General features: G+C 67.2%; 41 protein-coding genes. 11 read left to right on the top strand and 30 right to left on the bottom strand.

Going from position 1 to position 48,555, the window contains the following annotated elements:
- Positions 1–157: 157 nt before the first annotated feature.
- The 5 genes from PSEWESI4_RS14890 to PSEWESI4_RS14870 all read right to left on the bottom strand — a co-directional run bounded on the left by PSEWESI4_RS14890 (position 158) and on the right by PSEWESI4_RS14870 (position 4,261).
- Positions 158–1,264: an NADH:flavin oxidoreductase gene (locus PSEWESI4_RS14890; protein WP_187671996.1), complete on the bottom strand. Its 1,107-nt coding sequence runs from the start codon at positions 1,262–1,264 to the stop codon at positions 158–160.
- 51 nt (positions 1,265–1,315) lie between these two features.
- Complete coding sequence (locus tag PSEWESI4_RS14885; protein ID WP_187671995.1) at positions 1,316–1,906, bottom strand: TetR/AcrR family transcriptional regulator; 591 nt, start codon at positions 1,904–1,906, stop codon at positions 1,316–1,318.
- A gap of 313 nt (positions 1,907–2,219) precedes the next feature.
- Positions 2,220–2,957, bottom strand: a complete 738-nt coding sequence (locus PSEWESI4_RS14880; protein WP_187671994.1) for a nitroreductase family protein — start codon at positions 2,955–2,957, stop codon at positions 2,220–2,222.
- Positions 2,958–3,088: 131 nt separating this feature from the next.
- Positions 3,089–3,571, bottom strand: coding sequence for a glutathione peroxidase (locus PSEWESI4_RS14875; RefSeq protein WP_187671993.1), 483 nt, complete (start codon positions 3,569–3,571; stop codon positions 3,089–3,091).
- A gap of 204 nt (positions 3,572–3,775) precedes the next feature.
- The gene (locus PSEWESI4_RS14870; protein WP_187671992.1) at positions 3,776–4,261 is read right to left on the bottom strand and encodes an FKBP-type peptidyl-prolyl cis-trans isomerase; all 486 of its coding nucleotides are present in this window, start codon (positions 4,259–4,261) and stop codon (positions 3,776–3,778) included.
- Between the two features lie 12 nt (positions 4,262–4,273).
- On the opposite strand from PSEWESI4_RS14870, the gene PSEWESI4_RS25330 reads away from it, so the two are divergent.
- The 4 genes from PSEWESI4_RS25330 to PSEWESI4_RS14850 all read left to right on the top strand — a co-directional run bounded on the left by PSEWESI4_RS25330 (position 4,274) and on the right by PSEWESI4_RS14850 (position 9,173).
- Complete coding sequence (locus PSEWESI4_RS25330) at positions 4,274–4,549, top strand: DUF3565 domain-containing protein (protein ID WP_187671991.1); 276 nt, start codon at positions 4,274–4,276, stop codon at positions 4,547–4,549.
- Between the two features lie 2 nt (positions 4,550–4,551).
- Positions 4,552–5,739: an acetate kinase gene (locus PSEWESI4_RS14860; protein WP_187671990.1), complete on the top strand. Its 1,188-nt coding sequence runs from the start codon at positions 4,552–4,554 to the stop codon at positions 5,737–5,739.
- 153 nt (positions 5,740–5,892) lie between these two features.
- Complete coding sequence (gene pta, locus PSEWESI4_RS14855) at positions 5,893–7,983, top strand: phosphate acetyltransferase (protein WP_187671989.1); 2,091 nt, start codon at positions 5,893–5,895, stop codon at positions 7,981–7,983.
- A gap of 278 nt (positions 7,984–8,261) precedes the next feature.
- Complete coding sequence (locus PSEWESI4_RS14850) at positions 8,262–9,173, top strand: acyltransferase (protein ID WP_187671988.1); 912 nt, start codon at positions 8,262–8,264, stop codon at positions 9,171–9,173.
- 560 nt (positions 9,174–9,733) lie between these two features.
- Here PSEWESI4_RS14850 and PSEWESI4_RS14845 read toward each other — a convergent pair.
- The 5 genes from PSEWESI4_RS14845 to PSEWESI4_RS14825 form a co-directional block, all read right to left on the bottom strand.
- The gene (locus PSEWESI4_RS14845; protein ID WP_187671987.1) at positions 9,734–10,393 is read right to left on the bottom strand and encodes an OmpA family protein; all 660 of its coding nucleotides are present in this window, start codon (positions 10,391–10,393) and stop codon (positions 9,734–9,736) included.
- Between the two features lie 198 nt (positions 10,394–10,591).
- The gene (locus tag PSEWESI4_RS14840; RefSeq protein ID WP_187671986.1) at positions 10,592–11,260 is read right to left on the bottom strand and encodes an OmpA family protein; all 669 of its coding nucleotides are present in this window, start codon (positions 11,258–11,260) and stop codon (positions 10,592–10,594) included.
- Positions 11,261–11,316: 56 nt separating this feature from the next.
- On the bottom strand, positions 11,317–11,961 hold the full coding sequence (locus tag PSEWESI4_RS14835; protein WP_187671985.1) for an MBL fold metallo-hydrolase: 645 nt from the start codon (positions 11,959–11,961) through the stop codon (positions 11,317–11,319).
- 94 nt (positions 11,962–12,055) lie between these two features.
- Complete coding sequence (locus PSEWESI4_RS14830) at positions 12,056–12,835, bottom strand: avidin/streptavidin family protein (RefSeq protein ID WP_187671984.1); 780 nt, start codon at positions 12,833–12,835, stop codon at positions 12,056–12,058.
- A gap of 142 nt (positions 12,836–12,977) precedes the next feature.
- Positions 12,978–14,018, bottom strand: a complete 1,041-nt coding sequence (locus tag PSEWESI4_RS14825) for an AraC family transcriptional regulator (protein WP_187671983.1) — start codon at positions 14,016–14,018, stop codon at positions 12,978–12,980.
- Between the two features lie 135 nt (positions 14,019–14,153).
- Between PSEWESI4_RS14825 and PSEWESI4_RS14820 the strand changes: the two genes are divergently transcribed.
- Both PSEWESI4_RS14820 and PSEWESI4_RS14815 read left to right on the top strand, forming a co-directional pair.
- The gene (locus PSEWESI4_RS14820) at positions 14,154–14,987 is read left to right on the top strand and encodes a metal-dependent hydrolase (RefSeq protein WP_187671982.1); all 834 of its coding nucleotides are present in this window, start codon (positions 14,154–14,156) and stop codon (positions 14,985–14,987) included.
- Positions 14,988–15,165: 178 nt separating this feature from the next.
- Positions 15,166–16,005 (top strand): metal-dependent hydrolase, encoded by an 840-nt coding sequence (locus PSEWESI4_RS14815; RefSeq protein WP_187671981.1) that lies wholly within the window; start codon positions 15,166–15,168, stop codon positions 16,003–16,005.
- A gap of 303 nt (positions 16,006–16,308) precedes the next feature.
- On the opposite strand, the gene PSEWESI4_RS14810 is transcribed toward PSEWESI4_RS14815, so the two are convergent.
- Together PSEWESI4_RS14810 and PSEWESI4_RS14805 are read right to left on the bottom strand one after the other, a co-directional pair.
- Positions 16,309–17,250 (bottom strand): alpha/beta fold hydrolase, encoded by a 942-nt coding sequence (locus PSEWESI4_RS14810; protein WP_187671980.1) that lies wholly within the window; start codon positions 17,248–17,250, stop codon positions 16,309–16,311.
- A 74-nt stretch (positions 17,251–17,324) separates the two neighbouring features.
- Positions 17,325–17,993: a TetR/AcrR family transcriptional regulator gene (locus tag PSEWESI4_RS14805; protein ID WP_187671979.1), complete on the bottom strand. Its 669-nt coding sequence runs from the start codon at positions 17,991–17,993 to the stop codon at positions 17,325–17,327.
- A 91-nt stretch (positions 17,994–18,084) separates the two neighbouring features.
- On the opposite strand from PSEWESI4_RS14805, the gene PSEWESI4_RS14800 reads away from it, so the two are divergent.
- A complete protein-coding gene (locus tag PSEWESI4_RS14800; protein WP_187671978.1) occupies positions 18,085–18,936 on the top strand; it encodes a hypothetical protein in 852 nt (283 codons plus the stop codon).
- A gap of 382 nt (positions 18,937–19,318) precedes the next feature.
- On the opposite strand, the gene PSEWESI4_RS14795 is transcribed toward PSEWESI4_RS14800, so the two are convergent.
- The 4 genes from PSEWESI4_RS14795 to PSEWESI4_RS14780 form a co-directional block, all read right to left on the bottom strand.
- Positions 19,319–22,051, bottom strand: coding sequence for a LuxR C-terminal-related transcriptional regulator (locus PSEWESI4_RS14795; RefSeq protein ID WP_187671977.1), 2,733 nt, complete (start codon positions 22,049–22,051; stop codon positions 19,319–19,321).
- A 177-nt stretch (positions 22,052–22,228) separates the two neighbouring features.
- Positions 22,229–23,596: a DUF1329 domain-containing protein gene (locus tag PSEWESI4_RS14790; RefSeq protein WP_187671997.1), complete on the bottom strand. Its 1,368-nt coding sequence runs from the start codon at positions 23,594–23,596 to the stop codon at positions 22,229–22,231.
- A 28-nt stretch (positions 23,597–23,624) separates the two neighbouring features.
- A complete protein-coding gene (locus tag PSEWESI4_RS14785; protein ID WP_187671976.1) occupies positions 23,625–25,487 on the bottom strand; it encodes a DUF1302 domain-containing protein in 1,863 nt (620 codons plus the stop codon).
- Between the two features lie 230 nt (positions 25,488–25,717).
- On the bottom strand, positions 25,718–27,400 hold the full coding sequence (locus PSEWESI4_RS14780) for a fatty acid--CoA ligase (RefSeq protein WP_187671975.1): 1,683 nt from the start codon (positions 27,398–27,400) through the stop codon (positions 25,718–25,720).
- A gap of 176 nt (positions 27,401–27,576) precedes the next feature.
- On the opposite strand from PSEWESI4_RS14780, the gene PSEWESI4_RS14775 reads away from it, so the two are divergent.
- On the top strand, positions 27,577–28,752 hold the full coding sequence (locus PSEWESI4_RS14775) for a thiolase family protein (RefSeq protein WP_187671974.1): 1,176 nt from the start codon (positions 27,577–27,579) through the stop codon (positions 28,750–28,752).
- Between the two features lie 184 nt (positions 28,753–28,936).
- Here the strand turns inward: PSEWESI4_RS14775 and ispA are convergent, their stop codons facing one another.
- From ispA to PSEWESI4_RS14740, 7 genes are all read right to left on the bottom strand, one after another.
- Complete coding sequence (gene ispA, locus PSEWESI4_RS14770) at positions 28,937–29,824, bottom strand: (2E,6E)-farnesyl diphosphate synthase (RefSeq protein ID WP_187671973.1); 888 nt, start codon at positions 29,822–29,824, stop codon at positions 28,937–28,939.
- Positions 29,821–30,063, bottom strand: a complete 243-nt coding sequence (locus PSEWESI4_RS14765) for an exodeoxyribonuclease VII small subunit (protein ID WP_187671972.1) — start codon at positions 30,061–30,063, stop codon at positions 29,821–29,823. Before PSEWESI4_RS14765 ends, ispA begins: the two co-directional genes overlap by 4 nt.
- 121 nt (positions 30,064–30,184) lie before the next feature.
- Positions 30,185–31,336, bottom strand: a complete 1,152-nt coding sequence (locus PSEWESI4_RS14760) for an acyl-CoA dehydrogenase family protein (protein WP_187671971.1) — start codon at positions 31,334–31,336, stop codon at positions 30,185–30,187.
- Between the two features lie 28 nt (positions 31,337–31,364).
- Complete coding sequence (locus PSEWESI4_RS14755; RefSeq protein WP_187671970.1) at positions 31,365–32,453, bottom strand: enoyl-CoA hydratase/isomerase family protein; 1,089 nt, start codon at positions 32,451–32,453, stop codon at positions 31,365–31,367.
- A gap of 2 nt (positions 32,454–32,455) precedes the next feature.
- Positions 32,456–33,349 carry a 3-hydroxyisobutyrate dehydrogenase gene (gene mmsB / locus PSEWESI4_RS14750; RefSeq protein WP_187671969.1) on the bottom strand — a complete coding sequence of 298 codons (894 nt, stop codon included), beginning with the start codon at positions 33,347–33,349 and terminating at the stop codon, positions 32,456–32,458.
- Positions 33,350–33,543: 194 nt separating this feature from the next.
- The gene (locus PSEWESI4_RS14745) at positions 33,544–34,317 is read right to left on the bottom strand and encodes an enoyl-CoA hydratase (protein WP_187671968.1); all 774 of its coding nucleotides are present in this window, start codon (positions 34,315–34,317) and stop codon (positions 33,544–33,546) included.
- Between the two features lie 52 nt (positions 34,318–34,369).
- Positions 34,370–35,893, bottom strand: coding sequence for a CoA-acylating methylmalonate-semialdehyde dehydrogenase (locus PSEWESI4_RS14740; protein WP_187671967.1), 1,524 nt, complete (start codon positions 35,891–35,893; stop codon positions 34,370–34,372).
- A 149-nt stretch (positions 35,894–36,042) separates the two neighbouring features.
- On the opposite strand from PSEWESI4_RS14740, the gene PSEWESI4_RS14735 reads away from it, so the two are divergent.
- Entirely contained in the window at positions 36,043–36,942 is a 900-nt protein-coding gene (locus PSEWESI4_RS14735; RefSeq protein WP_187671966.1) for a LysR family transcriptional regulator, read from the top strand.
- Between the two features lie 27 nt (positions 36,943–36,969).
- On the opposite strand, the gene phaC is transcribed toward PSEWESI4_RS14735, so the two are convergent.
- The 3 genes from phaC to phbB all read right to left on the bottom strand — a co-directional run bounded on the left by phaC (position 36,970) and on the right by phbB (position 40,723).
- Positions 36,970–38,670 (bottom strand): class I poly(R)-hydroxyalkanoic acid synthase, encoded by a 1,701-nt coding sequence (phaC, locus tag PSEWESI4_RS14730; protein ID WP_187671965.1) that lies wholly within the window; start codon positions 38,668–38,670, stop codon positions 36,970–36,972.
- A gap of 98 nt (positions 38,671–38,768) precedes the next feature.
- A complete protein-coding gene (locus tag PSEWESI4_RS14725) occupies positions 38,769–39,947 on the bottom strand; it encodes an acetyl-CoA C-acetyltransferase (RefSeq protein ID WP_187671964.1) in 1,179 nt (392 codons plus the stop codon).
- Between the two features lie 29 nt (positions 39,948–39,976).
- Positions 39,977–40,723 carry an acetoacetyl-CoA reductase gene (gene phbB / locus PSEWESI4_RS14720; protein WP_187671963.1) on the bottom strand — a complete coding sequence of 249 codons (747 nt, stop codon included), beginning with the start codon at positions 40,721–40,723 and terminating at the stop codon, positions 39,977–39,979.
- A 232-nt stretch (positions 40,724–40,955) separates the two neighbouring features.
- On the opposite strand from phbB, the gene PSEWESI4_RS14715 reads away from it, so the two are divergent.
- Complete coding sequence (locus tag PSEWESI4_RS14715) at positions 40,956–41,984, top strand: AraC family transcriptional regulator (RefSeq protein WP_187671962.1); 1,029 nt, start codon at positions 40,956–40,958, stop codon at positions 41,982–41,984.
- A 223-nt stretch (positions 41,985–42,207) separates the two neighbouring features.
- Here the strand turns inward: PSEWESI4_RS14715 and PSEWESI4_RS14710 are convergent, their stop codons facing one another.
- From PSEWESI4_RS14710 to PSEWESI4_RS14700, 3 genes are read right to left on the bottom strand one after another with little or no spacing between them, the layout of a single operon-like run.
- Positions 42,208–43,422 (bottom strand): acetate/propionate family kinase, encoded by a 1,215-nt coding sequence (locus PSEWESI4_RS14710; RefSeq protein ID WP_187671961.1) that lies wholly within the window; start codon positions 43,420–43,422, stop codon positions 42,208–42,210.
- Entirely contained in the window at positions 43,419–44,357 is a 939-nt protein-coding gene (locus PSEWESI4_RS14705) for a bifunctional enoyl-CoA hydratase/phosphate acetyltransferase (RefSeq protein ID WP_187671960.1), read from the bottom strand. Before PSEWESI4_RS14705 ends, PSEWESI4_RS14710 begins: the two co-directional genes overlap by 4 nt.
- The gene (locus PSEWESI4_RS14700; RefSeq protein WP_187671959.1) at positions 44,354–46,816 is read right to left on the bottom strand and encodes a DUF3141 domain-containing protein; all 2,463 of its coding nucleotides are present in this window, start codon (positions 46,814–46,816) and stop codon (positions 44,354–44,356) included. The genes PSEWESI4_RS14705 and PSEWESI4_RS14700 overlap by 4 nt, the downstream gene beginning before the upstream one ends.
- Before the next feature lie 318 nt (positions 46,817–47,134).
- On the opposite strand from PSEWESI4_RS14700, the gene phaP reads away from it, so the two are divergent.
- A complete protein-coding gene (gene phaP, locus PSEWESI4_RS14695) occupies positions 47,135–47,710 on the top strand; it encodes a TIGR01841 family phasin (protein WP_187671958.1) in 576 nt (191 codons plus the stop codon).
- Between the two features lie 34 nt (positions 47,711–47,744).
- Here phaP and phaR read toward each other — a convergent pair whose 3' ends face one another.
- Positions 47,745–48,266, bottom strand: a complete 522-nt coding sequence (gene phaR, locus PSEWESI4_RS14690; RefSeq protein WP_187671957.1) for a polyhydroxyalkanoate synthesis repressor PhaR — start codon at positions 48,264–48,266, stop codon at positions 47,745–47,747.
- Positions 48,267–48,555 lie beyond the last annotated feature (289 nt).

Here is a 48,555-nt window from a genome sequence, read left to right as displayed (position 1 = left end):
CCCCTCACCCCAGCCCTCTCCCGGAGGGAGAGGGAGCCTGTCCGAGCGTTGGATCAAGCACGTGCTCAACCGCAACTCCGAACGAGTCCCCTCTCCCCCTGGGAGAGGGCTGGGGTGAGGGGCGGAGTCAATTCAAACCACCCACCTCCCCACACCCTCAAACCAGACTGGTCAACGCCTCACGACTGAACGGCAGGATGTCCCCCTGACGCCCCTCGCGCACCTTCTGCGCCCAGTCCGGATCGACCAGCAGCGCGCGACCGACCGCCACTAGGTCGAACTCCTGGCGATTCAGGCGCTCCAGCAGACCGTCGATGCCGGCCGGCTGCGCCACTTCCTCGGTGTTGGTGAAGAACTGCATGAACTCGCTGCCGGACAGGCCGACGCTGCCGACGGTGATGGTCGGCTTGCCGGTCAGCTTGCGGGTCCAGCCGGCCAGGTTGAGATCGGAACCTTCGAACTCCGGCTCCCAGAAGCGGCGGGTCGAGCAGTGGAAGATATCCACGCCGGCCTCGACCAGCGGCGCCAGGAATTCGCCCAGCTCCTCCGGGGTCTGCACCAGGCGGGCGGTGTAGTCCTGCTGCTTCCACTGCGAGAAACGGAAGATGATCGGGTAGTCGGGGCCGACCGCGGCGCGCACCGCGCGGATCAGTTCGATGGCGAAGCGCGAGCGGTTGGCCAGGCTGCCGCCATAGCCATCGGTACGCTTGTTGCTGCCTTCCCAGAAGAACTGGTCGATCAGGTAGCCGTGGGCGCCGTGGATCTCGACGCCGTCCATGCCGATGGCCTTGGCGTCGCGGGCGGCCTGGGCGAAGGCGGCGATCGTTTCGTCGATGTCCTGCTGGGTCATCTCGTGGACCAGCTCGACGCCGTCCTTGACCTTGCCGGTCGGGCCGTAGCCGGGAACGCTGGCGTCCGGCTCGACACCCAGGCGACGCACCGCGCCGACGTGCCAGAGTTGCGGGACGATCTTGCCGCCTTCGGCATGCACCGCGTCGACCACCTGTTTCCAGCCGGCCAGGGCGTCGTCGCCGTAGAAGCGCGGCACGTGCGGGTAGCCGTTGGAAGCCTTGTGGCCAACCGTGGTGCCTTCGGTGACGATCAGGCCGACACCGGCGGCGGCGCGGCGACGGTAGTACTCGACCACCTTGGCGTTGGGCACGCCGCCCGGCGAGAAGCTGCGGGTCATCGGCGCCATCACCACGCGGGTCGGCAGCTCCAGGTCGCCGAGGCGGAAGGGCTCGAACAGGGCTTGTACGGTCATGCGGGTCTCCTGAATGCCGGCCGGACGACGACCGGTCGGGGTTTCGAATAATCAGGCCTGCAGCAGGCGCTCCAGGCGTTCCACGAAGTCGTGCATGGGCGCGGTGCTGCCGACCTTGAGACGGGTCAGCACACCCTGCCAGGCGTTGGCGATGAAGCTGGCGAGGTTGGCGCAGTCTTCCCCGGCGGGCAGCTCCCCAGCGGCCTGGGCTTCTTCCAGGCAACGCTGGAGGATGTTCACCGAGCTCTGCAGGACCTCCTCCACCCGTTCGCCGATGGCCGGCAGCAGCTCGGCCATCTCGAAGCTCAGGCTGCCGATGAAGCAGTGGTACTCGAGCTTCTCCTGGCTCTCGAAATGCGCCAGCAGCTCGCGGTAGTAACCGAGGATGCGCGCCCGCGGGCTCAGCCGCGTATCGCCCAGGGCCTGCGCATAACGCGCCAGGCGCGGCGTGTAGACGTGTTCCAGGGCCTGCAGGGCGAAGTCCTCCTTGCTGGCGAAGTAGTGATAGAAGGAGCCCTTGGGAATGCCGGCGGCCTGGACGATCTCCTGAACGCCGGTACCGTGATAACCACGACGGGTCATCACCTCGGCGCCCTTGGCGAGGATCAGGTCACGCTTGTCGAGTCGAGTGCTGGTGTTCATGCCGGGCAGGATATGACCGGTCGTCTCGTCCTGGACAGCATCATTGATCTTGGTGATTGGGGGATATCGGGAGCAGGGTAGCCCGGATGTAATCCGGGGACGGGGTGGTGGCTTGGACGGTTGACGTCTATGGACAGTCCGCCCCTCACCCTAACCCTCTCCCAGGGGGAGAGGGGACTTGCTAGGTGTTGCCGGTTTGGCACGTGCTCAACCTGAAGCACGGACAGGCTCCCTCTCCCTCCCGGAGAGGGCTGGGGTGAGGGGCGGAGCTCAACCATTCCTCAAACCTGTCACACCCACACAATCCCCCCCCTCACAACCAACTCACATGCCGCTCCAGCGGAAACCGCAGCCTCGGGTTGTAAACGCCCCGCTCCCCCTGCCGCCCGACAGCGAGAATCATGACCGGAATAGCGCGACGCGGAATGTCCAGCACCTTGCGCAGGCGCACTTCGTCGAAGCCCTCCATCGGGCAGGTGGCGTAGCCGTGGCTCTGGAACGCCAGCATCAGGTTCCCCGCCGCCAGCGCGGTGGATTTCACCGCCCAGATGCGCATCTCGGCCAGGCTGTTGGGTCGGCGCATCAGCGCCTTGCGCAGGCCGACCACCCGCACCAGCAGGCGCTTGAACAGCCCGAGCAGGCCCAGCGGCCCCTGGTTGTACTGGAACTGCGCCGTGCCGGAGTAGAAGGCGCGTACCGGTGCCGGCACCTGCTCTTCCGGCCAGTATTCGAGGATGTTGTCGCAGGCTTCGCGCCAGGTATCCGGGCGCGCCAGCACGGCGATCAGCAGTGGCACCCTGGCGGCGTTCTGGCCCAGGCATACCGGGTGCAGGCGTGCGAGCAGCGCCGGGTCGCGGATCACCTGGAAGCTCCACGGCTGCAGGTTGCAGGAACTGGGCGCGAGCACGGCCATTTCCAGGCAATCGCGGATCACCGCGTCGGGCACCGGCTCGGCGGTGAAGCGGCGCACCGCGCGGCGGCTTTCGATCAGCGCGCGCAGGGCCGTGGGCGATGCCTGGGCGACGGGCTCGTCGGTGGGGAAGCTGGTCATCGGCGGACTCCTCGGGCAAGGCATCCATATAAGCCGACGAGAGGAACAGCCAACAAGCGAAGGGAAGGAAAGGCGGGACAGATTGGCGCAAATGGCCTGCTCCCGACCGCTGCCGGCCGGGAGCACGCGATTCAGGCCAGGGCTTTCTCGATCGCCTGGATCAGCGCCGCATCGTCCGGCGCGGTGCGTGGCGAGAAGCGCGCCAGCACGCGGCCGTCCTTGCCGACCAGGAATTTCTCGAAGTTCCAGGTGATGTCGCCGGGAAACTCCGCGCCCTCGCCGGCCAGCAGGCGATACAACGGATGGCGGCCCGGCCCGTTGACCTCCAGCTTGCTGGAGAGCGGGAAGGTAACTCCGTAGTTGAGGCTGCAGAACTCGCGGATTTCCTCTTCCGTGCCCGGCTCCTGGCCGGCGAACTGGTTGCACGGCAGCCCGAGCACGCTGAAACCACGGTCACGGTACTGCTGGTAGAGGTTTTCCAGGCCGGCGTACTGTGGCGTCAAACCACATTTCGACGCGACATTCACCACCAGCACCACCTGCCCCTTGAACGGCGCCAGCGACAGGTCCTGACCGTCCAGCGCGTGTAGATTGATGTCGTGAAAGGCACTCATGTCGATCTCCCCATGGCGGACAAAAAAGGCGCCCGAGGGCGCCTTTCCGGTCGTTTGAGCTTAGCAGTTCGACGGGAGACTGCTCGGCCTGGCCGACTTCCGGATGCCCGCTCTCGCGGGGACGCCGGAAGCCCAGGCGCATCGTTTCAGCTCATCGCCCCCGTGGATACGAGGGCCCCTAGGCTCTCCGGGAGAGCCGGGGACTCAGTGGTGATGACCACCTTCGCCATGGATGTGGCCATGGGCGATTTCTTCGTCGCTGGCATCGCGCACGTTCACCACCTTGACCTTGAAGTTCAGGCGCTGGCCGGCCAGCGGGTGGTTGCCGTCGACGGTGATGTCCTCGCCGTCGATGTCGCGGATGGTGACGATCTGCATGCCGCCGTTCGGAGCCGAAGCATGGAACTGCATGCCCACTTCCAGCACGTCGACGCCTTCGAACAGGCTGCGGTTCAGGGTGCTGACCAGCTCGGCGCTGTATTCGCCGTAAGCCTCTTCCGGATCGATGCTGACATCCACCTCGTCGCCGGCCTGCTTGCCGGTCAGCGCCTTCTCCAGGCCGACGATGATGTTGCCAGCGCCGTGCAGGTACACCAGCGGCGCGCCACCAGCGGAACTGTCGATCACCTCGCCGGCGTCGTTGGTGAGGGTATAGTCGATGGACACGGCCTTGTTGGCGGCGATCTGCATGGGGGTGGACCTTTGCGAAAGAATGTTGAACGAGCAAGTCTAACCAAGCCCCCGGGTGAAAGCGACCCGCGCGCGGACGGACGGCCCGGCGCCCATATCGTCGGCTTCCGCCGGGACGAGGACGGCCATTGGGTGGCCGTATTGTCCTGCGGACATACCCAACACCTGCGCCATCTGCCACCCTGGCAGTCGCGGCCCTGGGTGGAGGACGCCGAGCAGCGCGCCGCGCGGATCGGCGAGGCCTTCGCCTGCGGCTGGTGCGCCCAAGAGACACACAAGGAAGACTGAACATGCCGGCACGCAACATCCTGGTCATCAACTGCGGCAGCTCGTCGATCAAGTTCGCCCTGGTCGGCGAAGCGCAGGCGCAGTTCCCCCTGAGCGGCATCGCCGAACGCCTCGGCCAGCCCGAGGCGGTGCTGCGCTGGCGGCGCGGCGACGAGAAAGACTGCCTGGCGATCCCCCACGCCGGACACAGCGCCGCCCTCGCCCACCTGCTGCCACTGGTGCGGGAAGCCAGTGGCGGCCTGCTGCACGGGATCGGCCACCGCGTGGTGCATGGCGGCGAACACTTCACCGCCGCCCAGCGCATCGACGCCGAGGTACTCGAGGCGATCCGCGCCGTCGCGCCGCTCGCCCCGCTGCACAACCCGGCCAACCTGCTCGGCATCGAGGCGGCGATCGAGGTCTACCCGGACCTGCCGCAGGTCGCGGTATTCGACACCGCCTTCCACCAGACCCTGCCCGAACACGCCTACCGCTACGCCCTGCCGGAAGTGCTGTACCGCGATCACGGCCTGCGCCGCTACGGCTTCCACGGCACCAGCCACCACTACGTCGGCCAGCGCGCGGCGGAACTGGCCGGGCTGCCGTTCGAGGCCAGCAACTGGCTGTCGGCGCACCTCGGCAACGGCTGCTCGACCTGCGCCATCGTCGACGGCCGGAGCCGCGACACCAGCATGGGCCTGACCCCGCTGGAGGGCCTGGTGATGGGCACCCGCAGCGGCGACGTCGACCCCAACCTGCACAGCCACCTGGCGCGCACCCTGGGCTGGGACCTGGCGCGCATCGAACGCCTGCTCAACCACGAGAGCGGCCTGCTCGGCCTGTCCGGGTTATCCAACGACATGCGCAGCCTGGAGCAGGCGCGCGCCGATGGCCACGCCGGCGCAACCCTGGCCATCGAGGTGTTCTGCTACCGCCTGGCCAAGTCCCTGGCGGCGATGAGCTGCGCGCTGCCGCATCTCGACGGGCTGATCTTCACCGGCGGAATCGGCGAGAATTCGCCCCTGATCCGCAGCAAGACCGTGGCCCACCTGCGACTGCTCGGCCTGGCCCTGGACGAAACCGCCAACGAACGCTGCGTGCGCGGCACCGGTGGAGAGATCCAGGCGACCGGCCATCCACGCGTGCTGGTGGTGCCGACCGACGAGGAACGGCAGATCGCCCTGGAGACCCTAGACCTGCTCGACGACTGAACCTCCGCCCCCGTAGGGTGGGCTTCAGCCCACCAATCGCGTCTGAAACAGGCGGGCTGAAGCGGAGCGCCGCCCGGTCCACCCTACGGCGATCACCGAACCCTTGTAGCGTTTTTGAGTCACCGGGACCCGCTCCCACCGAATGGAGATTGCATGCAAACCTTCTTCCTCGCCCCCACCGGTTTCGGCGTCGGCCTCACCTCCATCAGCCTCGGCCTGGTCGGTGCCCTGGAGCGCGCCGGCCTCAAGGTCGGCTTCTTCAAGCCGATCGCCCAGCCGCATGCCGGCGACCTCGGCCCGGAGCGCTCCAGCGAACTGATCGCCCGTACCCACGGGCTGGAATCGCCGAGGCCGCTGGCCCTGTCCGAAGTGGAGCGGATGCTCGGCGACGGCCAGCTCGACGAACTGCTCGAACAGATCATCAACCTCTACCAGCAGGCCGCGCAGGACAAGGACGTGGTGATCGTCGAAGGCATGGTGCCGACCCGCCACGCCAGCTACGCGGCGCGGGTCAACTTCCACCTGGCCAAGAGCCTGGACGCCGAGGTGATCCTGGTGTCCGCGCCGGAAGACGAGCCGCTCAACGAACTGGCCGACCGCATCGAGATCCAGGCCCAGTTGTTCGGCGGCCCGCAGGACCCGAAGGTGCTCGGCGTGATCATCAACAAGGTACGCGACGCCAGCGGCGTCGAAGCCTTCGCCGAGCGCCTGCGCGAACTGTCGCCGCTGCTGCGTACCGACGCCTTCCGGCTACTCGGCTGCATGCCCTGGCAGGCCGAGCTGAACGCGCCGCGCACCAAGGACGTGGCCGACCTGCTCGGCGCACGGGTGCTCAACGCCGGCGACTACGAGCAGCGGCGCATGCTGCAGATCGTGCTCTGCGCCCGCGCGGTGGCCAACACCGTGCAGTTGCTCAAGCCCGGCGTGCTGGTGGTCACCCCCGGCGACCGCGACGACATCATCCTCGCCGCCAGCCTGGCGGCGATGAACGGCGTACCGCTGGCCGGCCTGCTGCTGTGCAGCGACTTCCCGCCGGACACGCGGATCATGGAGCTGTGCCGTGGTGCCTTGCAGGGGGGCCTGCCGGTGCTGACGGTGAGCACCGGCTCTTACGACACGGCGACCAACCTCAACCGCCTGAACAAGGAAATCCCGGTGGACGACCGCGAGCGCGCCGAACGGGTCGCCGACTTCGTCGCCGGGCACCTCGACTACGAATGGCTGCGCGCCCGTTGCGGCGAGCCGCGCGAAGTGCGCCTGTCGCCGCCGGCGTTCCGCTACCAGTTGGTCAGGCGCGCCCAGGCGGCGAACAAGCGCATCGTCCTGCCGGAAGGCAGCGAACCGCGCACCGTGCAGGCGGCGGCGATCTGTCAGGCGCGCGGTATCGCCCGCTGCGTGCTGCTGGCCAAGCCCGAGGACGTGCAGGCGGTGGCCAAGGCCCACGGCATCGACCTGCCGGCCGGGCTGGAAATCCTCGATCCCGACCTGATCCGCGAGCGCTACGTGGCGCCGATGGTCGAGCTGCGCAAGAGCAAGGGCCTCAACGCGCCGATGGCCGTCGCGCAACTGGAAGACACGGTGATGCTCGGCACCATGATGCTGGCCCTGGACGAGGTGGACGGCCTGGTTTCCGGCGCCATCCACACCACCGCCAACACCATCCGCCCGGCGCTGCAACTGATCAAGACCGCGCCCGGCTACAAGCTGGTGTCCTCGGTGTTCTTCATGCTCCTGCCGGACCAGGTGGTGGTCTACGGCGACTGCGCGGTGAACCCCGACCCGAATGCCGAGGAACTGGCCGAGATCGCCTTGCAGAGCGCCGAATCGGCGCAGGCCTTCGGCATCGAGCCGCGCGTGGCGATGCTCAGCTACTCCACCGGCGACTCCGGCAGCGGCGCGGACGTCGAGAAAGTCCGCGAAGCCACCCGCCTGGCCCGCACCGCGCGCCCGGACCTGCCGCTCGACGGCCCGCTGCAATACGACGCCGCGGCGATCGCCAGCGTCGGCCGCCAGAAGGCGCCGGACAGCCCGGTGGCCGGCCGCGCCACGGTCTTCGTGTTCCCCGACCTGAACACCGGCAACACCACCTACAAGGCGGTGCAGCGCAGCGCCAACTGCGTCAGCGTCGGCCCCATGCTGCAAGGCCTGCGCAAGCCGGTGAACGACCTGTCGCGCGGCGCGCTGGTGGACGACATCGTCTACACCATCGCCCTCACCGCAATCCAGGCGGCGACGAAGGACTGACCGGCCGTGTGGCCGGCGTCTTCTGGACTCCCGCGTGCGCGGGAGTGACAGGGTTGGAGGTGTGCCTGGTTCGTCCCCGTCATCCCCGCGAACGCGGGGACCCAATGAACAAAGCAGGAGCAACGGCCCCCGGCTCCATGGTCCCCCCTACGGCATGACCGGCCAGTCCGACAGCACGCTTGCAGTTCAGTGCACAAGCGTTAACTATTGCCGCGAAAAAATTCACTGGCCAGGAATCCAGGCCGCGACACCGACCCATTCAGAGGCCTGAGTCCCTCATGCTGAGTTTCCTGCCTGCCCCTCTGCGCGGCATCCTGGCCATGCTCCTGCTGTTCGCCAACACCCTGTTCTGGTGCTGGTTCCTGTTCCTCGTCGCGCTGGTCAAGCTGTGCGTGCCGGTCAAGTCGATGCGCAAGGCCTGCAACCTGCTCTCGAACTGGATCGCCGAAGCCTGGATCGCCTGCAACAGCGGCTGGATGTGGCTGGTGCAGAAGACCGACTGGAACCTCAATGGCCGCGAACAGCTCAAGTACGACGGCTGGTACCTGGTCACCAGCAACCACCAGAGCTGGGTGGACATCCTGGTGCTGCAGCACACGCTGAACCGGCGCATGCCGTTCTTCAAATTCTTCCTCAAGCAGGAGCTGATCTGGGTCCCGGTGATCGGCCTGTGCTGGTGGGCGCTGGACTTCCCGTTCATGAAGCGCTACTCCAAGGCCTACCTGGAGCGCCACCCGGAAAAACGCGGCGAAGACACCCGCACCACCCGCCGCGCCTGCGAGAAGTTCCGCGACGTGCCGGTGGCGATCTTCAACTTCCTGGAAGGCACCCGCTTCACCCCGGCCAAGCACGACGAGCAGGGCTCGCCGTTCCGCTACCTGCTCAAGCCCAAGGCCGGCGGCATCGCCTTCGTCCTCGACGCCATGGGCAACCAGCTCAAGTCGCTGGTCAACATCACCATCCACTATCCGGACGGCAACCCGAGCTTCTGGGACTTCCTCTGCGGCAAGGTGCGCCAGGTGGTGGTGCGCTACCACCGCCTGGATATCCCGACCCAGTTCCTCGGCCGCGACTACAACAACGACGAGGCCTATCGCCTGGAATTCCAGCAATGGGTCAACCAGTTGTGGGAAGCCAAGGACCAGGAGCTGGAGCGGCTGCACCGGGAATTCCCGCCGGCGCAGGGTTGAACCTGTAATCCGGGAATCGGCGTCATCCCGGATTGCATCCGGGCTACCAGATAAGGTTCGGTGAGACCCGACGCTTCGCCCCTCTCCCTAGCCCTCTCCCATGAATGGGAGAGGGAACTGGCCGTGCTAACGGTCCGGTTCCGCGCTGTACTGCTCCCCTCTCCCGTTTACGGGAGAGGGGCTGGGGGAGAGGGAGCGGAGTCACGAAACACATTCGCCCATCCCCACCACCGCCCCTCTGCCCTCTCCCAGTGGGAGAGGGGTCTGTCCGAGCTGCCGGCGTATCTCTAGTGATTACCGCCCCACCCTGGAAACGGAAAACCCGCCGCCTCCGGCATCGCACGGCCATAACGGCACACACTTTCTGCCCATTCTCCCCTCGGGAGAGGGCTGGGGTGAGGGAGCGGACTCTCGACCCAGCACAACCTCTCCGCCAGCACAGACTCCACCGCCCCTCACCCTGCCCCCTGCTTGTCCGCACCATCAGCATCTGCATGCCCCTCCCCCAAAAACAAAAAAGCCCGCCAGATCGGCGGGCTTTCTCACGGAAGGAGAACCTTTTACTGCAACGGACGCAGGTTGATCTCCACGCGGCGGTTCTGTGCGCGCCCCGCCTCGTTGGCGTTGCTGGCGATCGGCTGGTTGGGGCCGGCGCCGTAGGAGGAAATCCGCGCCGGGGCCACGCCATTGGCGGCCAGGTAGGACGCCACGCTCTGCGCACGACGCTGCGACAGGCTCTGGTTCAGTTGCAGCGAACCGGTGCTGTCGGTGTGGCCGACGATGTCGACGCCGTTCTTGTCGAACTCCTTGAACACCAGCACCAGCGAGTTGAGAGTCGGGTAGAAGCTGCTGGAGATGTCCGCCGAGTTGCTGGCGAAGGTGATGTTGCCCGGCATGATCAGGGTCAGGTCATTGCCGTTGCGCTGCACCTGCACGCCAGTGCCCTGCAGGGTCTGGCGCAGCTTGGCTTCCTGGGTGTCGACGTAATAGCCGTAGCCGCCACCGGCCGCGCCGCCCACCGCTGCGCCGATCAACGCCCCCTTGGCGCGGTCCTTCTTGCTCGAGGTCGCAGCGCCGATGGCTGCTCCGGTCACCGCACCGATACCGCCGTAGATGCCAGCCTTGCCGGCCTGTTGTTCGCCGGTATAGGGGTTGGTGGTGCAGCCCGCCAGCAGTGCGACGCCGGCAGCCAGGGCGGTCAGGTTACGCCACTTCTTCATAGGTACTTCCTTTCGCTGTGTTCTGTTGTCGGGGACTCGGCCCGGCACTTCGAACTCCGCGCCTCGGCGAAGTTCCGCGCAAGGGTACCAGCCCGAGCATGAACGAGCTGCGACAAAATACCGGAGTGGCCGGGCCGCCCTGCAAAAGGCTGCCCGGCCAGGGAAGGAAGGGACCTGGGACCTGCGGTTACGGCCGGATCACTGCACCCCGGGCAGCGGCCGCAGGGTGACTTCGACGCGGCGATTCTGCGCCCGGCCATCGGGCGTGGCATTGCTGGCGACCGGCTGGTCAGGCCCCATGCCACGGGTGCTGACCCGCGCCGGCTCGACGCCCTGGGCGGTCAGGTAGCTGGCCACGCTCTGCGCGCGGCGCTGTGACAGGCTCATGTTGTAGGCATGGCTGCCAGTGCTGTCGGTGTGGCCGACGATTTCGATGCTGTTCTGGTTGTACTGCCTGAACGAGCTCGCCAGGTTGTTCAGCGGATTGTAGAAACTGCTGGCGATCTCAGCCGAGTCGGTGGCGAAGGTGATGTTGCCCGGCATGATCAACTGGATGGTGTCGCCCTCCCGCTGCACCTCCACGCCAGTGCCCTGCATGCTGCGGCGCAGTTCGGCCTCCTGCTTGTCCGCGTAGTAGCCGTAGCCGGCACCCGCCGCACCGCCCACGGCGGCGCCGATCAGCGCACCCTTGCCTCGGTCGTCGTGGTTGATCAGGGCGCCGGCCGCCGCTCCGGCGAGTGCGCCCAGGCCGCCGTAGGTGGCGGTCTTGTTGCTGCTCGGCGGCTGGTTGTCGTAGGGGTTCTGCGAAGCGCAACCACTCAACAGGAGGGCGCAGCAGCCCAGGGTCAATAGCGGCGAACGAAGCATGGCGATCACTCCGAGAAAAGCCGGGTCTTTCAGTCTAGCCGGCCTTGATCCCGCGATCAGGCCCGGACGAAGGGATTCTCGCGCATCTCGTCGCCCAGCCGGGTGTCCGGGCCATGGCCGGTAATCACCGTGGCGTCTTCGTCGAGGCTGTACAGGCGCTGCTTGATGGAGCGCTCGATGGCGCCGTAGTCGCCGCCCCACAGGTCGGTCCGGCCGATGCCGCGACGGAACAGGGTGTCGCCGGCGATCAGCAGCTTGGCCCCGGGGAACCAGAAGCTCATCGAGCCCGGCGTGTGCCCCGGTGTATGCAGCGCCACGCCGCAGCCGCAGGCCAGCTCCTCGTCGTCCTTGAGCCACTGGTCCGGCGACGGCACCGGCGTGTAGGGCACGCCGAACATGCGGCACTGCATCTCCAGGTTGTCCCAGAGGAACTGGTCGCCCTGGTGCAGGTGCAGGGTGGCGCCGGTCTTCTCCTTCATCTGCCCGGAGGCGAGGAAATGATCGAGGTGCGCGTGGGTGTGGATGATGCTCACCACCTTCAACCCGTGCGCCTCCAGGCGCGCCATGATCAGCTCCGGATTGCCGCCTGGGTCGACCACGATGGCCTTCCTGCTCACCGGGTCGCCGATGATGGTGCAGTTGCACTGCAAGGGGCCGACGGGGAAGGTTTCGCGGATCAGGGCGGATTCTGCGGCGGTCATGGGTATTCCTGCTGGAGTGGTGCCGGCGGCACGTTCGGATCGACGCTAAGGGTGGCCCCAACAGGATATCGTTTTCAATACGCGGCGGGCGCTCTCAACTGGCGAGCCGCCTTCTGTATACCGACGAGGAAATCCGCGTCTGGCCGAAATGCTGGTGCGGCGGCGTCGGCTCGCTGGACAGGTCGAGCAGGGCCAGGGTGCCCTTTTCCAGGTCCAGGGTTCCCGACAGGGAGATGGCCCGCCGCTCGGAAGTCGCCACCGCCGTGAGCGTGACGGCTTGCCGGGAAAGGCCGTTGCCGACCGCGTGCAGGTCGGTGAAGCCTGAAACCTCCAGCTCGCTGGCGGCATGAAGGGTGCCCGACACGTAGCCGAGGCGATTATCGAGGGAGGCGCCCACTTCCAGCGCCAGGCTGGTGCCATCCGGCGCTTCCCAGACGCCCGCCAGCGGATTGTCCGGCGCTCCGGCGACCCTGACCGGCAGCGGTATCCGCTCTGCCCCGCCCAGCCGCCGGTAGGTCATCCTGTCGATGTAGGTGCCATCTTCCACCAGGCCGGGAAAGCGGTTGGGCGCAACCAGCGAATGAGACAGGACCAGCACCTCCACGCCATCCCGGACGCTGAGCTGCCCGCTCAGGCCGGAGCACCAATGCCAGCTCGGATTGGCGTTGGCGTCGTCCATGGAATGCCAGGAGATCGCCAGGGCCAGCGGCTGGCCGTACGACTCGGTCGCCCTTCTGCCGACCCGCACCCCGCGGACTTCATAGGTGCCCACCATGCTGGTCGATGACTGGTAGATCCCACTGAGCACGTGCCCTTTGCCCGACAGCATCATGATCGAGCCGTATTCGTTCTTCCAGATTCCCTCCGCGGACATCTTGGTCTCCTCGAGTCAGTCAAGCCTGGCAGAAAGAGGCGAGGCCGCTGGCTCGCGTCACTCGCCTCGAAGCCGCATCGAAGTACTTCGGCCTCGAGCGGTCTCCCAGACTAACGTCCCGTTCCCAGTCCGCAGATTCTTTTCAGAACGTTCCTATCAAGCCCCCAGGGTCCTGGCGATAGTCGCTCGGCAACTTGCCCGTCCATTTCTTGAACGCCCGCCGGAAGTTGGAGGGATCGCTGAAGCCGAGCAGGCTGGCGATCTCGAACAGCGGCAAGTGGGTGCTGGCGAGGTATTCCTGGGCCAGGCGCTTGCGCACGTCGTCGAGCACTTCCTGGTAGCTGGTGCCCAGTTGCGCCAGGTGGCGGCGCAGGCTGCGGCCACTGGTGTGCAGGGCACGGGCGGCGCTGTCGAGGTCGGGGAAATCGCCGGGGCGGGCCAGCAGCAGGCGGCGCACCCGCGTGAGCAGGCCGTCCTGCACGTCGAGGCTGGCCAGCAGCGCCTCGCATTGCTGCTCGCACATCTGCACCGTGGCCGGATTGGCCAGGGCCATCGGCCGGTCCAGGTAGGCGCGCGGCAGGCTCAGGCGGTAACAGGGCTGGTCGAAGGCCACCGGCACGCCGAACACTTCCTGGTAGCGCGCGGCGTAGGACGGCGGCGGGTAGGCGAAACCGACCTGCACGTCGCGCAGTTCCTCGCCGACCAGGAAACGCGCGATGGTGAACAGGCTGGTCATCAACCCCTCCGCGGCGAAACGCTCCAGGGAGCCGAGCGGAAGCGACTCGCTGGCGCGCAATTCGACCCGGTCTCCGTCCTCGACCATCTCCAGCTCGAAGGCCAGGCCGAGCACCCGGTAGTAGCGCAGGGCGAACTGGATGGCCTTGCCGAGGTTGGCGCTGGACAGCACCGCATAGCCGAGGATGCCATGGGTGGAGACGTTGAGCCGCTGGCCGAGCACCAGGCCCAGGGCCGGCTCGTCGCAGCGCAGCATCACCGCGCTGACCAGCAGGTTGAAATCGATGAACGACAGGCGCCCGTTGGGATTGCCCAGCGCCTCGGGGCGCAGGCGGGCGGCGGCGAGCAGCTCGCCACGCTCGATGCCCCATTCCCCGGCCAGGGCCAGCAAGGCCTCGACATAGGCCAGGGGGACCAGTTCGGCAGTGAAATTGAATGACTGTTTCATACCCTGCTACTGCATGTTGTCATGAAGGGCTGTGCTGGCCGGATACGACCCGGATATTGGCCGGATCTGCCTTGTCGACCCTGCCTGATGGGAGCATAGTCGGAACCAGCGTTCCAGATTATCGAGGGAGCTGGTATGCCCAGTACCACACCTAAAGGTTTGGAAATTCACCCGCGCCGCCCGGAATTCGGCCTGCCGCAACCGATGCCGCGTCACTGGCACGGCGGCGACGCCTTCAAGACCCATTTCTTCGACGCCATGTCGGTGCTGTTCCCCGATGGCGAGCGCTTCTTCATCGACTCGGTGCGGCTGTTCCGCGAGCGTATCGACGAACCGTTGCTCAAGGAGCAGATTCGCGGCTTCATCGGCCAGGAAGGGCATCACAGCCGCGAGCACGCGGAATACAGCGAGCGCCTGCGCGCACTCGGCTACGACGTCGACTACCTCGAACGCGGCCTGCAACGGCGCCTGGCGTTCGTCCGCAAGTACCTGTCGCCGGAACTGCAACTGGCCGCCACCACCTCGGTGGAACACCTCACCGCGATCATGGCCGATGCCGTGCTGAAGAACCCCCGCTGGCTGGACGGCGCCGACCCGGCGATGGCGCGCCTGTGGCGCTGGCACGCGCTGGAGGAAACCGAGCACAAGGCGGTGGCCTTCGACGTCTACCAGACGGTGTGCGGCAGCCCCTGGCTGCGCCGGCGGGCGATGCTGCAGAGCACCTTCTTCTTCACCAGGGACACCTTCAAGGGCCTGGTCCACATGCTCAAGCGCGACGGCCTGCTGTGGAACTGGCGAGTGTGGCGCGACGGCCTGCGCTGGATGTGGGGCAAGGACGGCATCTTCCGCGAACTGGTGAAGGTCTACCTGGACTTCTACCGCCGCGACTTCCACCCCTGGCAGCACGACAATCTCTACCTGGTCGAACGATATCGCCGCGAGTTCGACGCTCCGCACGAAGTGGCCTAGATTGCCTGCCTTGTGGCCGGGCGCCCCGGAGCGGGCCGGGCTGCCCGACGATATCCGCGAGACGAGCGACCACCCCCATGGCCGCAAATGACCCGCATATTGGCTGGTCATAACCTTTGCCGCCCGTCGCCCTCCGCCCATAGTGCAGCCATGGATCAACACGACTCAGGGAGTCCCCATGGCTAGCACCACCCCCGCAGGCCTGGTCATCCGTCCGCGCCACATGGACTTCGACCTGCCCAACCCGCTGCCGCGTCACTGGCACGGCGGCAATGCCTTCAAGACCCACCTGTTCGACGCCATGTCGGTGATGTTCCCCGACGGCGAGCGCTTCTTCATCGACTCGGTGCGGCTGTTCCGCGAGCAGATCGAAGACCCGGTGCTGAAAGAGCAGATCCGCGGCTTCATCGGCCAGGAAGGCCACCACAGCCGCGAACACCTGGAATACAGCGCACGCCTGCGCGACCTCGGCTACGACATCGGCCGCCTGGAGAAGCGTGCGCAGGTCCGCATCCGCTACACCCAGAAGAAGTTCTCCGCGAAGCGCCAACTGGCCGCCACCGCCGCCCTGGAGCACATCACCGCGATCATGGCCGACGGCCTGCTCAAGCACCCCGAATACCTGGGGGGCGCCCACCCCACCCTGCAACGCCTGTGGCGCTGGCACGCCCTGGAGGAAACCGAGCACAAGGCGGTGGCCTTCGACGTCTACCAGCAGGTCTGCGGCAGCCGCAAACTGCTGCGCCGGGCGATGGTGATGGGCACGTTCTTCTTCATGCTCGACACCCATCGCGGGCTTATCCACATGCTCAAGCGCGATGGCCTGCTGTGGAACTGGCGGGTGTGGCGCGACGGCCTGAGCTGGATGTGGGGCAAGGACGGCATCTTCCGTGGCCTGATCCGCCCCTACCTGGACTTCTTCAAGGACGACTTCCACCCCTGGCAGCACAACAATCTCGACCTGCTGCACCAGACCCGCCGCGAATTCGATCCCGAGCCGCTGGCGCAGGCTGTTTGAACACGGCCCAGCCCCACCCGCGATGTTATGCGGGTGGGGCTTTCTTGTTTTTCTCATGTTGTGTGTGGCCTGGATGTAGTCCGGGAGATCGGCGTAGAAGGTCGAGCGCAGCCCCTCACCCTAACCCTCTCCCGGAGGGAGAGGGGACTTGTCGGAGTGGCGGTCAAGTCATGGAGGGCCACGTAAACTCCCTCTCCCCTCGGGAGAGGGCTGGGGTGAGGGGCGGTGCTAGAGGGCCTGCTCCGTGCCAGACCTGAACGGCTTCCCGGATTGCATCCGGGCTACGCGCCCCCTTCCCACCAATCACCCCTGCAAGAAACGCAGCGCATCCGCCGCGCTCTGTTCCGGAATCTCTTCCATTGGGACATGTCCCACGCCGGGATAGACCTTGACCTGAATCCCCGGCACGTCGCGCTGCCAGAGCGGCACGTGCCGGGGCGTGATCCAGCGGTCGCGGTCGCCCCACATCAGGAAGGTCGGCACCTTGAGCTGGGCCACCCGTTGCGGTGTGGTGTGCAGTTCCTCGCGGTTGACCTTGAGCAGCAGGCGGAAGATTTCCATCGCCGCCTTGCGGTTGCCCGGGCGGCGGCTGATGTCGTAGTAGCGCTCCACCACGCCGGGCTTGATCCGTCCCGGCTCGCCGTAGACTTCCTTGATACCCTGGGCGATCAGCGCGCGCGGCATCCACAGCGGCATCGCCACGGTCGAGCCGGGCAGCGCGGCGGAGGCGATCATCCAGGGCACCTTCTTCATCTGGTAGCCGGCCGGGTCGATGAGGATCAGCTTCTCCACCCGCTGCGGCTGGGCCAGCGCGAAGTTCCAGGCGATGTAGCCGCCCAGCGAGTTGCCGGCGACCACCGCGCTGGCGACCCCGAGGTAGTCGAGCAGTTTCTCGAAGATCCCCACCATGCGCTCGGCGTCGTAGCGGCCGTCACGCGCCGGGCCGGTGAGGCCGAAACCGGGCACGTCGAAGCGGACGATCCGGTAGTGCGGGGCGAAGGCTTGTACCCAGCCGTCCCAGGTGTGCAGCGAGGCCATCACGCCATGGATCAGCACCAGCACCGGCTTGTCGCGGCTGCCTTCGTCGCGGTAGTGGACGTTGAAGCCGTCCAGCTCGATGAAACGCGAGCCGCTTTCCGGGTTCGCATAACGGGCCTTGAGGCGTTCGAGCGGCAGGGCGCCGAAGCCCAGGCGGGCGAAACCGGCGGCCAGTGGCGGGTTCAGGGAAAGGCTGGAAGCGGTCATGCATGCACCTCGGCAGTCGTTCTTGTCGGAATACCGCCTAGCAAAACACGCCGCACCCGCGTTGCCTCCCCAACCTAGGTTGAGCGCGGACCGAGGGAAGCGCAGACCAGCTCGCCGAGCACCCGTTTGGCGTGTTCGATCTCCTCGCGCGCGGCCTGGCGACCGAGCAGGTCGAGCGAGGCGGCCTCCATCGCCCAGATCAGCGTGCGCGGCACCAGCGGGTCGCGGTTCAGGCCGTGGGAGGCCAGGCGCTCGTCGAGCAATCGCACCATTTCCTGGTGGGCATGCTGGCGATGGACGGCGAGCGGCGAGTCGGCGCGCAGGGCCTCTTCCTGCATCAGGCGGATGATCGGACCGACCGCCAGGTGGTAGTCGAAGAAGCAGTCGACCATGCCGCGCAGCCAGGCGTCGACGCTAGCGGCGCCGTTCTCCTGCTCCCGGAAGCGCGCCAGCAGGAGCAGCACCGAGGTGCGGTAGATGCCTTCGAGCACGTCCATCTTGTTGGCGAAGTATTTGTAGAAGGTCCGCCGCGACACCCTCGCGGCGTCCAGCAGGTCGTTCACCGTGGCATCGGCCAACCCCTTGCGGACGAACACCGGGATCGCCGCCAACTGGATATTGGTGCGTTGCAGGTGGCCGACCAGCGGATCGGCATCGGCGCCCGGCTGGCGCAGCAGCACCTCGTGCCCGCCAAGTTCCTCGAATACCGCGCGCACCGCGCCCAGCTCGCTTCCCGTCTCCATCGCCGCTCCCAACCAAGGCCTGGGGTGACGGCTCACGGCAGGCCCGATACTCTTCCTGCCTGCCCTATTTGCCGTCGGAATCTTCTTCGCGATGACGCTATCACGCCGCCTGCTCTGGCCGCTGGCCATCCTTTTACTGGTTCTGTGGCGCCCGCTGGCGGCAGCCGAGCTGTTCTACCTCGGGCAGCGGATTCCCGATCCGGAAAAACCCTGGCGCAGCCACCAGTACCACCAGTTGCTGGAGGCGCTGAAAAAAGTCGACGAAAGCCAGGTCAACGCCCTGCCCCGCCGCAACGGCGAATTCACCGGGCCGATCTACCGGCGCATGGTCAGCGAGGAGAATTTCCGCCCGCAGTTGAACATCTATGCGCCGCTGGAACTGCGCCAGAACGAGGCGCGCGAGGTGCTGTTCCAGCTCAAGGAGCTGATGCGCCTGTACTTCGACTTCCGCGCCGCGCAGCAGCCCTACGGCGCCGAGGCGCTGGGCCTGATGACCTATTCGCTGCGCCAGCAGGTGGTGCTGTTCACCCTCACCACCGAGTTCTGGACGACCCTCTCGCAACAGGAGCAGAGCAACCCGGTGCGCCTCCAGGGCCTGCGGGAAACCAAGGCGGCGGCGGCCATGCTCACCTCCAGCGCGCTGGACTACCTGGGCCTGACCAGGCAGTTCGACCGCGAGGACCTGGAGCTGTACGGCGCAGAGCTCGGCAAGCAGTTGCCGGAGCTGTTCGTCCACCTGGATGCCGAGATCCGTCCGCAGTTGCTCGGCCGGGTCGGAGAACTGGCGGAGAAGCACCCCTACCCGCCCGTGCGCGCCAGCATGGGCGAACTGCTGCCGGTGCTGGCGGCGATCCAGGCCGACGTCGAACGTCAGCTAGCCCAGCCACAAGCGCCCGCCAAGCCGGCCAGCAAGCTCGACCTCAGCGTGCCCAGCGAACCGTAGGAGCGCGCCACGCGCGCGATTCGCGGCCATGGGCCGCTCCTACGGGAACGGCGCGTGCAAGGCCGAGGGGCATCGCATCGCTGAACCCATTCCCGCCACGCCCAACCGTAGGAGCGCGCCATGCGCGCGATCGCGGCCATGGGCCGCTCCTACGGGAACGGCGCGTGCAAGGCGAGGGGCATCACATCGCTGAACCCATTCCCGCCACGCCCAACCGTAGGAGCACGCCATGCGTGCGATTCGCGGCCATGGGCCGCTCCTACGGGAACGGCGCGTGCAAGGCGAGAGGCATCGCATCGCTGAACCCATTCCCGCCACGCCCAACCGTAGGAGCGCGCCATGCGCGCGATCGCGGCCATGGGCCGCTCCTGCGGGTGGATGCTCAGCTCAACAACCCCAGCGCCTTGGCCCGCGCCACCGCCTGGGTGCGGCGCTCGACGCCGAGCTTGCTGTTGATGTGGCGGGCGTGGGTCTTCACCGTGTGCAGGGAGATGAACAGTTGATCACTGATCTCCTGGTTCGAACACCCCTGGGCAATCAGCTTGAGCACCGCCAGCTCACGCACGCTGAGCGCCTCGGTGGAGCCGACGAGGGACTCGCCCGTACCCTCCTCGCCGGCTGGCAGCAGCGTCCGCAGCGCCTCGCCCACCAGGCAGGCCGGGGCGGCGCGTAACTGCTCGCGCAGCCACTGCGGCTGCTCCCGGATCAGGTCGTGGAACGGCAGCAAGGCACCACCGACCGCCGCCTCCAGGCAATTCAGCAACTGCTGGCGCGCCTCGCGCTCATGGCCCAGGCGCAGCCATTGCAGGATCAACTGGACCTGGGCGGCGATGCCGATGGCCTGCCCGCCGCAGCCTTGCGCACGCAGGCTGAGCGCCCGTAGCCGGCGCTCGGCCTGCGGCCACTGGTTCTGGAGGCGTTCCAGGGAGGCGAGCTGCAATTCGACGTACAGTGGCAGTTGCGGGTGGAACTCCGGCGCGGTGGCGGCCTCGGGGCCGCTGTAGGTTTCCGCCAGCCGGGTCAGCCACAGCCCCGCCTGTTCCAGTTGCCCCTGGGCCAGCCAGAGCTCGCACTTGGCCAGGGTCAGCATGGCCAGGTAGTAGATCGGCGGCACGTCCCAGATATGCATGAGCCGCTCGGCCTCGGCCAGGTGGGCGAAGGCTTCGGCGTAGCGCCCCTCGCGGCCGTCCAGGCTGGCCAGCAGATAGTAGCCGAGCAGCAGGCTGAGGTCGCGGCAGGCACAGGCTTCGGCGATCCCCGTCCGCAGGCGCTCGCGCGCCGCCCCCGGTTGCAGGCGCAGGACCAGCAGGAGCCCTTCGTACAAGGTCAGCCGCGCACGCACCGCGTACAGCCGTTGCGCCGGCAAGCCGCGCAAGCGATCCAGACCCTGGCGCACTTCATCGAAGGCGCGCAGCACCTCGCCGCGCGCTTGCAGTACGCGCGCCCGGTCGTAGTGGGCCAGTGCCTCGAACAACGGATTGTCGACCCGCCGGGCCAACTCCAGCGACTCGCGGTTGAGCCCGCGCGCGCGCCACAGGTCGCCGTTCGCCACCGCCAGGTTGGCCAGGGTCGACAGGCACATCTGCCGCTGGCCGGTACGCTCGCGCGGCAGGCTGGCCAATGCCTCGCCGCAATACGCCTCGGCCCTCGCACTGTCGCCACGCCCCCGGGCGATCACACCGCTCAATGCCAGCCACTGGGACAGCATCGAGCGCTGCGCACGCGCCGAAGGCGCGGGCAGGAAGTTCGCCAACTGGCTGGCCAGCTCTTCCGCGGCATCCAGTTGGCAGGCCAGGGCCAGCGCCCAGGCGTACAGCACGATCAGTCGTGGCGAACTGCTCAGCAGGCTGTCCGGCAGGTCCATCTTCCAGCGCAGCAGCATGGCGACGTTCTGCTCGCCGAGCAGTTGCAGTTCGGAAAGGTTCTGCACCAGGCTCGCCGCGACGTCCGGCTGGCCTGCGCGCAGGGCCAGGCCGATGGCTTCGTCGAGTTGGCCCTGCGCGCTGAACCAGCGACAGGCGCGCAGGTACGAGCGGGCCAGCGGCTGGCTCAGGTTGTCCGGCTGGCGCGCGCGCAGCAGGTCGGAGAACAGGTGGTGATAACGGAACCAGCGCCCCTGCTCGTCGAGCGGCACCAGGAACACCTGGTGGGCCTGCAGGTAGTCGAGGATCGCTGCGCTGTCGTGGCTGTCGCGCACGGCGTCGCACAGCTCGGCGCAGAAGCGGTCGAGGCAGGCCGTCTCGTAAAGGAAGGCCTGCACCTCGCGGCCCTGCCGCTCGATCACTTCCTCGAGCAGGTAGTCGCGGATCAGGCCGTCGGCGCCGTGCAGCGAAGGCAGCTTGCCATCCGGCTCGTCGGCGGCGGCCAGCAGCCACAGGCGCAGGCCGGCCACCCAGCCTTCGCTGCGTTGCAGCAGGGCCTGCACATCGGCGCATTCCAGGTCGGTGCCCTGGCCGGCGAGCAGGCTGGTGGACTCCTCGGCGGTCAGGCGCAGGTCCTGCTCCTGCAACTCAAGCAACTGTTGCGACAGGCGCAGGCGCGCCAGGTGCCAGTCCGGCCGCTGGCGGCTGGTGACCAGCAGCACCAGCCCGGGCGGCAGATGGTTGAGGAAGAATTGCAGGCAGCGATCGAGCACCGCGCCCTGCGCCAGGTGATAGTCATCCAGCACCAGCAGCAGCGGCCGGGCCGGATCGAGGCATTCGGAGAGTTCGTCGAGCAGGCTGTCCAGCCATTCCTCGAAGGCGAACGGCTGGTGGCGCTGGCGCATGCGCAGCAGGCCCAGGGCTTCATCGCCAAGCGCCGGGAAGTACTGGCGCAAGCCGGCCAGCAGGCGTTCGAGGAAGCGGCCGGGATCGCTGTCGCGCTGGCTCAGGCCGAGCCACAGGCTGCGCCAGTGTGCCGGCAGCCCCTGGCAGAACTCGCTGGCCAGGGAACTCTTGCCGAACCCCGCCGGCGCGCAGACCAGCAGCAGGCGTCCATCCAGCCCGCCCAGCAACCGCTCGCACAACCGGGGACGCGGCACATATCCCGCCGGCAGCGGCGGCCGGAAGAATCTGCCATCGCTGACCGTCACCGTCGAGTCGGCGAGGCTGGTAGTGCGGGATAGGTCACTCATCACCGGGAATCTAGCTGAACCTTGGCAGCCATCTGGACGTTCGCAGCCTAGTCGCTTGGCGGCGGCATTTGAAGTCCTCGTTACCGCTGGCAATAAAAATGGCTTCCTGGGCCACGCCACCGGGACAGGCATAAAAAAACCGGCCCGAAGGCCGGTTCAATATGGAGTAGATGTCGCTTAGCGAACGCCGGACTGGCGCAGGGCCGCCGGGGTGTAGTCGCTTTCCGAAGCGCTGTAGTTGAAGTCGTAGGCCTGTTTCTCCTCGTTCTTCATACCCAGTGCCAGGTAGCGGCCGGACAGTACGTCGTACAGGGTTTCCAGGGTGTACCAGGGCACCTGCTTGTCGTAGTAGTACTGCGAGTGGGCCTCGGCGACCCGCCACAGGGTGCCGCGACCGTCGTAATGGTCGATCTCGGCGGCTTGCCAGGTGTCCTCGTCGATGAAGAAGTCACGCTTGGCGTAGATGTGCCGCTCGCCCTGCTTCAGGGTCGCGGTCACGTGCCAGACGCGGTGCAGCTCGTAACGGGCCAGGTCCTGGTTGATGTGGCCGGCCTTGATGATGTCGCTGTACTTGAGCTTCGGATCGTCCAGGCGGTAGCTGTTGTAGGGGATGTACAGTTCCTGCTTGCCGACCAGTTTCCAGTCGTAGCGGTCCGGCGCGCCGTTGTACATGTCGAAGTTGTCGGAGGTACGCAGGCCGTCGGCGGCGGTACCCGGACCGTCGTAGGACACCTGCGGGGCGCGGCGCACACGACGCTGGCCGGCATTGTACAGCCAGGCGAGGCGCGGCTCCTTGACCTGGTCGAGGGTCTCGTGCACCAGCAGCACGTTACCGGCCAGGCGCGCCGGCGCGGTCACCCGCTGCTTGAAGTAGAACAGCACGTTGCTCGGCTTGCTCCCGTCGTAGTCCTTCAGGCTGGTGCGGAAGGTGAACTCGTCCTGGAAGTAGACCAGCGAGTAGGAGCCGTTCGGCTGCGGGGTGGCCTGGGTGACCAGGCGACGCACGCTGCCGCCACGGTAGCGGGTGATGTGGTTCCAGATCGCCTCCAGGCCATTCTGCGGGATCGGGAACGGGTTGGCGGTGCGGAAGTTCTCCAGACCGTTACCGCCCTGCACCAGCTTGGTGTTGGTGGCGTTGTACTTGGTGTCCTCGAGCACCTTGGCCGGGAGGCTGGCGGTACGGTGCGTGGTGTACACCGGCATCTTGTAGGTTTCCGGGTAGCGCTTGAACAGCGCCTGCTGGCCGGGGGTCAGCTTGTCCTTGTACTGGTCGGCGTTCTGCGCGGTGATGGTGAACAGCGGCTTTTCGTTGGCGAACGGATCGGCCAGGAAGCCCTTGGCATCGACGGCGCCGGCGTTCTGCGGCAGGCCGCCGGTCCACTCGGGAATGGAACCGTCGGCGTTGCCGGCCTTTTCCGCGCCGACCGGGGTCAGGCTGGTTCCCAGTTTGGCCGCCTCGTCGGCGGATACCGCCGCCATGACGCTGGCGGACAGCATGGACAGTGCCAGGGCACCGCTTTGCAGCAGACTCTTGGTTGCTTTCATCTTCATTCTTGTCCTTGTTCCAGTCCGCTTAGAAGTTCACGCCGAAGCTGAGGGCGACGAAGTCGCGGTCCTCGACCGTGGAGTACTTGCCGTCGAAGAAGTTGGTGTACGACAGGCTGGCGGTGTAGGTGTTCTGGTATTCGGCATCCAGACCGAGGCTGACCGCCTTGCGACCTTCCTCGAAGTTGGCGCCGGGGCCGGGCGAGTAGCCGTCGACGTCATGGGACCAGGCGACGTTCGGCTTGAGGTTCACGCCGGCGAACACGTCCGGGTAATCCCAGATGGCGCGAACGCGGTAGCCCCAGGAGTCGGCCGTGGTGAAGCCGTCGTTCTCGCAGTAGCGGCTGACATTGTTCAGAGGACCGCCGCCCCCGGTCAGCGTGCCTTCGTTCAGCGCCTCGCAGCGGCCGGCCGTCGGCAGTTGGCCCGGGCCGAAGATCGGGTCGCGGCCATAACGGGCCTTGTTGGAGCTTTCCAGGCCGCCGACGTGGGTCCAGCCGACCTCGCCCACCAGGGTCAGACGGGAAGCCCCCATCACCTGGTCGAAGAAGTGGGTGAAGGTGGTCTGCAACTGGGTGATTTCCTTGCGGCGGTAACCGTGGGTATCGGTGCCCGGCGTCGCCTGGATCGGCGATACGGAGGGGTCCAGAGGGGTCAGGCCGCCGAACAGGATGTCGGTGGTGTTGAGCTGCACCGGCGCGTTGGGCCGGTAGCTGATCTCGCCGCTCCACGCGGTGCCGGTGGGCAGCGTGGTGGAGAAGCTCAGGCCGTACAGCTTGATGTCTTCCGGGTACTCGATGAAGTAGTTGGAGTTACCCGCCACCAGCAGCGGCGCGAGGGCGGCGAAGGCCGGCGGCAGGCTGCCGGCCAGGTCGAAGACGCTCTGGGAAGCCGCGGAGCCGCTGAAGATCGGGAAGCGGCTGTGGTAGTTCATGTAGTAGGCGCCGAACTCGGTGTCCAGCGGTTCGAACAGGTAGCGGAAGGCCAGGCCCCACTGGCCGCTGTCGCGGGCATCGCGGTCAGGGCCACGACGCACCAGGATGCCTTCCTCGTCGACCTCGACACCAAGCCCGGCCGCCAGCTCCGGTACCCCCGGCGGCAGGCTCGAACGGCTACGCAGCACCCGCAGGTTGTCGGTACAGCCATCGGCCACCACATCCGGCTGGGAGAAGAAGGTGCCGCAGTTGTCGATGACCGTCTGGTCCCACTCGATCTGGTAGAAGGCCTCGGCGGACAGGTTCTCGGTCAGGCTCTGCGACAGGTAGAACATGTTGACCGGGATCAGGCCTTCCTTGATCTCCGCGCCAGGGCGACGGAAGGCGGCCACGTCCACCGGGTTGATGGCGTTGATGCCGTTCTGGATGAAGGTACTTTCACCCCAGCTCACCACCTGCTTGCCGAGGCGCACGGAGCCCGGCTGATCGGCGAGGGCGTAGTTGTAGTAGACGAAGGCGTCGAGCAGCTCGGCGCCGGAGGACTGGGCCCCTTCCTTGCGGTTGTGGTCGCTGATGTCCTTGAACGGACGGCTCTCGTCCTTCAGCTCGAAGTCGTACCAGTACTTGCCACGGGTGAAGAGACCGAAATCGCCATAGCGCAGTTCGAGGTCGTGGATGCCCTTGAAGATCTTCGAGAAGGTCTCGCCGCGCTTGAAGTTGAGGCGGCTGTCGTCGGAGGTCTGCGACAGGCCGCGACCGCCGTTGTTCACGCCGATCAGGTTCTTGTCGGCCTTGGCGGTGGACCAACTTGCACCGACCGACAGCGCGGAGTCGAACTGCCCTTCGATCTCGCCGATGTTGAAGTTGATGGCGAAGGCCGGGGAAGCGAGTGTGGAAGCCAGGCTGACGGCCAATGGCAGTTTCGCCAGGCGCCAGAGCGATCTTGTTGTTGTCATCGACGCTACTCCATGTGTTTTTTTGTTATGGATGACGGGGACTATAGCCAGGGGTTACTACCGCTTGATCAGCCGAAAGTGTGATTTGCACAGCGAACCACTCTAACGCGCGGGTTTGAGCCCCCAGCCTGGGATTAACCCTAGACCAGTCTCGTCCGAAAGGAGCAACAAATGCGCCAAGCGCTTGCTTGGTAGGCAGGCTGCCGGGGTCATCCGGCAGCCCGAAAGGCTTATAGCGTGGAGAGGAAAGCGCTGCCGCTGGCCTGCCATTGGGCGATATCGGCGCGGATGCGTTTCTTGTCGAGCTTGCCGACACTGGTCTTGGGAATTTCAGTAACAACGGCGATCTGGCTGGGAATCGCCCACTTGTTGATGAGTCCCTGCTCGACGAAGGGCTTGAGGTGTTCCTTCAGCGCCTTGGCGTCCAGGCCGCCCTCTTCGCGCAGCACCAGCAGCGCGAACGGACGCTCGCCCCACTGCGGATCGGGAACGCCGACCACCGCGACTTCGCGCACCGCCGCGTGACGGCTGATCAGGTCCTCCAGCTCCAGCGAGGACAACCACTCGCCACCGGTCTTGATCACGTCCTTGATGCGGTCGCGGATATCGATGAAGCCCATGCTGTCGAGGGTCGCCACGTCGCCGGTGTGCATCCAGCCGCCCTGCCACAGCTCCGCGCCCTTCTCCGGCTCGCGGAAGTAGCCCTGGGTCAACCACGGGGCGCGCAGCACCAGTTCGCCCTGGGACTCGCCGTCGGCCGGCAGGAAGTTGCCGTGGTCGTCCATGATAGCCGTCTCCACCAGCGGCACCGGGATGCCGGCCTTGATCCGGTAGGTGGTGCGCTCATCCTCGCTGCCGGCGCGCAGTTGCTCGTTGAGGTAGGCGGCGGAGATCAGCGGGCAGGTCTCGGACATGCCGTAGGCGGCGGTGAGCTGGATGCCGCGCGACTTGGCCAGTTCGTACAGCGAGCGGTTCAGCGCGCTGCCGCCGATGATCATCTTCAGGCCGCCGAAATCGTGGCCCTGCGCGTTGGGCGCGTTGAGCACCATTTGCAGGATGGTCGGCACGCAGTGGGAGAAGGTCACCTTCTCCTCGCGGATCAGCCGGCACAGCATGTCCGGCTCGTAGCGCCCCGGGTAGACCTGCTTGATGCCGAGCATGGTGGCCACGTAGGGCACGCCCCAGGCATGCACGTGGAACATCGGCGTGATCGGCATGTAGACGTCGTCGTTGCCCATCAGACGGATGCTGTCCAGGCTGCCCATGGTCGAGGCCATCGCCAGGGTGTGCAGCACCAGTTGCCGGTGGCTGAAGTACACGCCCTTGGGATTGCCGGTGGTGCCGGTGGTGTAGAAGGTGGTCGCCACCGAGTTCTCGTCGAAATCGGGGAAGTCGTAGCTCGGGCTCGCGGCCGCCAGCAGGCTCTCGTATTCACCGACCAGATTCGGCAGATCGGCGCTTTTCGCCTCCGTATCGCTGATCAGCAGTGTCTTTTCCACGGTGGTCAGTTGTCCGGCGACGCTCTGGTAGAGCGGCACGAACTCCTGGTTGACCAGCACGAAGCGGTCTTCCGCGTGGTTCATGGTGTAGAGGATCTGGTCCGGCGAGAGGCGGATGTTGATGGTGTGCAGCACCGCGCCGATCATCGGGATGGCGAACATGCATTCGAGGTAGCGGTGGCTGTCCCAGTCCATCACCGCGACAGTGTCGCCGGCCTTGACCCCGGCCTCCGTGAGCACGTTGGCCAGGCGCGCGACCCGCTCGGTGAAGGTGGCGTAGCTGTGGCGCACCCGGTCGCGATAGACGATTTCGCGGGTCTTTTCGTAGCGGGCGCCGGAGAGCAGCAGGCGCTTGATCAGCAGCGGATAGCTGTAGGCGTTGTCGGCTGGAGCGATGAGACGGGTCTGGAGCATGTGCACACCTGGGACGGATTGTTGTTGATTGTCGGACAGACTCTAGGTCGCCTGGCCCATCAAGGCATCAGCCCTAAGAATGATTTGCCGGCGTGACTCTTCAGCCGTTTCCGGTCACGGAGTAACATTCGCCCCACCAGGCCGTTCGCGGCCCTCCACCGAAGAGGAAGTTTGTGATGTCCGAGATCGTCATTGTCAGCGGCGCCCGTACCCCCATGGGCGGTTTCCAGGGCAGCCTGTCCGGTGTCGGCGCCGTCGACCTGGGCGCCATCGCCATCCGGGAAGCGGTCAGCCGCGCCGGCATCGCCGCCGAGGACGTACAGGAAGTGATCATGGGCTGCGTGCTGCCGGCCGGCCTCAAGCAGGGCCCGGCCCGCCAGGCGGCGCTGAACGCCGGCCTGCCCGCCGCCACCGGCTGCACCACCATCAACAAGCTGTGCGGCTCCGGCATGAAGGCCGTGATGCTCGCCCACGACCTGCTCAAGGCCGGCACCAACCAGGTGATGGTCGCCGGCGGCATGGAGAGCATGTCCAACGCCCCCTATGTGCTGGAGAAAGCCCGCGCCGGCCTGCGCATGGGCCACGCCGAGATCAAGGACCACATGTTCCTCGATGGCCTGGAAGACGCCCGTACCGGCCGCCTGATGGGCTCCTTCGCCCAGGAAACCGCCGACAAGTACGGCATCGGCCGCGAGGAGATGGACGCCTACGCCATCGAATCGCTGAAGCGCGCCCAGGTGGCGATCCAGAGCGGTGCGCTGGCCGCCGAGATCGTGCCGGTCACCGTCACCAGCCGCAAGGGCGAGGTGGTGGTCAAGGACGACGAGCAGCCACTGACCGCCAACCTGGACAAGATCCCAGGCCTCAAGCCTGCATTCCGCAAGGACGGCACCATCACCGCCGCCAACGCCAGCTCGATCTCCGACGGCGCCAGCGCCCTGGTGCTGATGACCGCCGAGGAAGCCGCCCGTCGCGGCCTCAAGCCGCTGGCCAGGATCGTTGGCCACGCCACCCAGAGCCAGGACCCGAGCGAATTCACCCTGGCCCCGATCGGCGCCATGACCAACCTGTTCAAGAAGACCGGCTGGAGCAAGGACGACGTCGACCTGTTCGAGATCAACGAAGCCTTCGCCATGGTCACCATGCTGGCGATGCGCGAACACGGCCTGGACCACGCCAAGGTCAACGTCTACGGCGGCGCCTGCGCCCAGGGCCACCCGGTGGGCTCGACCGGCTCGCGGATCATCGTCACCCTGATCAACGCCCTGAAGAACACCGGCGGCAAGCGCGGCGTGGCCTCCTTGTGCATCGGTGGCGGCGAAGCGACGGCGGTGGCGGTCGAGCTGCTGTAAGCGGGCGGGGTAGAAGGGCCGTCTATCGGGAGGGTAAAACTCCCCTCTCCCTTTGGAGCGGGGCGCGTAGCCAGGGGCCGGGGGTGAGGGAGCGTGGTTGGAGAGGCGGCATCAGGTCATGCGTAGGCCAGGCGCACAAGCTTCGGGCTGGCCTCTCGTCGGGACGCGCGGCGCACCCTACAGGCTAGTTGCGTCGTTCTACGATGTAGCGGGCCAGGTCGCGTAGCGGCTCGGCGCTTTCGTCGAACGAGCGCAAGGCGTGCAGGGCCTGGTCGCGTAGTTCCAGGGCGTAGGCCTTGGCGGGGTCGAGGCCGAGCAGGGCGGGGTAGGTGGGTTTGTCGTGGGCCTGGTCCTTGCCCTGGGTCTTGCCCAGGGTGGCGGTGTCGCTTTCCACGTCGAGGATGTCGTCCTGCACCTGGAAGGCCAGGCCGATGGCTTGCGCGTAGCTGTGCAGGGCCTTGAGGCTGCGTTCGTCGGCATGCCCGCTGGCCAGGGCGCCGAGGCGTACGCTGGCTTCGATCAGCGCGCCGGTCTTGTGCCGGTGCATGGTCTCCAGGGCCTGCTGGTCGAGCTTGTGGCCGACCGAGCCGAGGTCGATGGCCTGGCCGCCGACCATCCCCGCCGGGCCGGCGGCGCGGCCCAGGCTGGCGAGCATGGCCAGGCGGGTCTCGGCGTCGTGGGGGTTGCGCCGCGGGTCGGCGAGCACTTCGAAGGCCAGGCTCTGCAAGCCGTCGCCGGCGAGGATCGCGCTGGCTTCGTCGAAGGCCTTGTGGGTGGTCGGCTGGCCACGGCGCAGGTCATCGTCGTCCATCGCCGGCAGGTCGTCGTGGACCAGCGAGTAGGCGTGGATCAGCTCCACCGCGCAGGCCGCGCCGTCGGCCTGTTCGTCACGGCCGCCGAGTGCTTCGCAGGCGGCGTAGACCAGCAGCGGGCGGACCCGCTTGCCGCCGTTCATCACGCTGTAGCGCATGGCCTGGTAGAGGCGTTCCAGCTCCGTGCGCGGGGCCTGGATCAGACGGTCGAGCGCGGCGTCGACGCGCTGCTGGCAGCGCTTCTGGTAGCTGGCGATCATGCCGGCTCGTCCGTGTCGAACGGTGCTTCCTGCAGTTCGCCGTCACGTTCGAGGAGGATCTGTACCTTCTGTTCGGCCTGGGCCAGGGCGTCCTGGCACTCGCGGGTCAGGCGGATGCCCTGCTCGAAGGCGGCCAGCGAGTCTTCCAGCGACAACTCGCCGCTTTCCAGGCGTTCGACCAGGGTTTGCAGTTCGGCGAGCGACTGCTCGAAATCAGGGGCGTTCTTCTTGCGGGCCATGAGGCTTCACTCGGCGGGAATTCAGCGGCGCGACACTAGCAGAGCGGCGCGCGGCAGGGCAAATCGCATGGGCGCAGGAGAAACATGAACGGGCCCGTGGGCCCGTTCCGTGTCGCGCTGGCTACAGGTCGTAGTGGGCCAGCTCGCGGGCGATCAGCAGGCGCTGGATCTCGCTGGAGCCCTCGTAGATCTGGGTGATGCGCGCGTCGCGGTAGTACTTCTCCACCGGATAGTCCTCCAGGTAGCCGTAGCCGCCGTGGATCTGCATGGCCTTGGAGCAGACCCGCTCGGCCATTTCCGAGGCGAACAGCTTGGCCTGCGAGGCTTCCGACAGGCAGGGCAGGTCGGTGCTCTTCAGCCGTGCCGCGTGGAGGACCAGCAGGCGCGTGGCGTTGAGCTGGGTGTGCATGTCGGCGAGCAGGTTGGCCACGCTCTGGTGCTCGATGATCGGCTTGCCGAACTGGATGCGTTCGCGCGCGTAGCCGAGCGCCGCTTCGAAGGCCGCGCGGGCGATGCCCAGGGCCTGGGCGGCGATGCCGATGCGGCCGCCTTCGAGGTTGGAGAGGGCGATGGCCAGGCCCTTGCCGCGCTCGCCGAGCAGGTTCGCTTCGGGGACCGCGCATTCGTTGAGGGTCACCGCGCAGGTGTCGGAAGCCCTGATGCCCATCTTGTGCTCGCTGCGGTCGACCACGAAGCCAGGGGTGTCGGTCGGCACCAGGAAGGCCGACAGGCCCTTCTTGCCCAGCTCCGGGTCGGTGACGGCGAAGACGATCGCCAGCTTGGCGCGCTTGCCGTTGCTGACGAACTGCTTGGCGCCGTTGATCACCCACCGGCCGCCGCGCAGTTCGGCGCGGGTGCGCAGGTTGTGCGCTTCCGAGCCGGCCTGCGGTTCGGTCAGGCAGAAGCAGCCGATGGCCTGGCCGCTGGCGAGGCTCGGCAGCCATTCCTCCTTCTGAGCCTGGGTGCCGTAGCGCAGGACCGGTCCGCAGCCCACCGAATTGTGGATGCTCATCAGCGCGCCGGTGGCGCCGTCGCCGGCGGAAATCTCTTCCACCGCCAGGGCGTAGGCGACGTAGTCGATGTAGGAGCCGCCCCATTCTTCCGGAACCACCATGCCGAGCAGGCCCAGGTTGCCCATCTGGCTCACCAGGGCGTCGTCGATCCAGCCGGCCTTTTCCCATTCCTGGGCCTTGGGCGCGATCTCGCGGCGGGCGAAATCGCGGGCCAGGTCGCGGATCATGCGTTGTTCTTCGCTCAGTTCGAGGTCGTGCATCGGTCTCTCTCTCGTTCTGTGACGCGGCTCAGGCGCTGCGCTGGGCCTTGCCGCTGGCCGGCTGGAAGCCGCTGAACAGGTCGTCCACGCGGGCGGGGTCGAGTTCCGCCAGTGTCGGCGGGTTCCAGCGCGGTGTCTTGTCCTTGTCGACGATCAGTGCGCGCACGCCTTCCATGATGTCACCCTTGGCGAACCATTGGCGGTCGAGGTGCAGTTCCAGTTCGAAGCAGGCTTCGAGCGGCAGGTCGCGGCCACGGCGCAGCAGTTCCAGGGTCACGCTCATGGCCAGCGGCGAGCGGCTGTCGAGCAGCTTGACGGTCTGCCCGGCCCAGTCCTGGAACTCGGGGCGGCTTTCCGCCAGCAGCGAGGCGTGGATCGCCGGCAGGTCGGGCAGGGCGAAGTGTTCGTCGATGGCCGGGCGCAGGGCCTGGAGTTCGGCGCCCGGCAGCTTGTTGCCGGCCAGGGTGGCGAGCAGGCTGCGCAGGGCCTCGTGCGGGTGGCCGGTCCAGCCCATGTTGTCCAGGCAGCGGTCGAACTCGGCGAGCTGTTCGCTGGGCAGGCACCAGTCGGCCAGCCGCGTGTACAGCGCGTCGGCGGCGCGGATCTGGATGCCGGTGACGCCGAGGTAGAGCCCCAGTTCGCCCGGCAGGCGCGAGAGGAAGTAGCTGCCGCCGACGTCCGGGAAGTAGCCGATGCCGGTTTCCGGCATGCCCATCCGGGCCCGCTCGGTGACCACCCGCAGCGCCGCGCCCTGGACCAGGCCCATGCCGCCGCCGAGGACGAAGCCGTCCATCAGCGCGACGATGGGTTTGCGGTAGGCGTGGATGTACTGGTCGAGGGCGTATTCCTCCTCGAAGAACGTGGTGTGCAGGTCGCCGCCGGCCAGGTAGCTGTCGTACAGCGCGCGGATGTCGCCGCCGGCGCAGAACGCCTTCTCGCCATTGGCGCGCAGGACCACGGCGAGGATCGCCGGGTCGTGTTCCCAGGCGCTCAGCCGTCGCTGGATGGAACGGATCATCGGCAGGGTCAGCGCGTTCAGCCCGGCCGGGCGGTTCAGCGTCAGGTGGCCGACGCGGTTGCGTACCTCGGCCAATACGGGCGCTTCGGCGTCGCTCATGCTCAGGCCTCTTGCTTGCGGTAGAAGTTGATGATGGCGGAGAAGTCCAGGGCGCCGTTGCCCTGCTGGCTGAAGCTCTGGTAGAGCTGCTGTGCCGCCGCGCCGAGCAGTACCGGCTGGCGCGCCTGCCTGGCCGCCTCGGTGGCGAGGCCGAGGTCCTTGAGCATCAGGTCGGTGCCGAAGCCGCCGCTGTAGCCGCGCGACGCCGGCACGTTGTCCAGCACGCCGGGGAAGGGGTTGTAGGTGTCCGAACTCCAGCAGCGGCCGCTGGAGGTGTTGATCACCCCGGCCAGCACGCTGGCGTCCATGCCCAGCGCCACGCCGAGGGCCATGGCTTCGGCCACGCCGATCATCGAGATGCCGAGCAGCATGTTGTTGGCGACCTTGGCCACCTGGCCGTTGCCGGCGCCGCCGCAGTGCACGATGTTCTTGCCCATGCTGGCGAGGATCGGCCGGGCGCGCTCGAAGTCGCCGGCCTCGCCGCCGACCATGAAGGTCAGGGTGCCGGCCGCCGCGCCGCCGGTGCCGCCGGAGACCGGTGCGTCGAGCATCGGGTTGCCGTGGGCGACGGCCGCCGCGGCCACTTCGCGGGCGCTGTGCGGGTCGATGGTCGAGGAGTCGATCAGCAGCACGCCTTCGCGCACGTTGGCCAGCAGGCCGTCTTCGCCGAGGTACACGCCCTTCACGTGGGCGGCGGCCGGCAGCATGGTGATGATCGCCTCGACATCGGTGCGGGCCAGGGCGGCGGGGGAGGCGGCCGCCGTGGCGCCGGCCTCGACCAGGCCGGCGAGCGCCGGGGCCGAGGGATCGAAGACGGTCAGCGCGTGGCCGGCCTTGAGCAGATTGCGGGCCATGGGCGCGCCCATGTTGCCGAGACCGAGAAAGCCGATATGCATGGCGATACCTCTGTTGTTGTCGTTATGCGTCCCGTGGCCCTTCGGAGCGGGGCGCAGCGGATCGTTCGCTCCCTCACCCCAGCCCTCTCCCGAGGGGAGAGGGAGCCGGGCAGTTCGTAGGGTGGAAAACCGCGAAGCGTTTTCCACCATCGCGGCGGTGGATGTGAAAAGCGACATCCACCCTACGGAAGCTGTCAGCGGTGCTTGAATTGCGCCGGTCGTTTCTCGACGAAGGCGGCCATGCCTTCCTTCTGGTCGTGGGTGGCGAACACCGAGTGGAAGATCCGCCGCTCGAAGCGCAGGCCCTCGCTGAGGCTGCCTTCGAAGGCGCGGTTGACGCTTTCCTTGACCATCATCACCGCCGGCAGCGACTTCGAAGCGATGCCCTGGGCGGCCTCGAGGGTCTTCTCCAGCAGTTGTTCCGCCGGGAAGACGCGGGCCACCAGGCCGGCGCGTTCGGCTTCCTCGGCGGTCAACTGGCGGCCGGTCAGGCACAGTTCCATGGCCTTGGACTTGCCCAGGGCGTGGGTCAGGCGCTGGGTGCCGCCGATCGCCGGCAGCACGCCGAGGGTGACTTCCGGCAGGCCGAAGCGGGCGTTGTCGGCGGCGTAGATGAAGTCGCACATCAGCGCCAGCTCGCAGCCGCCGCCCAGGGCGTAGCCGGCTACCGCGGCGATGATCGGCTTGCGGCGGTTGGCGATGCGGTCGGCGGCGGAGAAGAAGTCGTCCAGGTAGATCTGCGGAAAGGTCAGCTCGGCCATTTCCTTGATGTCCGCACCGGCGGCGAAGGCCTTGGGCGAGCCGGTGATGACGATGCAGCCGATGGCCGGGTCGCTTTCCAGGCGGTCGAGGGCCTGGTTGAGTTCGGCGATCAACTGGCTGTTCAGCGCGTTGAGCGCTTTCGGGCGGTTCAGGGTGACCAGCCCGACGCGCTCCCGTACTTCGAGCAGCAGGGTTTCGTAGCTCATCTGGGGGAATCCTCGGCAAGGGGCCGGCGCGCGAGGGCGCCGGCCCGGGTCGTCACTTGAGGTTGATGGTGGTGTTCACCGGGCCGCCGACTTCGTTCTCGTCGAACCAGCGTTCGGTGACCGTCTTGGTCTGGGTGTAGAACTGCACCACCTGCTTGCCGTAGGGGCCGAGGTCGCCGAGCTTGGAGCCGCGCGAGCCGGTGAAGGAGAACATCGGCACCGGTACCGGGATCGGCACGTTGATGCCTACCTGGCCGACGTCGATCTCTTCCTGGAAGTGCCGGGCGGCGGCGCCGGAGCGGGTGAAGATGGCGGTGCCGTTGCCGTTCGGGTTGGCGTTGATCAGCTCGATGGCTTCGTCGAGGCTGTCGGCCGCCATCACGCAGAGCACTGGTCCGAAGATCTCTTCCTTGTAGATGGTCATCTCGGGCGTGACGCCGGAGAAGATGGTCGGGCCGACGAAGTTGCCCTTGGCATAGCCGGGAACCTCCGGATTGCGACCGTCCAGCACCAGTTCCGCGCCTTCGCCCACGCCGCGCTCGATCAGGCCGCTGACGCGCTCGAAGGCGGAGCAGGAGACCAGCGGGCCGACATCGGTGCCCGGCTCGACGCCGGCGTTGACCTTGAGCGACCTGGCCTTCTCGGCCAGTTCCGGCAGCCAGCTCTGCGCCTCGCCCACCAGGATCGCCACCGACAGCGCCATGCAGCGCTGCCCGGCGGCGCCGAAGGCCGCGCCGGCGAGGTTGTTGAGGGTCTGTTCCTTGTTGGCGTCGGGCAGGATGATCGCGTGGTTCTTCGCGCCCATCATGCACTGCACGCGCTTGCCGGCCTGGCTGGCGCGGTTGTAGACGTGGGTGCCGACCCGGGTCGAGCCGACGAAGGACACCGCCTTGATGTCCGGGTGATCGCAGATCAGGTTGACCGCCTCGGCGCCGCCGTGCACCACGTTCAGCACGCCGGCCGGGATGCCGGCCTCCAGCGCCAGTTCGGCCAGGCGCATGGTCACCATCGGGTCCTGCTCGGAGGGCTTGAGGACGAAGGTGTTGCCGGTGGCGATGGCCATCGGGAACATCCACAGCGGGATCATCGCCGGGAAGTTGAACGGCGTGATGCCGGCGCACACGCCCAGCGGTTGCAGCAGGGTATAGGTGTCGACGCCGCCGGCCACGTTGTTGGCCAGTTCGCCGAGTTGCAGGTTGCCGATCCCCGCCGCGTGCTCGACCACTTCCAGGCCACGGAACACGTCGCCTTCGGCATCGGCCAGGGTCTTGCCCTGTTCGGCGGTGAGGATCGCCGCCAGTTCCTTCATGTTCTCGCGGATCAGTTGCTGGTACTTGAGGAAGATCCGCGCGCGGGTGCCGATCGGGGTCTTGCGCCAGGTCTTGAAGGCTTCCTTGGCGCTGGCCACCGCGGCGTTCATTTCCTCGACGGTGGCGAAGGGCACGCGGGCGAGAACTTCCTGGGTGGCCGGGTTGACCACGTCGCGCCACTCGCGGGTGGTGGATTCGACCAGCTCACCGCCGATCAGCAGCTTGACGGTGGGAATGGCGTTCCGGGTATTGGCTTGCGCTGTCATTGTTCTTGTCTCCAGCCTCTTGAGAGTGGATGCGGAGGGCATCGGCGTCGAAACCCTTTCCATCGATCCTAGCAGTGCGTTTTTGCTGGTAGCAATGCGATCTCGTGCAAGGCTATTCTGCATTTTTGCACAGCGAGCGGGGCCGCCGGATGGATTGGGACAACCTGCGCTATTTCCTCGAACTTTCCCGCGCCGGCCGGCTGACCGCTGCCGCGCGCCGCCTGGGCGTGGACCACACCACCGTGGCGCGCCGTGTGCAGGCCCTGGAGAAGAGCCTGGAGGCGCAGTTGTTCCTGCGCAGTACCGGCGGCTACAGCCTGACCGAGGCGGGGCGGGACCTGCTGCCGCAGGCCGAAGCGATGGAGAGCGCCTTCTCGGCCATCGAGAGGACCCGCGAAGACCAGCAGGAAAGCCTCTCCGGCCACGTGCGCATCGGCACGACCGAGGGCTACGGGGCGATGATGCTGGCGCCCCAGCTCGCGGAGCTCACCAGGCGCTATCCCAACCTCGGCATCGACCTGCTCGCCGTACCGCGCATGCTCCACATGTCGCGGCGCGAGGCGGACATCGTGATCACCCTGGAGCGCCCGGAGCGCGGGCCGTTCATCATCACCAGGCTGACCGACTACGTGCTCCGGCTGTACGCCTCGGCCGACTACCTGGCGGGCCATCCGCCGATACGCGGCCGGGACGACCTGCGCGAACACAGCTTCGTCAGCTACATCGACGACCTGCTGTACAGCAAGGAGCTGTTCTACCTCGACGAGATCGGCAAGCCCCTGCACATCGCCTTGCGCAGCACCAGCATCCTCGCCCAGCAGCAGGCGGCCGCCGCCGGGGCGGGGATCGCCATTCTCCCGGCCTTCGCCGCCGATGCCGACTCGCGGCTGCACTGCGTGCTCGGCGAGCAGATAGCCTTCACCCGCACCTTCTGGATGCTGATGCCCATCGAGCTGAAGGACATCGCGCGGATGAAGACCACCTGGAACTTCCTGCGCGAAAAGGCCGCCGCCAGCCAGGACGTGCTGATGAGCCGGCCGGGCGTCTGAGGCGGCCGGCCCATCGCGGGCCAGCGCTCATTCCCTGACGTAGCGACCGGGAGCGGGCTCCAGGGGCGGGTACTCGGCGCTGCCCAGGCGCTCGACGGCCTGCCTGCGCTTGCCGGCCTGGGCCGCCAGCCAGGCGAACCAGTCGGTCCACCAACTGCCGGGGTGCTGCTCGGCGCTGGCGAACCAATCGTCCGGGCTGGCCGGCGTGTCTGCGTTGGTCCAGTACTGGCGTTTGTTTTTCGCCGGCGGGTTGAGCACCCCGGCGATGTGCCCGGAGGCGCCGAGGACGAAGCGGCAGGGGCCGCTCAGCAGGGCGGTGCTGGCGTAGGCGCTGTGCCAGGGCACGATGTGGTCGTCCTGGGTGCCGAGGATGTAGGCGGGCGCCTCGATGCGCCGCAGGTCCAGCTTGACGCCGCAGCTCTCCAGCTCGCCGCTCTTCAGGTCGTTCTGCAGGTAGGTGTGGCGCAGGTACCAGCAGTACATGGGGCCGGGCAGGTTGGTGCTGTCGTTGTTCCAGAACAGCAGGTCCAGCGCGGGCGGCTTCTGGCCCTTGAGGTACTTGTCGACGTGGTAGTTCCACCACAGTTCGTTGGGGCGCAGCAGGGAGAAGGTGTTGCCCATGTCCTCGCCCCGGAACAGGCCGGTGGGGCCGCCCTGGCCGCCGATGGTGCGCTCGCGGTAGCTCACCATCTGTTCGTCGATGAACACGTCGATCTGGCCGGTATCGAGGTAGTCGAGGAAGGTCGCCAGCAGGCTCAGGCTGGCGATGTCCCGGTCGCCACGGGCGGCGAGTATCGCCAGGGCGCTGGTCAGCATGGTGCCGCCGATGCAGAAGCCCACGCAGTTGAGCCGCCGTTCGCCGCTGATCGCGCGGACCACCCGTAGTGCGGCGATCACGCCGTCCTGGATCAGGTCGTCCATGTCCAGGCCGGACTGCTCCTGGCCGAAGTTGCGCCAGGACATCAGGAACACCGGGTGGCCTTCTTCCAGCAGGTGGCGGACCAGGGAGTTCTCCGGGCGCAGGTCGAGGATGTAGTACTTGTTGATCGCCGGCGGGACGATGAACAGGGGCGTCCGGTACTGGGTCTCGGTCAGCGGCCGGTACTGGATCAACTGGAAGATGTGGTTCTCGAACACCACCTCGCCGGGGGTGATCGCCAGGTTGACGCCCACCTCGAACTCGCCGGCGTCGCACTGGCGCAGCTTGCCTTCCCGCATGTCGCCGAGCAGGTGGAGGAGGCCGGTGAACAGGCTGGCGCCGCCGGTCTCCGCCAGCCGTTGCAGGGCGTCGGGGTTGCTCGGCAGGAAGTTGCTCGGCGCGCTGGCGGCGACGGTCTGCTCGACCAGGTAGTGCAGCCGCTTGCGTGGTTTTTCCACGTCGATGGGCAGCAGGGCCGCCAGCTTGAGCAGGTAGCCGGAGTTGAGCAGGTAGAAGGCGGCCAGCGAGCCGAACATCGGTTCGCTCCAGTTGGCGCCGGCGAAGCGGCGGTCGCTGAAGTCGAACGGCCGCAGGGTCAGCAGTTGCTGGGCGAGGGCGAGCCATTCCTGCTGGTAGTCGCTCTGCAGGTGGTCGAGCTGCTCGGCCGGCACCTCGAACCAGCGGCTCTGGTCGTAGTCGCTGAACCAGGGGTTCCGCGCCATCCACAGGCGCAGTTGCTGAAGCACCAGGCTGGCCACGAACGGGGCCTGGCCCGACCAATAGGCATTGAAGGTGTGCGGGTTGTCCATGCGGGGCTCCCTGGCAAACGGCAAGCACCGCCCCGATCGCGGGGCGGCCGGTCCTGGTGGTACGAGGGTCGATGGCGGGTGCCGTACGCGGGTGTCGTTCAGCGCTCGATGGCCAGGGCCACGCCTTGGCCGCCGCCGATGCACAGGGTGGCGAGACCCTTCTTCGCATCGCGCTTGATCATCTCGTGCAGCAGGCTGACCAGGATGCGCGCACCGGAAGCGCCGATGGGGTGGCCGAGGGCGATGGCGCCGCCGTTGACGTTGACCTTCGCCGCGTCCCAGCCGAGATCCTTGCCGACCGCCAGCGACTGGGCGGCGAAGGCTTCGTTGGCTTCGATCAGGTCGAGGTCGGCCAGGCTCCAGCCGGCTTTCTCCAGTGTCCGGCGGGTGGCCGGCACCGGGCCGATGCCCATGATCGACGGATCGACCCCCGCGCTGGCGTAGGCCTTGATCCTGGCCAGGACCGGCAGGCCCAGGGCCTCGGCCTTGGCGGCACTGGCGAGGATCAGCACGGCCGCGCCGTCGTTGAGGGTCGAGGCATTGCCGGCGGTCACCGTGCCGTCTTTCTTGAACGCCGGCCTGAGCTTGGCCAGGGCGTCGGCGGTGGTGCCGGCGCGTGGCTGTTCGTCGATGGCGAAGGCCACCGGATCGCCCTTGCGCCGCGGGATCAGGACCGGGGTGATCTCGTCGGCGAAGCGCCCGGCCTCGATGGCGGCCAGCGCCTTCTGCTGGGATGCGGCGGCGAAGGCGTCCTGCTGTTCGCGGCTGATGCCGTACTGCTCCACCAGGTTCTCGGCGGTGATGCCCATGTGGTAGTCGTTGAAGGCGTCCCACAGGCCGTCCTGGATCAGGCTGTCGAGCAGTTGCGCATGTCCCATGCGCAGGCCGGTGCGCGCCTTCGGCAACACATAGGGCGCCAGGCTCATGTTCTCCTGGCCGCCGGCGACGACCAGCTCGGCGTCTCCGCAGCGGATCGCCTGGATCGCCAGGTGCACGGACTTGAGTCCGGAACCGCAGACCTTGTTGAGGGTCAGGGCGGGTACTTCGGCGGGCAGGCCAGCGGCGATCGCCGCCTGGCGCGCCGGGTTCTGTCCGGCGCCGGCGGTTAGGACCTGGCCGAGGATCACCTCGTCCACTGCGGACGCGGCGATGCCGGTCTTTTCCAGCAGGGCGCGGATCAGCGCGGCGCCCAGCTCGGGGGCGGGAACGTCCGCCAGCGAGCCCTGGAAGCTGCCGATGGCGGTACGGGTTGCGGCGACTATCACCACGTCGGTCATGGTTCACCTCTCGGGGTCGGGAATCGTGGTCACTGCATGTTCATGCCGCCGTTCACCGAGAAGTCGGCGCCGGTGGCATAGGCGGATTCCGTCGAGGCCAGCCAGGCCACGATGGAGGCGATTTCCTCGGGCTGGCCGAGTCGCCCGACCGGGATGCCGGCGATCATGCCTTCGAGGATGTCCGGGCGGATGGCGGCGGTCATGTCGGTCTGGATGTAGCCGGGAGAGACGGTGTTGACGGTCACCCCCTTGCCGCTCACTTCCCGCGCCAGCGCCATGGTGAAGCCGTGGATGCCGGCCTTGGCCGCCGAGTAGTTGGTCTGGCCGAACTGGCCGCGCTGGCCGTTGATCGAGGAGATGTTGATGATCCGTCCCCAGTTCCGCGCCAGCATGCTGTCGATGACCTGCTTGGTGGTGTTGAACAGGCCGTTGAGGTTGGTCTCGATCACCGCGCGCCAGTTTTCCGGAGTCAGCTTGCGGAAGGTTGCGTCGCGGGTGATGCCGGCGTTGTTCACCAGCACGTCGATCGGGCCGACGCTCTCCCGCACCAGCTCGAAGCCCTGGCGCGTGCTCTCCCAGTCGGTGATGTCGCAGTCCACGCAGTGGAAGTGATAACCGGCCTCCTGTTGCCGGCTTATCCAGTCGTTCTTGCGGCTGGATGCCGGACTGCAGCCGACCACCACGGTGAAACCCTCGCGGTGCAGGCGCTGGCTGATCGCCGTGCCGATGCCGCCCATTCCCCCAGTGACCAGTGCGATGCGAGCTGAATCGGTCATTGGCCGTCCCCCCCGATGTGAATGTGAGTGTGCTGCCAGGGCAGTGTCTGGCAGCGGGAAGGGCTGAACAATGTTCCGGGGCGACGCTGGATTGTCCTTCGGTGACAGGACGGCCGGTCACGGACATTCGGTTCGGTATTGATCTGGATCAGTAGATGGGCGAGGGGCGTGATTAGTATCGGGACGAAACGAGGAGGTGAGCAGTCCTTCGCAAACGGGAGGAGCATCGGTCATGTATCGGGTCAGCGCGGGTGGCGTGGCGTTATTGGTGAATATGTTGCGCGCGGAGGGCCTGGATGCCTCGCGATTGTGTCGCGAGGCGGGGTTGGACATGGGCCAGCTCGGGCAGGCGGATGCATTCTTCAGGCGGCAGGACGCCTACAGGCTGATGGAGCTTGCCGCCCTGGAGTCCGGCAATCCGGGCATAGGCCTGCGGGCCCATGCGCATTTCCTGCCGGGCAGCTTCCAGATGGTGGGCTACGTGATGATGTCCAGCCCGAACATGAAGGTGGCGCTGGAACAACTGTCGCGCTTTTCCCCGTTGATCGGGAGCGGCTTCTCCGTGACCCTGGCTCCGGAGGGCCGCGCCTTGCTGCGCCTGTCCTTCGCGGAACATCCCCAGGACGGTTATCCCCAGCCCAGGCAGTTCGAGGATGCCGGGGTCGCCGCCTTGCTGGGGTTCTGCCGCTGGCTGACCGGGGAGGGCCAGCCGCAGCCGCGACAGCTCACCTTCACCTACGACGAGCCGGCGGATACCGCCGAGTACCAGAAGCTGTCCGCTTGCCCGCTGCATTTCGGCGCGCGGCACACCAGCATCCTGTTCGACCGGCATGAACTGCTGCGTCCGCTGAGTACCGCCAACGAGGTGATGGCGTTGCTGCATGGGCGTTTCGCCGAATTCCGCCTCCGGCAACTGTACGGCGGCTCCTACAGCGCCCGGGTACAGACCATGGTCATCGAGAGCCTGAACCAGGGCGCCTGCGACATGGAGTCCATCGCGATGGCCCTGTGCATCAGCAAGCGCACGCTGCAACGAGGGCTGGCCAGGGAAGGGGCGAACTTCAAGGACATCCTCAGCGATGCCCGGCGACAGATGGCCGACTACTACCTGCGGCATTGCCCGTACGACCTGACTCGCGTGGGCGAACTTCTGGCCTTCAAGGACCAGAGCAGCTTCCACAAGGCCTGCCTGCGCTGGTTCGGCATGTCGCCCGGGCGCTATCGGGCTGGAGGGCGTGAGGGGGATTGTGCGGTGGCTTGAGGGCTGATGGAGTTTGGCTTCCACGCAGCTCTAGGGGCGGTCATCAAGTCCGCCCCTCACCCCAACCCTGGTTACACCCCCCGCTCCGGAGGGAGCGGGAGCAGATCGACACAGTGGGAAAGCACGGAGTCCTGCGGCACGCACGGATACTCCCCTCTCCCCCTGGGAGAGGGGCCGGGGGTGAGGGGCGGAGTGTCATTGCAAGTCATGGCCTGGCTGGAACCTAGCCCAAAGACCGCCCATCCCGATACAACCGCCAAGCATGCCGGGCGAGCATGCTTTCCTCGTCGGTGGCGATCACCAGCAGCGAGCGGGCGCTGTCCGCGCTGGAGATGCGCTCGGCGTTGCGCCGGTTGGCGTCCGCGTCGAGGCGCAGGTCGAACAGCGGGGCCAGGCGTTCCACCACCTGAGCGCGCAGTTCGGCATCCTTCTCGCCGATGCCGGCGGTGAACACCAGCGCATCCAGCCCGCCGAGGCTGACGGCCAGCCGTCCGACCTCCTGGGCGATGCGATAGGCGTAGTGGTCGATGGCCAACCGGGCGTGGGGTTCCTGGCTGGCGCGCAGGGCGAGCATGTCGCTGCTCACTCCGGAGATGCCGAGCAGCCCGGAGCGGCGATAGAGCAGTTCCTCCAGGCTTCGCGCATCCTCGCCCCGGGCCAGCAGGTGGAGCAGCACGCCGGGATCGAGGGCGCCGCAGCGGCTGCCCATCGGCAGGCCGTCCAGGGCGCTGAAGCCGGTGGTCACCTCGACGCTGCGTCCACCCTCGATGCCGCACAGGCTGGAGCCGCTGCCCAGGTGGGCGATCACCACCTTGCCGCGGGCGATCTCCGGCGCCACCTCGGCCAGGCGCAGGCTGACGTATTCGAAGGACAGGCCGTGGAAGCCGTAGCGGCGTATGCCCTGTTCGTACAGTGGATAGGGAAGGGCGAAGAGCTGGCTGAGTTCGTCGCGTCCGGCATGGAAGGCGGTGTCGAAGCAGGCGACCTGGGGCAACTCGGGCATGTCATCGAGCACCGCCTGGATCGGTGCCAGGTTGTAGGGCTGGTGCAGCGGCGCCAGGGGTTCGAAGGCGCGCAACTGGTCCAGCACTGGGCGATCCACACGCACTGGTGCGCTGAACAGGCCGCCACCGTGCACTACGCGGTGGCTGATCAGTGCCGGCTGCTCGCCGCGCAGGCCGTTGGCCAGCGCCAGGTCCACCAGGCGGAAAGCGGCCTGCATGTCGGCGACCTGTTCGGCCGGGAAGGTCTGGTCGAACAGGTGGGTGCCGTCGGCCAGGACGACCTGGAGGCGGGGGCGTATCCCGATGCCGTCCAGCTTGCCGCGCGCCCTCGGTGTCGGCGCCTCGTGTTCGGGATGGCCGGTGAACAGGCCGATCCTGATGCTCGACGAACCGGCGTTGACGGTGAGGATGCGCTCGCCACCGGGCAGGCTCATGCCGTCACTCCCAGGGCCAGGGCGGCCCGCCGGGCCTCGGCCAGCAACACGCCCAGCGCGCAACTGGCGATGCGCGAGCGCGGGCTGTCGGAGCGGCTGGTGAAGACGATGGGCACCCGGGCGCCGAGCACCAGCCCGGCGGACTCCGCTCCGGCCAGGTAGATCAGTTGCTTGGCCAGGATGTTGCCCGCCTCCAGGTCGGGGACCAGGAGGATGTCCGGGTCGCCGGCGACTTCCGACTGGATGCCCTTGATCCGCGCGGCCTCGGCGCTGATGGCGTTGTCGAAGGCCAGAGGGCCGTCGAGCAGGGCACCCTGGATCTGTCCGCGCAGCGACATCACCACCAGCACCGCGGCTTCCAGGGTCGACGGTAGCTTGGCGTTGATCGTCTCCACCGCCGACAGCAGGGCGACCTTGGGCCGCTCGACGCCGAGGGCGTGGAGCAGGTCGATGGCGTTACGGCAGATGTCCGCCTTGTCGTCCAGGCCGGGAAAGATGTTCACCGCGGCATCGGTGACGAACAGTGTCTTGTGGTAGCTGGGCACGCTCATGGCGAACACATGGCTCAGGCGCCGTTCAGTGCGCAGGCCGCTGTCCCTGGCGAGCACCGCATGGAGCAGTTCGTCGCTGTGCAGGCTGCCCTTCATCAGCATCCCGGCGCGGCCCTCGCGGACCAGGGCGACGGCACGCTCGGCGGCGGCGTGGCTGTGCGGCACGTTCTCCAGCGGCAGGTCGCCGAGCGTCAGGCCGGCGGCCGTGGCGGTGGCCTCGATCTTGTGCCGGGGGCCGACCAGTATCGGCGCGATCAGCCCCTGCCGGGCAGCTTCCAGCGCACCCCGCAGGGCGCCGGCCTCGCAGGGGTGGACCACGGCCGTGGGCAGGGGTGGCAGGTTGGCGCAGCGTTGCAACAGCTCGGCGTAGTGATCCTGGCTCATTGGCTTTCACCTTTCCCCGTGCCGCGTACCGGCCGACTGCGCTTCGGCGCCTTGGCGGGGGCGGCGTCTGTCGCTGCGGGGGCCGGCGGTTCGGGAGCGGCCGGTTGCGGCTTGGCCGATGGCACGACCCTGGTGGTTTTCCGCTTGGCTGGCGCGGCCGGCTTCGCGGTGGCTTCTGGCGCCGGTGGCGCGGCGAGGGCGAAGCCGGGCAGGGGGCGTTCCAGCACGCGGTGCAGTTCCCGCCAGAGTTCGCCGACCGGTCCTTCGGCGACCAGCAGCTCCGGCACCAGGTGGACGACGGCGTCGAGCACTCGCTGGCGCTCTTCGACGGGGATCAGCAGGGGCAGGGTCTTCAGGCTTTCCTCTGGATGGGCGAAGACCAGCAGGCCCTGGAGGTGAGTGGTGTCGCGCAGGGTCAGCGGGTCGATGTCGAACTGCTCGATCAGCATCCGGCTCTGCTGGGCGAGCTGTTCGATGCGCTCCTTGCCGATCTTGCCGCCGACGTGGCCGAGCAGGAACAGGATGCGCGCCAGCCCCTCCAGGCTGCCGCCGCGCGGCAGGGCGTCATGCAGGCGGTCGACCAGCGCCTTGTCCCGTTGCCGGACACGCTCCTCCTGGGAGCGCGGCCGCTTGCCGCCGGTCAGCGTGCTGAGCCCGCCGTAGAAGGCATGGAAGGTCATCTCCTGGGCGGCGTCGCGGATGTCCCGGTAGGTGTCCAGTTGTGCCTCCACCTGGCTGGAGAACCACTCCTGCCAGGCGAACAACGGGTTGTCCGCCGGGGCCGGGCGGCGGTGCTCCCGTGTCAGGGCGGCCGTGCCCGCCAGCCACCAGAGCGCCGGGTTCAGGCTGCTCCAGGCCACCTGCCGCTGATGGAAGGGGTTCAGCCGGCGCAGCAGGTCGGCGAGGGGTTCGTTGACGGTCCGCCGCATCCATGGCCGTACCAGCCAGTCGTAGAGTGTGCTGTTGAGCTCCGAGACGCGCTGCACCAGGGCGAACTCGCGCTCGTCGTCGCGGCCGTCCTCGTCGTCGCGGAGGATGTCGGCGATCTTCCTGGGCTCGAAGTGCACGGCATATTCCGTGGGCTCGCCCGGCGACTGGCCCGGAATGTCGTCGATGACCAGTTCGAACAGGCCGGGCGGCAGCAGGCTGATGGCATCGATCGCGCCCAGCAACTGGCGGTGCTCGCGGCGCGCGACCTTGCCGGAGACGAAGATGCCCAGGTGGCCGACGCTGGCATGGCGCAGGTAGACGATGGTGCGGCCGGCGCTGCGCAGGGACAGGTCGCTGGGGTAGACGTCGGCGATCCAGTTGAGCGCCTGCTGCGGCGGGGTGATGTTGTCCCCGTAGGAGCAGAACACCACCACCGGCGCCTCGATGCGGCGCAGGTCGATGCTCGTGCTGCGCCGCTCGTAGCCGCTGGCCAGCCGGTTGCCGATGAACAGGTCGTCGACGATGGATTCGATTTCCTCGCTGTTGAGCAGGGTGGGGCTGCCCCACCAGCGCTCGAATTCGAGGAAGCGCGGCGCTTCGCTGTCGATCTCGCGGAACAGGTCGTAATACTTGCTCCACAGGGTATTGGCCGGGTTGAGGCTCTCGAAGTTGCTGACCAGCCAGGTGCCGTCGAAGCGGCCGTTGCCCAGGTCGCTGCCCAGCCGGGTCATCCAGGCGCCGCCGAGCAGGCCGCCGGCGTAGCGCATCGGGTTGCGGCCGTTGACCCCGGCCCAGTAGGACAGCGGTGCGCCGTTGATGATCACCAGGCCCGGCAGTTCCGGACGCGCCGCCGCCAGCCCCATCAACGCCCAGCCGGCCTGGCAGTTGCCGATCACCACCGGCTTTCCGGCGGCGGGATGGCGATCGCCGACCGCCTCGATGAAGCGCGCCTCGGCCTCGGCGATGTCGAGCAGGGTCTGGCCCGGTTCGGGCGCATGGCTGAAGGAGATGAAGTAGGTGGGATGCCCGGCGCGCAGGCTCTCGCCGATTTCCGAATCCTGCTTGAAGCCGCCGATGCCGGCGCCGTGGCCGCCACGCGGATCGACGACGATCACCGGGCGGCGGCCTTCGTCCACCGGCTGGTCAGGCCCCGGGAGGATGCGCAGCAGGGAATAGTTGACCGGATGGTGCAGGTCGCGCCCGTCGATCAGCACCTCGTAGGGAAACTTCAGCACCAGCGGGTAGCCGGCGCGTTCGTGGGCCAGGGTGTTGTCGCCGCGCTGGCGCAGGGTGTCCCAGAACAGCAGGGTGCGCTGGCCCAGGTCGACCATGTATTCCCACCACTGGCCGGCGCTCGGCTGGCGCAACTGGCCCGCGCGCACGGGGGCGAGGACCGTCTTCTGACGCTGGCCCAGCGCATCGAGCACGATGTCCAGGTGCAGTCGGTGCAACTGGCCCAGGTGATCGAACAGGTTGTGGAAGGATGAGAAGCTGTCTTCCTGCTTTGCACAATAAGCCTTTTGGGCCATGACCGTCTCCCGTTTCTGGCTGCCGGAGCGCATGCCCGTACTTGGCGAGGCTGTCTGATCCGGGGTGAATGACGCGGCAGAGGCTTCCTTATAGCCAAAGGTGGGACGTCAGGCAAAAGAATTTTTTGCACTGCAAAAATATTTTCTTGTCATGGCTTTTTTGCGGTGCAACAATCGAGACGTGCTCCACCTCCGGAAGAGGCGCACGGCGTTTTTCATTCGACTCGATCACCTGTGGCGGGGATGCCATGCGGCGCAATCGAGCCGGCACATGCGGAATCAGGCCAGACGGCCGCCCACTGCCCAGGAGACTCGATCATGTCCCTATTCGATACGGAAAAATTGAACAAGGCCCAAAAAGCCAACCTCGACCTGCTGCAACAGATCAGCGGCAAGCTGTTCGAAGGCGCCGAACAGCTCGGCCAACTGCAACTCAAGGCGCTGAGGGCGACGGCCGACGCGCAGTTCGACAGCCTGCGCAAGCTGGTGTCGATCCGCGACCCGCAGGCATTCGTCGAGTGGCAGGCGTCCTTCGCCCAGCCCACTGCCCAGGCCGAGCGCGTCCTGGAATTCAATCGCCAGGTGTACGAGCTGATTTCCGGCACCCAGGCGGAAATCGCCAAGCTCGCCGAGCGCCAGGTGGAAGCGGGCGCCAAGCAGGCGCAGGAACTGGTCGAGGTGATCGCCAAGAACGCGCCGGCTGGTTCGGAGCCGGCCGTGGCGGTGTTCAAGTCGGCCCTGGAGACCGCCAGCAGCGTCTATGAAAGCGCGCAGAAGGCGGCCAAGCAGGCCGCCGAGATCGCCGAGAGCGGCATCGCCGCGGCAGCCTCCGCCGCCGGTCAGGCGACTCGCGAAGCGGGCAAGGCCGCGGGTGGTTCGCGCAAGCAGGCGTAATCGCTAAAGCGTTGGCCGGCGATGGCGACGAGGATCACTCCTCGTCGCCATTTTTTTTCTTGTCGGGGCCGCTCTTGCCGGGAGGCACGCCACCGAACAGGCCGAACAGGTTCTGGGTGTTCAGGTAGAGGTTCTTCGACTGCTCGATGTATTGCTCCATCAGGTTCTGCATCACCGGCACCTGCTTGTGCATGAACTCGCTCCACGCCTGCGAGGACTGCACGCCGGTCTGGGTCTGGATGTCGATGATGGTCTGGATGCTCTTTTCCAGGTAGCTGCCGAGCATGCCCTGGAAGGGGCCGTAGAAGCGGATGATGCTCTTGAGCATGTCGCTGGAGAAGATCGGCTCGCCGTCGCTTTCCGCCTCCTGGATGATCTGCATCAGGATGCTGCGGGTCAGGTCTTCCCCGCTTTTCGCATCGACGACCTGGAAGGGGATTTCGTCGATGACCATCTGCCGGATGTCCGCCAGGGTCACGTGGCTGCTGCTGTGGGTGTCGTACAGGCGGCGGTTGGGGTATTTCTTGATGAGGCGCGGGCGATTCTTGTCTGGCATGGGTTTCTCACGCGGGGCAACGAGCAGGAGCAGTGTACTCCAGTATCGGGTGTTTCCCGCCGGTTCCGTCGGGGTTGGGGCGGGTGGCTTTGGGTGTGGGGCAGTGAAGAAGCTCAGGTAGGGGCCTCCCTTTCCTGTATACGGGAGGCACGCTTAGGGGATCGATTCCGCCCCTCACCCCAACCCTGGCTACGCGCCCCGCTCCGGAGGGAGAGGGGGAAGAACGGCGTGGCGGGAAAGCACGGAGCCCGACGGCACGCACGGATACTCCCCTCTCCCCCCCGGGAGA

It is taken from the genome of Zestomonas carbonaria, from assembly GCF_904061905.1.
GTDB classification, from domain to species: domain Bacteria; phylum Pseudomonadota; class Gammaproteobacteria; order Pseudomonadales; family Pseudomonadaceae; genus Aquipseudomonas; species Aquipseudomonas carbonaria.
Note: the sequence above shows the minus strand (reverse complement) of the source record. Positions and strands in the feature narration are given on the sequence as shown.

Coding starts and splice junctions, on each gene's coding strand:
- PSEWESI4_RS14710 (WP_187671961.1), bottom strand. CDS start 43,422: ATGAGCCTGCCCGGTGGCGAGCGCATCCTCACCGTCAACGCCGGTTCG.
- phbB (WP_187671963.1), bottom strand. CDS start 40,723: ATGACCGATTCAGCTCGCATCGCACTGGTCACTGGGGGAATGGGCGGC.
- PSEWESI4_RS14885 (WP_187671995.1), bottom strand. CDS start 1,906: ATGAACACCAGCACTCGACTCGACAAGCGTGACCTGATCCTCGCCAAG.
- PSEWESI4_RS14760 (WP_187671971.1), bottom strand. CDS start 31,336: ATGCACGACCTCGAACTGAGCGAAGAACAACGCATGATCCGCGACCTG.
- PSEWESI4_RS14810 (WP_187671980.1), bottom strand. CDS start 17,250: ATGACCGCTTCCAGCCTTTCCCTGAACCCGCCACTGGCCGCCGGTTTC.
- PSEWESI4_RS14875 (WP_187671993.1), bottom strand. CDS start 3,571: ATGAGTGCCTTTCACGACATCAATCTACACGCGCTGGACGGTCAGGAC.
- PSEWESI4_RS14860 (WP_187671990.1), top strand. CDS start 4,552: ATGCCGGCACGCAACATCCTGGTCATCAACTGCGGCAGCTCGTCGATC.
- PSEWESI4_RS14845 (WP_187671987.1), bottom strand. CDS start 10,393: ATGAAGAAGTGGCGTAACCTGACCGCCCTGGCTGCCGGCGTCGCACTG.
- PSEWESI4_RS14800 (WP_187671978.1), top strand. CDS start 18,085: ATGACGCTATCACGCCGCCTGCTCTGGCCGCTGGCCATCCTTTTACTG.
- PSEWESI4_RS14880 (WP_187671994.1), bottom strand. CDS start 2,957: ATGACCAGCTTCCCCACCGACGAGCCCGTCGCCCAGGCATCGCCCACG.
- pta (WP_187671989.1), top strand. CDS start 5,893: ATGCAAACCTTCTTCCTCGCCCCCACCGGTTTCGGCGTCGGCCTCACC.
- PSEWESI4_RS14840 (WP_187671986.1), bottom strand. CDS start 11,260: ATGCTTCGTTCGCCGCTATTGACCCTGGGCTGCTGCGCCCTCCTGTTG.
- PSEWESI4_RS14805 (WP_187671979.1), bottom strand. CDS start 17,993: ATGGAGACGGGAAGCGAGCTGGGCGCGGTGCGCGCGGTATTCGAGGAA.
- phaP (WP_187671958.1), top strand. CDS start 47,135: ATGTCCCTATTCGATACGGAAAAATTGAACAAGGCCCAAAAAGCCAAC.
- mmsB (WP_187671969.1), bottom strand. CDS start 33,349: ATGCATATCGGCTTTCTCGGTCTCGGCAACATGGGCGCGCCCATGGCC.
- PSEWESI4_RS14825 (WP_187671983.1), bottom strand. CDS start 14,018: ATGAAACAGTCATTCAATTTCACTGCCGAACTGGTCCCCCTGGCCTAT.
- PSEWESI4_RS14780 (WP_187671975.1), bottom strand. CDS start 27,400: ATGCTCCAGACCCGTCTCATCGCTCCAGCCGACAACGCCTACAGCTAT.
- phaC (WP_187671965.1), bottom strand. CDS start 38,670: ATGGACAACCCGCACACCTTCAATGCCTATTGGTCGGGCCAGGCCCCG.
- PSEWESI4_RS14820 (WP_187671982.1), top strand. CDS start 14,154: ATGCCCAGTACCACACCTAAAGGTTTGGAAATTCACCCGCGCCGCCCG.
- PSEWESI4_RS14785 (WP_187671976.1), bottom strand. CDS start 25,487: ATGACAACAACAAGATCGCTCTGGCGCCTGGCGAAACTGCCATTGGCC.
- PSEWESI4_RS14890 (WP_187671996.1), bottom strand. CDS start 1,264: ATGACCGTACAAGCCCTGTTCGAGCCCTTCCGCCTCGGCGACCTGGAG.
- PSEWESI4_RS14790 (WP_187671997.1), bottom strand. CDS start 23,596: ATGAAAGCAACCAAGAGTCTGCTGCAAAGCGGTGCCCTGGCACTGTCC.
- PSEWESI4_RS14755 (WP_187671970.1), bottom strand. CDS start 32,453: ATGAGCGACGCCGAAGCGCCCGTATTGGCCGAGGTACGCAACCGCGTC.
- phaR (WP_187671957.1), bottom strand. CDS start 48,266: ATGCCAGACAAGAATCGCCCGCGCCTCATCAAGAAATACCCCAACCGC.
- PSEWESI4_RS14705 (WP_187671960.1), bottom strand. CDS start 44,357: ATGAGCCAGGATCACTACGCCGAGCTGTTGCAACGCTGCGCCAACCTG.
- PSEWESI4_RS14765 (WP_187671972.1), bottom strand. CDS start 30,063: ATGGCCCGCAAGAAGAACGCCCCTGATTTCGAGCAGTCGCTCGCCGAA.
- PSEWESI4_RS14835 (WP_187671985.1), bottom strand. CDS start 11,961: ATGACCGCCGCAGAATCCGCCCTGATCCGCGAAACCTTCCCCGTCGGC.
- PSEWESI4_RS14745 (WP_187671968.1), bottom strand. CDS start 34,317: ATGAGCTACGAAACCCTGCTGCTCGAAGTACGGGAGCGCGTCGGGCTG.
- PSEWESI4_RS14830 (WP_187671984.1), bottom strand. CDS start 12,835: ATGTCCGCGGAGGGAATCTGGAAGAACGAATACGGCTCGATCATGATG.
- PSEWESI4_RS14715 (WP_187671962.1), top strand. CDS start 40,956: ATGTATCGGGTCAGCGCGGGTGGCGTGGCGTTATTGGTGAATATGTTG.
- PSEWESI4_RS14700 (WP_187671959.1), bottom strand. CDS start 46,816: ATGGCCCAAAAGGCTTATTGTGCAAAGCAGGAAGACAGCTTCTCATCC.
- PSEWESI4_RS14815 (WP_187671981.1), top strand. CDS start 15,166: ATGGCTAGCACCACCCCCGCAGGCCTGGTCATCCGTCCGCGCCACATG.
- PSEWESI4_RS14740 (WP_187671967.1), bottom strand. CDS start 35,893: ATGACAGCGCAAGCCAATACCCGGAACGCCATTCCCACCGTCAAGCTG.
- PSEWESI4_RS14775 (WP_187671974.1), top strand. CDS start 27,577: ATGTCCGAGATCGTCATTGTCAGCGGCGCCCGTACCCCCATGGGCGGT.
- PSEWESI4_RS14870 (WP_187671992.1), bottom strand. CDS start 4,261: ATGCAGATCGCCGCCAACAAGGCCGTGTCCATCGACTATACCCTCACC.
- ispA (WP_187671973.1), bottom strand. CDS start 29,824: ATGATCGCCAGCTACCAGAAGCGCTGCCAGCAGCGCGTCGACGCCGCG.
- PSEWESI4_RS14725 (WP_187671964.1), bottom strand. CDS start 39,947: ATGACCGACGTGGTGATAGTCGCCGCAACCCGTACCGCCATCGGCAGC.
- PSEWESI4_RS14850 (WP_187671988.1), top strand. CDS start 8,262: ATGCTGAGTTTCCTGCCTGCCCCTCTGCGCGGCATCCTGGCCATGCTC.
- PSEWESI4_RS14735 (WP_187671966.1), top strand. CDS start 36,043: ATGGATTGGGACAACCTGCGCTATTTCCTCGAACTTTCCCGCGCCGGC.
- PSEWESI4_RS14795 (WP_187671977.1), bottom strand. CDS start 22,051: ATGAGTGACCTATCCCGCACTACCAGCCTCGCCGACTCGACGGTGACG.